Here is a 57,671-nt window from a genome sequence, read left to right as displayed (position 1 = left end):
AACTGCCGCGCCAGATCTGGATCGCCATGCCGCGCGGCAGCCACGTGCCCCGGATCGACTATCCGCCAGTCAAGATGGTTCAGATGACCGGTGACGTCTACACGGCGGGCGTCGAGGAGCACCTGCGCGACGGGGTGAAGCTGCGGGTGTACGGCGCGGCCAAGACGGTCGTGGACTGCTTCAAGCACCGCAACAAAATCGGCCTGGACGTGGCGCTGGAGGCGCTGAAGGACGTTCGCGCCAAGCGCAAGGCAACGGCGGACGACCTGTGGCGCTACGCGAAGGTCTGCCGCGTGGCCAACGTGATGCGCCCCTACCTGGAGGCCGTCGAATGAGCAACGTCGCGGCTTCCGTGCGCGCCCGCCTGCTCAACGTTGCCAAGGCGCAGGGCGTGGACTTCAATCAGGTGCTGGTGCGTTTCGCGCTGGAGCGCATCCTCTATCGCCTCTGCCAATCCGAACACGCGGATCGTTTCCTGCTCAAGGGCGCGCTGTTGTTCACGCTCTGGTACGACATGCCGCACCGGGCCACGCGCGATGCCGACCTGCTGGGCTTCGGCGCGAGCGATCTGGAATCCGTGGCCCAGACCTTCCGTGACATCGCCAGCGTTGCCGTGGACGACGGCATCGTGTTCGACCCGGCCTCGGTCATCGCCGAAGAAATTCGCAAGGACGCCGGATACGCCGGGGCGCGCATCCTCATCGGTGGCGAGCTGGCCAAGGCGCGATGCAAGACGCAGATCGACGTCGGCTTCGGCGATGCGGTCACACCGGCTCCGGTGGACTCGATCTATCCGGTGTTGCTGGATGACCTGCCTGCGCCTCGCCTGCGCACCTATCCCGTCTACACCGTCATCGCGGAAAAGCTCCACGCCATCGCGCTTCTGGGCATGACCAACAGTCGGATGAAGGATTACCTCGACCTGTCGGTACTGCTGGAGCGCGAATCCCTGGACATCGATCTGCTGGCGCAAGCGGTGAAGGCCACTTTCGAGCGGCGCGGCATGGCCGTACCAGCCGCACTGCCGGTCGGCATGACCGACGAGTTCGCGCACGACACATCACGGCAGGCGCTGTGGCAGGCATTCCTCAAGAAGAACGAACTCGCCCCCGAACCCCTGGCCGCCATCGTGGTTCGACTGCGGGCGGCCTTGGAACCAGCGTTGCACCGGGCTGCCCGATGACGGCTGCCCCATAGGCGCAACGAGTACGCGCCCTTCGTCACGGTCGGTCGCGGCTTCCATGCGGATTTTGCATGGAGACCCCGACGATGACCCAACACTGCGCCTGCTGCGGCAGACCGTTCGAACCCCGCCCGCAAGTTCCCGATCAAGCCTACTGTTCAGCGCCCGACTGCCAGCGTGCCCGCAAGCGCCAGTGGCAACGGGCCAAGCTCCAGTCCGATCCCGACTACCGGATCAACCAGCGCGCCGCCCAGCAGGCGTGGTCACAGCGCAATCAAGACTACTGGCGCAACTACCGCGACGACCGGCCCGAGTACGCGCAGCGCAATCGCGAGCAGCAGCGGCTGCGTGATGCCAATGGGGCAGATGTCGATCTTGCAAAGATGGACGTGTGCGACTTGCCGACCGGCCTGTACCGAATCACGCGGCACCCCGCATTTCCGAGGGAAAGCGGCAATTCCTGGGTCGTCGAGATCGCGCCGGTCTGCGTGTCGTGTCCGTGCAAGATGGACGTGTCAAGAGAGGACTTGATCGACACCCTGGCAATACGCCCGTAACTTCGACCCCAAACAGGCTCTCGAATGTTCTGCATGGCAACAATTCCGACCGTGTGTGCTGCCGCCGTGGCGTGGCGTCGCATTCATTGAAAGGAGTGGCGGACCCGAGAGCACCAATCACAGAGTGACCGGGCCTATGCAAGAAATCGAACCTCCTCCACACCCGCCGGGGTCGGGCCCGGTGTTTCGGGCAGCGCAGTACGTGCGGATGTCAACCGAGCACCAGCAGTATTCGACGGAGAACCAGGGCGACAAGATCCGCGAGTACGCCGCCCGGCGCAACATCGAAATCGTCCGCACCTACGCCGACGAGGGCAAGAGCGGGCTGCGCATCGACGGGCGGCAAGCACTCCAGCAACTGATCGCGGACGTGCAGGCGGGCAAGGCCGATTTCCAGATCATCCTCGTCTACGACGTGAGCCGCTGGGGTCGTTTCCAGGACGCGGACGAAAGCGCCTACTACGAGTACATCTGCCGCCGCGCCGGGATTCAGGTCGCCTACTGCGCCGAGCAGTTCGAGAACGACGGCTCGCCCGTGTCCACCATCGTCAAGGGCGTCAAGCGCGCGATGGCGGGTGAATACAGCCGTGAGCTGTCGGCGAAGGTGTTCGCGGGCCAGTGTCGCTTGATCGAACTCGGCTTCCGTCAGGGCGGGCCTGCGGGCTACGGCCTGCGCCGTGTGCTGATCGACCAGTCCGGTTCGGTGAAGGGGCAGTTGTCTCGCGGCGAGCACAAGAGCCTGCAGACCGACCGCGTGATCTTGCAGCCCGGCCCGGACGCGGAAGTCGCCATCGTCAACCAGATCTACCGCTGGTTCGTCGAGGACGGCCTGTTCGAGTCGGAAATCGCCGACCGGCTCAGCACCAAGGGCATCGTCACCGATCTGGGTCGGGCGTGGACACGGGCCACCGTTCGCGAGGTGCTGTCCAACGAAAAGTACATCGGCAACAACGTCTACAACCGACGCTCCTTCAAGCTCAAGAAAACGCGGGTGGTGAACAACCCGGAGATGTGGATCAAGAAGGAAGGCGCGTTCGAAGGCATCGTGCCGCCGGAACTGTTCTACACCGCGCAGGGCATCCTGCGTGAGCGTGCACACCGCTTCAGCAACGAGGAGCTGATCGAGAAGCTGCGGCGGCTTTTCCAGCAGCATGGCTACCTCTCCGGCCTGATCATCGACGAGGCCGAAGGGATGCCCTCGGCGGCGGCTTACGCGCACCGCTTCGGCAGCCTGATCCGCGCCTACCAAACTGTGGGCTTCACACCGGATCGGGACTACCAGTATCTGGAGGTCAACCAGTTTTTGCGCCGCCTGCACCCGGAGATCGTCGGCCAGACCGAACGCATGATCGCCGAGGTTGGCGGCGCGGTCGTGCGTGATCCGGCGACCGACCTGCTGACGGTCAACCGCGAGTTCACCGTCTCGCTGGTGCTCTCGCGCTGCCAGTTGCTGGATGACGCCCGGCGTCGCTGGAAAGTGCGCTTCGACACCAGCCTGACACCGGACATCACGGTCGCCGTTCGACTCGACGAGACCAACCAGGCCGCGCTGGACTACTACCTGCTTCCTCGGTTGGATTTCGGCAAATCGGGCATCCATCTGGCCGATCACAACGGCCTCGAATTCGAGAGCTACCGCTTCGATAGCCTGGACTACCTCTATGGCATGGCCGAGCGCAGCCGCATCCGGAGGGCCGCATGACCAAGCCACACCACGCCACCGACCTGCAAATGATTCCGGTCGATCAGATCGCCGTGCTCAACCCGCGCGACCGCAATGGCCGTGTGTTCGAGGAGATCGTCGGCAACATCAAGAGCCTCGGCTTGAAGAAACCGGTCACGGTCACGCCACGCGACGATCTGGAGGATGGCAAACGCTACCTGCTGATCTGCGGAGAAGGCAGGCTCAAGGCGTTCAAGTCGCTCGGCGAGAAGGAAATTCCGGCGCTGGTCGTCACGGTCAACGACGAAGACGCCTTCATCATGAGCCTGACCGAGAACATCGCCCGCAGGAAATACAGCGCGCTGGAACTGCTGATGAGCATCCAGCAGTTGAGCCAGCAGGGCTACGACAGGCGCGTCATCGCCCAGAAGACCGGCCTGAGCCTCGACTACATCAAAGGCATCCTGCTCCTGTTCGCGAAAGGCGAGGAACGTCTGCTCGCTGCCGTCGAGTCCGGGAGGGTTCCGCTCAACGTCGCCATCACCATCGCGGGTGCCAGCGACGAAGAATCGGTACAGGCCGCGCTGCAAGAAGCCTACGAAAGCGGTCAACTGCGTGGAGGGCAGCTGATGCAGGCCCGGCGCGTGCTGCAGCGGCGCAGCGCCCTGGGCAAGACGCTGGCCCACCGGCCTGCGCGCAAGGGCGCGTCCGTCACCACCTCCAGCCTCGTGCGCAACTACCAGCACGAGGTCGAGCGGCAGAAGCTGATGGTCAAGAAGGCCGAGTTCGCGCAGCAGCGCCTGTTGTTCGTGATCGAAGCGCTGCGTCAGTTGCTGGCCGACGAGCATTTCTCCAACCTGCTGCGCGCCGAAGGCCTGGACACCTTGCCCAAGCAACTGGCCGAGCGGGTCTGGGCAGGAGGCCACGCGGCATGAGTCGGCCGCCGCTGGGCTTCATTCCCGATCCGCTGACGCTTCCGCTGGATCGCATCCTGCCGTCGCGCAAGACACCGGAGGGTTTGCATACCTCCCGAAAGTTCAAGCAGATCATGGCCTCGATGGAGGCGGTCGGCCTGATCGAGCCCCTGAGCGTGGGCAAGGCCGACAAGGTGACTGGCCAGCATGTCCTGCTCGATGGGCACATGCGGTTGCTGGCGCTGCAACAGCTCGGCTACGCCGACGCACCGTGCCTGGTCGCCACCGACGACGAAAGCTACACCTACAACAACCGCATCAATCGCATCTCGTCCATTCAGGAGCACCACATGCTTCGGCGCGCGGTCGAGCGTGGAGTCACGCCCGATCGGCTGGCCAAGGCGCTGAACGTGGACGTCAGCCATATCCACAAGAAGGTGAATTTGCTCGACGGCATCTGCCCGGAGGCGGTCGAGATGCTGAAGGATCTGCACTTCGCCGCCAATCTGGGTTCGGTGCTGCGCAAGATGAAACCCACGCGGCAGGTCGAGTGCATCGAACTGATGCTCACTGCCAACAACATGACGGTCGCCTACGCCGAGGCCTTGCTCGCTGCCACGCCGCCGCCACTGCTGGTCGGCGAAACCAAACCACGGAAGCTGCGCGGCGTCACCGCCGATCAGATGGCGAAAATGGAGCGCGAAATGGGAAACCTGCAAGGGCAACTGAAGCTGGTCGAGAAGTCCTACGGGCAGGACGTGCTGCTGCTCGTATTGGCGCGGGGCTACCTCGCCAAGCTGATCGACAACAAGGCGGTGTTCCGCTTCCTGTCGCAACGCCAGCCCGACGTGTTGGCCGAATTCGAGAACATCGTCCAGACGGTAACTCTGGACGGCAAATGAATGCGCCCGGTCACCGATGCCAGTGTTTCCGCGCCCGCTACGCCACTACCAGGTGATGAACACGACGAGGCGGACGTGGCCGCGCACCGCTGCGCCCCCGAAGCCGATTCGGCCTGCCTCTATGGCCTGATCGGCGACGTCGCCCGCGCGGGCAGCGACGGCACGGAAACCAACGCCTACGCCATCGCCGCCAACTTCTTGACGTATCTGTCATGCGCCATCGGGCGTGGCGTGTATCTGCCCATCGGCAATACCCGGCATCACGCGCGGCTGTTCTGCCTGCACATCGGGCGTTCCGGCCGTGGCCGCAAGGGCGATGCGGTGTCGCTGGTACTGCGGATCGATCAGGCACTGCGAGCGATGGACGAAGCCTTCGCGCCGCAGATTCATCGCGGCGGCTTGTCCACGCGCGAAGGACTGGCTGCGCTGATCCACGACGGCTATCGACAAGGTCGCCAGGATGTGCCCGCCATCGAGGACAAACGGCTGTGGGTGGTCGAATCCGAGTTCGCCAACGTGCTGCACCAAGGGCGGCGCGACGGCAACACGCTGTCGGCCGCACTGCGTGACTGTTGGGATGGCGTCGACCTCAAACCCGCCACCAAGTCGAACCGGCTTTACGCCAGCGATCCGCACGTGTGCCTGAGCGGCGCGATCTCACCGGGAGAACTGACGGGCCTGATGAGCGCGCGCGAACTCACCAACGGTTTCGCCAATCGCTTCCTGATGATTTGGGCAGAACGCACGCGGATGCTGCCGTTCCCAAAGGAAACGCCACAGGCGACGGTCGAGAAGTTGGCTGCGCGAACACAAGAGGTACTGGCCTTCGCTGGTGCCGACCTGCACGACGAGCGCGAACACCTGCGGATCGAACTGTCGCCGCAGGCCCAGTGGCGATACGCCCAACTCTACCGGGTGGATCTGAACGACGATCTTGGCGACAGTGTTGTCGGGGCGCTTCTGGAACGCCGGGCCCCGATGCTGCTGCGTCTGGCAATGCTGATGGCTCTGACAGATCTACAAACCCGCATCGACGCCCAGCACATCGACGCGGCGATGGCGTGGATTCGCCACGCCACGGCGTCCGTGCGATTCGTGTTCGTCAGCGCCGCCGAGGAGGCAAAGCTGGCGCAGGTGCTGGAACTCTCGAACCGCGTACTGGCCTTTCTGCACGAACGCGGTCAGGCCACGCGCAGCCAGATCAGCGCCGAATGTTTCAAGGGTAAGGTGCCGAAGGCGCGGCTCGACGCCAGCCTAGAGCACCTGCTGGCGGCCACTCCACCCAGGATCAGCGTGCAGTTGGTCGAGCGGCCTGCCGACACGCCGGGTACGCCATCGCGGGTGTACCGACTCGCGTAGTGGCGCAGAAGCTCATTTCGCTCGTTTCGCCGCATCAAAACGCCCGCAAGCCCTTGTCGGGACTCTCATTTCTCTGATTTCGCTCATTTCCAAAAGAGATTGCGCACAGCCAGGCTAACGGCTTTGGCTCATTAGCGTGATCTCGCGAGGCAGATCAGTTATTTTGAAGAATCGAGCGCTTCAAAGTGCTCCATGCAGCATCCCAATTGATCCGCTCCTGTTCCAAGCGAACGTTTTGGCCCCAGCGTTGCTGCTTGAGATCCCGATAGAGTTGCTGCTCTTGTTCTGTCAGGAGCGTCAGTTCCGTTGCTGGATGCTGCGCCGACTCATCCACCCACAGTGGCTTGTGTCGAAGCAAGGTGTCTTCGTCCATGAGCACGGATTGCAACTCTGGAATGTATGAACGGGCTCGATGCAGGATGGCAAATCCATGGGTGTCCAAATCACCCCAGTAGATGCACTTCGCGCGGGCAAGCCAAGGGAAACGAGCCAACACGTCGACGTTATAGCCAAGGCGCATGAACACGACAGCGCCCGGCATGTCGGACATTGCCAGTCCCGTTTGAAGGTTCTCGACAATAAACACATGTGAGACGGGCAAATTGAGTCCCGCCAGGTCTTCCACTGGTGCAGTGATGTCACCCACGCCACCGACCCTCGCTCGCAATGCCTGATCCAGCACCCGCATTCGCACAAGGAGTGGAGGTGCTTTCAGTCCGCAGCGCTGGTAGAAATCCAGGTCGCTGGAAGAGTCCTCTTGTATTGCGGCCACCAGATCCGTCAGCAGTCCTTTGCGTCCATCGAGCCATTTGCTGTCCAGCCCGGACACCGGCAGCTGGCGGGGATAGAGGTCGGATTGCGGATGGTTCGCTATCCAATCCAGCATCTCTGCAAGCCGACGAAAATCGGCATCGCCGTAGTCCGCCAGGACATCAAAGTACCTCGGCAACTGCTGCGCCAGTACCGGCCAGCGAGCGGTGAGCGTCTGGTAGCGAGATTGAGCACACTCCCATCGTGCGGACTCACCAATCCACATGGCAACATCCTCTGGGCCGCGCAACGCCAGCTTCTCCGGCAGTCGCTGGACGCCAAGGGCTTTCCACCGGCGCCCACACCAGGACAAGGTGCCCGATGTTTGTACGGTGTTAGCCTGCCACCTTTGCCATGCGCTCACCCAAGCGCGAACGCCGTCGACCTGCCTCAGTGCAGCCTGCTCCGTCGGTATGCCGAGCGGAACCTCCTGCGGCCATTGGCTCTCGCCCGGATCACCAATCAACCACTCGCGGTGCTTGCTTTGAAAGCGACGGGCAAGAAGCTGCCGAACATCTTCAGGAAGCTTCAACGCTAGCCTCCTCTCGAGCGTGCTCTGGCAGCTTCAACCGCTGACGATCACCGTCGTACTCGATCAGCAGGACGCCTGACACGCGCCGATCGCTGATATCCACGAAGCAGGCGCCACCGATGAATGGCTCAAGGGTCATGACGGACTTCAGCGGTGTAGCGACCACCATCTGGAATCCGAAATTGGTAAAGATGTTCATCGCCAAAGCGGTGAACTCGTTATCCGCCTTGTCGAAGGCTTCATCCAGCACGACGGGCGCATACATCGGCACGCCGTGGTCGTTCCCGCCCAGTTGATATCGCAGGGCTGCGGCCAAGCACGTAGTGGCCAGTTTCTGCCGTTGGCCGCCGGACTTGCCTGCTCCGCTGCGGTAGATCTCGACCTCGACGCCGCTTTCATCGATCTCCCGCCCGATGAACTCAACATGCTGTCGAACATCGAGCACAGTCTCGCGCCAGCGCTTTTGCTCGGGGTCCTGACTGGCGAGTCGATCAACAAGTCGTCGCAAGGCTAGAAACCGCGCCTCGGCAAACTCGCGATCCTCCGTCCATGCATGGCTCAGTGCCTGCTGGATCTCCTGCTTGAATTCCTTGACGTCGACAAGCTGCCGGTCACTGGCGTCGATGTGCAGATAGGTGCGTTGATTGGCACTCTGGTTGAAGGGCACCTGACCAAGACTGTCGTTGACCAGATCCATCCGTTCCAGGATCGCCTTACGCGCATCGTTCAGGTAGGTTGAGAGTGCTGCCAGATTTTGGTGGCTTTGGTTCTGCAGCAATTCAAAGAATCGCTGCTCATAGGCGGGTAGCCCATCCGTTTCCAGTCGAACCAGTTTGGCGAAGAAGTCAGGCGCGCTGGCAAGGCTCGTGTCCATGTCGCCCGCGTCCATCGGCCATTGCCGTTTGAAATCAGCAAAGCGTGCTTCTATTTCCTTCTCGCAGGCACCAATCCCACGGTTGACCTCTTCGATCTCCGCATTGAGTGCGCGTTCTACAGAAGTTGTCACCTTGTCGAGGTTGTCGAGCCGGACTGCATCTGACTGCTTGGCGAAGCGCTCGTCGAGACCCGAAACCTGATGGGGCGTCAATGGAACGATAGACGCGTCCTGCAAGAGGGATTCCAGTTTCTGGGTGCTGGTCTTGATCTGGTCAACAATCGAGTCGTGCGCACGCGTTGCCTGGCGAAGATCCTTGTCAGCATCATCGACGAGTTTCTTTTGCTTCTCGATCTGCTCACTGATTTGCAGCAGGGTGGTGTTCCCCTCGCGCGCTTCGCGGATCTGCCGTTCAATGGTGGAGATGCGATCCAGCAATGGGAGCACATCTATTTCCTGCCACTGGAGATTCACCAGGGTTTGGCACTGCATCGCTCGGGTCGCACGATTCTTGTCTTGGTCGGAGAGTTTTTCGATCTCCCCGCCGAGGCGCGAAATGGTGTCAGCCAGCTCCTGTGCCTGAGCTTGAAAGAGCCCGAGCTTCTCCCGGTTATCGAATCCGAGCACCCAGTTTCGTCGGTCGCCGACACTTCTACGGTCGTCTTTCTCGTGCCGGGTTTTGCTGTGCTTGACCTGACCCTCACGGGTAATGGCGCGATCAGCACTCCTGAACGACTGAATAGAGTCGACGCACGCGTAATCGAAGCGTTGTCGCAGCTCGGCCTGGAGCCAATCGGCATACGTCCCCTCCTTGACGTTCAGCTTGAGGACGAGCGAATTTGCCCCGATGGGCTTGGCTTGCCAGGTCTCTGGACGGCCAGTCCGGTAATACACCAGGCGCTGTCCAAGATGGGTGCTGTTGATGTGATTCGCCAGCGCCGAATACTGGCGTTCGTCAACCAGGAGTGAGAGTGCAAACCCGTGCAGTACGCGCTCAATAGCCCCCTGCCATTCGGCCTCGTCAGGCTTTACCTCGACGAGTTCACCAACAAAGGGAAGTGCCGACTCCGAGATCCCGATGGCGGCAGCGATGTCTCGACGCATTTCCAGCATGTCCGCCGGAATGTTCGATGGCTGGCGCTGGAGTGCCTGCACCTCTTTCACTGCTTGCGAAAATGCTGCCTCAGCGTCCCTTTTTTCACCTGCCAGGCGGAACTGCTCGGCGCGGCTATCGTTGCTGCGCTGCTCCCAGTTTTCAACCTCCTGCCGTGCGTTGCCCAACAGCTCAGCGAAGGCTTGAGGCAAATCAGGAAGGCTCCAGCCCAGCTTCTTGCACGCATCTTCGGCCTGACCGCGTTTGCGCAGGCGATCCGTGCGCTGGCTCTCCAGCCCCGATTTCTCGGCTTCCCATTGCTCGATCTGATCACCGCCTGCTTCACGGTGCTGTCGCTCCAGATCGCGCAAGATTGCGGCGTGGTTATCCAGCGTGCTTTGACGTCGCCCCACTTCACCTTCTGAACCGTTGGCTTGCACCTCCAGGGATGCCACGTGCTCTTTGAGGAGCTCAATACGGCGAGTCTCACGGTAGCCATCAACCCCCAGCCGAAGCTCATCCAGTCCATTGCGCTGCAGCATCAATGAGTCCCTGCGCTGATGCTGCTCCCGCGCTGGCACGAGCGTTTGAACCTGCTCGCGAGCCGTGACGACCGCCTGATGGGCCGCATTGAGCTCTCCAAACTCGCTGACCAAGCGATCCGCCACCTCGAAGGTCTCGGGCTTGTCGAGCATGAAGTCGCGCAGGAAGGTATTTAGGTCGCCGAGGTTCTTGGCCGACTGGGTTTTGTGCAGCAAACGCAGCGCCATTTCGCTCTCGATGCCGAGCAGACGACAGAACCGTTCGCAATAGGGACGAAATTCGTCGCGGGCAAACGCCTCGGGGAAAGACTGTTTGAGCTTTCGTATGTCGAAGTTGGATTGGCCGAAGTCCTCCAGTTCGCGCAGGTCAAAGGCCCGCTCCATGACAAGGTAGTGGCGTTTGACGTCGGCGCTGCCGTTCGCATTGCCCCGCAGCCAGAACACCTGAACCAGCACCACAGACTGACCCAACGCATTTTGGTAGGTCAGCGCCAAGGCAGACCAGGTCGTCCCCGCGCGCAGGTAGCGTGTCGCGATCTCTCCCGACTCCCCATCCTTCTGTTCAGCCCACGCGCCACGTATGTAGGTGACGAGGTTGCGGTCACGGCCACTGCGGTCCGCCTCGCGCGCAGCCGCGTTGAAATCGATCCATCGAGGTGGTGTCAGCAACGCCGAAAATGCATCGAGCAGCGTCGACTTCCCTGCGCCGGATCGACCAACAAACAGAAAACCTCGCTCGCTGATCGGCACGTCGTGCAGGCCGGAGAAAGTGCCCCAGTTGTAAACCTGCAGGCGGGTCATCCTAAACTGCTCGCGGGCGAACAAGGAGGCGGTTTGGGGTTCCGGGATCATTGGTCGGCATCCTCATCAGCTTCAGTCTGAACCAGTTGCGCTGGTGTCTCTCCGGCCGCCATGCGCTGATACAGGTGCGTCAGCGCTTGTATTTCCTCTGCCGAGAAGAGGAGCTTCAGCGTCGGCGAAATCTCGAAGCGATCCTCGCTCGAGCGAATTTTCTGCAGGATGCTGTGCTTCTTGATCTTCTCGATGGAGGCGTGGACCCGTTTCACGAACCCCGCACGGTCGGTGTTGGCGGCGCGCTCATACAGGGAGAGGAACTCCGTGATCTCGTCTGTCGACACCACTGCACGGTCGCCTTGCGAGTCCGCCTGGGTCAATCGCTGGCGAAGGTGGAGCAACAGAATGGAGTCAATGAACGTCAGCTGGGCGCGACGCAGCAGGAGGGGCACTTCGAGGTCGCCGGTATCTGCCTGGCGCGTGAAGGCGACCTGTACATCTCGGTCGATAACCAGTTCGAGAAACAGCTCGGCAAGGCGCCGACGTATCACCGCTTCGTCTCGTACCAAGATCGGCCAGAGTTTTGGATGCCGACGTCCATCGAGCGACGGCCCTGCCAGCAGTTGCACCAAGGCGCGCCGGGTATCCAATGCCAACTCGCCGCTGTCGCCCAGGAACAGGGTGTTGGCAGGCGGCTGAACAGCATCGGGTGCTTGTGCTTCGGCTGGCATTGCCGATTCGTCGTTCTCAGACCAGTTCATTGGCCCGCTCCCTCAAAAAGAAGATCTTTGGAATTCGGGCGCTACGACGCTCGTCGTCGCCTCCAACCCACCCTACGGTTTCACTGTGGTCGGCTTTGAACCCATGCCGACTGCCCAACGCAAGCAGGCCGACGACGCTGCCCAGCCCCTGTGCAGCGGGGAACTGCTCCAGCACGTCGGAAATCGATGCCTGGGAGCGTTGCTCCAAAACTGCCAGCACGTTGGCCTTCAGTGTTCGGAAGTCGATCTCGGACTGTGCGACCAATTCGCTCACAGACTCCAGGTCGATGGGCGGCGCATCCCCTTCAGCCATCTGCCCAGGCAATGCTTGCAGGGATGGGTCGTGCAGAACCCATTGAGACAAGGAGCGCAACCGACTGCTCGTGAGCTCAAGCGTGTACTGGAGGGTTTCAGTGGCCCTGACTTCATCCTTCAGGGACAGTGCTGCGCGCTGGGCGTCTTTCAGCAGGTGATTGAGTCGGCGTTGCTCGAGGTACTCACGACTCTGGACGAAGTGCTTCAGGCTGCGCGCGAAGGTCTGGAGCACCTCGTGAACCATGCCACCCTGCTCGAGAAGAGTTCGCGTCAGCCGCAGAAGGAATCGTCGCTCCTTGGCTTCGAGCTGCCCCACGAACTCCCGCGACATCACGCTATCCAGCGCTTGATCAAGCGTTGCGGCCTGTTCTGGGTCCGTAAGCAATCGCCAGAAAGCGGAGAAAGTCCTTCCGGCGTCACTCTCTGAAATCAGGTCGATTCCGGCGAACAGCGAATCCAGCACATCTCCACGATTGCCATCGTTGTCCATGATGCGTTCACGCAGATCGCGATTGAGCTGGTCGAACTGATCGCGGACACGGCGGAAATCACCTGCCAGATCATCGGCCAGCGTGATGATCTCCCGCGTGCGCTCGAGCGCCGTTGTATGGGGCAGCACGCGCATCTGCCCCTTCTGGATGGCGTCAATCTCCTTGTCGATGCGCGCTTGCTCGGCCATGAGCCGGTCGATGCGGCGGAATTTGTCAGTGTCGGTGTCCTCGGCAAGTCGGGCCAAAGCCTCGATGACGAGCGTCAGGCGGCTTTCGGTCGCGGCGGAGTGCGGCTGTGCCAGGCCAGAGACAAACCGAATGGCTTCGACGGCCGCCGTGGAGAGTTCATATTCCTCTTCTGAAGCCCCAGCCGGGAAGCGTCGCTCCAAGAACCCATCGGCGAGCCAGCTGGCGACATACGCCTGTGCCGTTTGGGGAAAGTCTTCGCCTTGGGCGCGCAGCTCTTCCAGATCCCTTGCGATGCGTTCGTGAAAAATGGAGGCAGGGAGGCTTCGCTCGCTCTCATACAGATGAGATTGAAGCAAGCCAATGACGGTAGGCCCGGTAGTCGAGGCAAGCAGACGCCACAGCGGCTGCGCCCGCATGCGCCGGTAGGTCGCGATGGCTTTGTCTGCTTTCACTCCCGTGCTCCAAAGTGCGGGCATTGCCCGTCATGTGGTAATCACAATGCAACGCATACAAGAATCATAAACATTACATTGCCACATTCTAGAGCAGCTTATATACTTCCCGCAACAACCCGCACAAGCATTCGTTAACCCGATAGAGCACTCAGGAATGCCCAAAGACCAACTTGCAGAACTGACCCAGCCTCAGCGCGACCGGCTCGCGTTCATTGAGCTGCGTGTGCGCTTCGTGGGGGAGATTCGTCGGCAGGACCTGGTTGCGCGGTTTGGCATCCAGTCCGCAGCGGCAACTCGGGATTTGGCGCTCTATAAGGAGTTGTCTCCAGGCAACATCGACTATGACCCCAAAGGCAAGGCCTACGTCCTGGGACCGGACTTCCGCCCCATCTTCGACTTTCCTCCGGAGCGGGTGCTGTCTTGGTTGACGCAGGGCTTTGGTGACGGCGAGCCGATGCGGCTCAAGGCGTGGGTGGCCAGCGAAAGCCCCTCACGGCTTACGCACCCGGATCTGGATGTGCTGGCAAGCGTGACCCGGGCGATCCATCTGGGGTGTCCGCTTGGCGTTGAGTACTACTCCATATCTAGTGGCTGTACTGAGCGGGAAGTCGTCCCCTTTGCGCTGATCGACAACGGCCTGCGCTGGCATGTCCGCGCCTTCGACCGGAAGTCCCAGGAGTTCCGGGATTTCGTCATCACCCGAATCAAGAACCCTGTCGTGCTCAAAGGGCAGCCGGTCGCAGCCCATGAGATGAGCGATCAAGACATTCAGTGGACCCGGATTGTCGAGTTAGAGCTGATTCCACATCCAGATCAGCCCCGTCCAGAGATCACTCAAATGGATTACGCGATGACGGGCGGATCAATACGGATGCGTGTTCGCGCCGCTGTAGCTGGCTACATGCTGCTGCGCTGGAGCGTGGACTGCTCACCCGACCACCGTCTCAAGGAAGAACAGTACCGTCTATGGCTCAGCGATCCGCTGGCGCTGTACGGCGTTGAAAACGCCAAGCTGGCTCCGGGCTACCAAGCCCCGAGCAGCCCAAAGAAACGATAGGGATGAACAAACGCAATGGCCAAGACACTTGAAGCCCACGACAAACTGATCCGGGAGATCTTCGAAGGCAGCTACCAGTTCGAGATTCCAGACTACCAGCGCCCCTACGCCTGGACAACCGAGCAGGCCACAGAGCTGTTCGATGATCTGTACTCGGCGATGCAGGACGCGCGTGTCTCGGGGGGCAGCAGCCAATACTTCCTGGGCAGCATCGTTCTAATCAAGAACGACCGGGACCCGAAGTCATCGGTGGTCGACGGCCAGCAACGCCTGTCTACGCTCACGATGCTGTTCGCCGTGTTGCGCACCGTGATGCCGGATGCAGCAGATGACATCACCGACTTCCTCTACAAAAGGGGCAAGGTCAGTCTTGGCGAGAAAAACGAGTACCGCCTAACCGCCCGCGAGGAAGATGCCGACTTCTTCCGCACCAATATCCAGGAGCCGGGTGGCATCGCACAGTTGGTCGCCAGTACGGACAAGCTGAAAGACAGCCGTTTGCGTTACCGTGAAAACGCCACGCTGCTGCACGAAAAGGCCAAGGCGCTTCCGTCTGCCGACCTCATTGCGCTATGGCAGTTCCTCGCCAATGACTGCTCGCTGGTTGTCATCTCCACGCCCGACCTCGAAGCCGCGTACCGCATCTTCTCCGTACTCAACAACCGGGGGCTCGATCTTGCACCTATCGACATCATCAAGGCGCAGGTGCTGGGTCTGATCCGCACCACGGCAGGTGACGTCAAAAGCCGCGCCTACGCAAAAGAGTGGAGCCGGATCGAAAGCTCGCTGGGCCGCGACGCCTTCGGTGACCTGTTTGGCCACATCCGCAGCATCTACGCCAAGAAGAAGCAGAAGTACATCCTGGTCAAGGAGTTTCAGGAACACGTCACCGAGTACAAGACCCCCATCGACCTCGTCGACAAGGTCATCAAACCCTATGCCGAGGTGTGGGACTTCGTGCGCGATGCCGACTTCGAGGCCACCGAGCACGCCGAGACCATCAACGAACACCTGTCTTGGCTCAACCGGGTGGACTTCAAGGACTGGGTGCCCCCGGCACTTGTTTATTTCAAGCGCTTCCGGCAGCAGCCAAAACTGCTTGCCGAATTTTTCCAATCACTAGAACGCCTGACCTATTTCCTGTTGGTCACCAAGGTGGGCATCAACGAGCGCATCGAAACCTACGCTGCGCTCACCAAGGAAATTGAACCGGAGACCTTCAAGGGGGATCTGGCTGCGCTCACCACGCTGACACTGACAGACGCGCAAAAGCGCAAGTTCGTCGCGGCACTCGATGGAGACGTGTACGACGATCTGCCCAAGGCACGGATGGCGCTGGTCTTGCGCCTTGAGTCCTTGGTGCGCGCCCCCGGCGTGCAGCTTCAAGATGCCGTGTCTCTGGAGCACGTTCTGCCGCAAACCCCGCCCGACGGTTCGGACTGGATCAAGTGGTTCCCGGATGAAGACGAGCGCGACGGCTGGACGCACCGTCTGGCCAATCTGGTTCCGCTGGATAGGAACAAGAACTCGTCTGCCAGCAACTACGACTTTGCCAAGAAGAAAGACGCCTACTTCAGAGGCAAGGGCACCGCATCACCATTCGTGCTGACGCAGGAAGTTAGATCGGAAAGCGAGTGGACGCCCACGCTGCTGACTGCACGGCAAAAGCGCCTTGTAAACGTATTGAGCACGCATTGGAATCTTGAGATTGCAGCTGACAACAGCCTTCCTGCTGCTGCGGTAGCGGCGGGAGGTTTGACATCGTGAGCAACAACAAAGAACTCGAACGCGCCGAGCTGCACAAAACCATCTGGCGCATCGCCAATGACCTGCGCGGCAGCGTCGATGGATGGGACTTCAAGACCTACGTTCTCGGGATGCTGTTCTACCGCTTCATCTCCGAGAACCTGACCAGCTACCTCAATGAGCAGGAGCGCCGCGCGGGCACCCCGGACTTCGACTACGCAAAACTCTCAGATAACGATGCCGAATTCGGTCGCGCCGAGACGGTGAAGGAAAAAGGCTTTTACATCCTTCCGTCCGAACTGTTTGCCAACGTGCGCGCCCGCGCCCGGCATGACGCCAACCTCAACGAAACACTCTCCCGCATCTTTGCCGACATCGAGGGCTCGGCTACGGGCAGCGATTCCGAGGACGACATCAAGGGCCTGTTCGATGACCTCGATGTCAACAGCAGCAAGCTCGGCCCCACCGTGGCCAAGCGCAACGAAAAACTGGTCAAGTTGCTCGACGCCATCGGCGACCTGCCGTTGGCCAGCAACGATGGCGGGTTTACGGAAAACACCATCGACCTGTTCGGCGACGCCTACGAATATCTGATGCAGATGTACGCCTCCACCGCTGGCAAGTCGGGCGGTGAGTTCTACACGCCGCAGGAGGTCTCCGAACTGCTGGCCCGCATCACCGTGGTCGGCAAAAGCGAGGTCAACAAGGTCTACGACCCCGCCTGCGGCTCCGGCTCGTTGCTGCTCAATTTCGTCAAGGTCTTGGGTCATGACGCGGTGCGCCAGGGCTTCTACGGGCAGGAGATCAACCTGACCACCTACAACCTGTGCCGGATCAACATGTTCCTGCACGATGTGAACTACGAAAAGTTCCACATCGCCCATGGCGACACGCTTACCGATCCAGCGCACTGGGATGACGAGCCGTTTGAAGCCATCGTCTCCAATCCGCCGTACTCGATCAAATGGGATGGCGATGCCAACCCGCTTCTCATCAACGATCCGCGCTTTGCCCCTGCGGGTGTGCTCGCCCCCAAGAGCAAGGCCGACCTCGCCTTTACCCTGCACATCCTGAGTTGGCTGGCGGTCAACGGCACGGCGGCGATTGTCGAGTTTCCCGGCGTGCTCTATCGCGGTGGTGCGGAGCAAAAAATCCGCCAGTACCTCATCGACAACAACTATGTCGATGCCGTGATCCAGCTGCCGCCCGACCTGTTCTTCGGCACTACGATTGCCACCTGCATCATCGTCCTGAAGAAATCCAAGCACGATAACGCTACGCTGTTCATCGATGCCAGTGCCGAGTTCGTACGCAGCGGCAACAAGAACAAGCTACTGCCCGAACACCAGCAAAAAATCCTCGATGCCTTCATCGGCCGCCAGAGCATTGAGCACTTCGCACGGCTGGTCGAGAACGGCGATATTGCTGCCAACGGCTACAACATCGCCGTGTCCAGTTACGTTGAGCAGAAAGACGAGCGCGAGGCAGTGGATATTCGGGTACTCAACGCCAAAATCAGCCGTATCGTGGCACGGCAAGCGGAGTTAAGGGAGCAGATCGATGCCATTGTGGCCGATCTGGAAGGAGAATAAGTATGAGCCAGATCGACGACCTGATTGCAAAGCTATGCCCAAACGGCGTTGACTTCAGGGCTATTGGTGACTTCGGCAAACTGGTGCGCGGCAACGGAATGCCGAAGGCCGATTTTGTGGAGTCTGGGGTTGGGTGCATCCATTACGGACAGATTTACACCTATTACGGCATCTGGACAGCGGAGACAAAGTCCTTTGTCCCGGCAGAAAAAGCCGAAAAACTCGCCAAGGTCGATCCTGGCGATCTGGTGATTACCAATACCAGCGAGAACATCGAGGATGTTTGCAAGGCGGTTGCGTGGATCGGAGAAACGCAGATCGTCACGGGCGGGCATGCCACGGTCCTGAAGCACGACCAAGATCCGAAATACCTCTCTTACTACCTGCAAACACCACACTTTTTCGCAGAGAAGAAAAAGCACGCGACAGGCACGAAGGTCATCGACGTTTCGGCAAAGAGTCTTGCAAAAATCAGAATTCCAGTTCCGCCGCTTGAAGTGCAGCGCGAGATTGTGAAAGTGCTTGATACCTTCACCCAGCTGGAGGCGGAGCTGGAGGCGGAGCTGGAGGCGCGTCGGCGGCAGTACAAGCACTACCGCGACGCGCTCTTGACATTCGGCGAATGCACGGACGCTGACGCAAGCAAGCAAGCAAGCAAGCAAGCAAGCAAGCAAGCAAGTATACGGTGGATGACGATGAATGACATCTGCCTAAACGTATCGTCCGGTGGAACCCCACTATCGACTCGCGCCGAATATTACGGTGGTGATATTCCGTGGCTGCGCACACAGGAAGTCGATTACGCAGATATTTGTTCGACGAGCGCCTCCATCACCGAAGAAGGCTTGAGAAATTCGTCTGCAAAATGGGTTCCAGAGAACAGCGTGATTGTTGCTATCTCGGGCGCTGGTGTCACGCGTGGACGCGCCGCTGTCAACAAGATCCCACTGACAACGAACCAACACTGCTGCAATTTGGAAATTGACCCAGAGCAGGCGTATTTCCGCTACGTGTATCACTGGCTAGTGAATCAATACGAAGACTTGCGATCTCGCGGCCAAGGAAATCGTTCTGACTTGAATATCGGGATTATCAAGTCATATCCAATCCCTGTTCCTCCGCGCGACGAACAAATTCGCATTGCAAATATTCTCGATAAATTCGATGCGCTGGTAAACGAGATTTCAGGCGGTTTGCCAGCCGAGATTTCTGCCCGTCGCCAGCAGTACGCGCATTACCGCGACCGGCTGCTCACATTCAAGGAAGCCACATGAGCGAAGACCTCATGCCCTTTCGCTACGCGCCGATTGCGCTGTCTAACGAGAGCACGGTTGTCGCCGAATTTCAGCCCGATGCCCTGGGAGTGCGCGAGGCGGCATACCAGTCCGAAGCTGAGCTGGAAAAGGAATTCATCAAGCAGCTTCAGGTGCAGGCCTATGAGTACCTGCCCATCACATCGGAGGCTGAGCTGGTGGCCAATCTTCGCCGCCAGTTAGAAAAGCTCAACAAGGTCACCCTGTCGGATGCAGAGTGGGAGCGATTCTTCAGCACCTGCATTGCAGGCGCGAATGACGGCATCCTGGAAAAGACCGCGCGCATTCAGGAAGACCATGTGCAGGTCTTGAAGCGCGACGACGGTAGCACCAAGAACATCTACCTGATCGACAAGGCCAACATCCACAACAACGCCTTGCAGGTCATTAACCAGTACGAAGTCGCAGGCGCTCGTGCCAACCGTTATGACGTGACGGTGCTGGTCAATGGCCTGCCGATGGTGCATATCGAATTGAAGCGTCGGGGCGTGGACATCCGCGAGGCCTTCAACCAGATCAACCGCTACCAGCGCGACAGTTTCTGGGCGGGCTCGGGCTTGTTCGAGTACGTGCAGCTTTTCGTCATCAGCAACGGTACGCTGACCAAGTATTACAGCAACACCGTGCGTGACGGGCATTTGAAGGAGCAGTCCGCCAAGCGCAGCAAAAGCAAGACCTCCAACAGCTTCTCCTTCACCAGTTGGTGGGCCGACGCGAAAAACCAGCCCATCACTGAGCTGACAGGTTTCACGAAAACCTTTTTCGCCAAGCACTCGCTACTCAACGTCCTCACCAAATACTGCGTGTTCGATGTGGATCGCAAGTTGCTGGTTATGCGGCCCTATCAGATCGTGGCGGCCGAGCGCATTTTGCAGCGCATCGCCACAGCCACCAATCACAAGCAGCTCGGCACCGTCGCGGCGGGCGGCTACATCTGGCACACCACCGGCAGCGGCAAGACGCTGACCAGCTTCAAGGCGGCTCAACTTGCCCGGGGCTTGCCAGATATCGACAAGGTGCTCTTCGTGGTGGACCGCAAGGATCTGGACTACCAGACCATGCGTGAATACGAGCGCTTCGAGAAGGGCGCAGCCAACTCGAATACATCCACGGCTGTGCTGCAAAAGCAGCTGGAAGACCCGAACGCCCGCATCATCATCACCACCATCCAGAAGCTTTCCCGCTTCGTCGTCAAGAACAAGAAACACCCGGTGTATGACGCGCACGTGGTGGTGATCTTCGACGAGTGCCACCGCAGCCAGTTCGGCGACATGCACGCCGAAATTACGCGGGTGTTCCAGCGGTACCACCTGTTCGGCTTCACCGGTACGCCGATCTTTGCCGAGAACTCCGGCACCACAGGTAACCCGCTACGACGCACCACGCAGCAGGCCTTTGGCGACAAGCTGCACACCTACACGATTGTCGATGCCATCAACGACAAGAACGTGCTGCCGTTTCGCATCGACTACATCAACACTGTCAAATTGCCTGCGGGCATCAAAGACAAGAAGGTGTCGGCCATCGATACCGAACGGGCGCTGCTAGCGCCAGAGCGCATCACGCAGATCGTGGGCTACATCCGCGAGCACTTCGACCAGAAAACCAAGCGTGCCAGCACGTACCGCCACGATGGCAAACGGCTGGCTGGTTTCAATTCGCTGTTCGCTTGTGCGTCCATTGATGCCGCCAAGCGTTACTACGCGGAATTCGTTGCACAGCAAAAGGAGTTGCCCGAGGCCCAGCGGCTCAAGGTGGGCTTGATCTACAGCTTTGCCGCGAATGAAGAGGAAAGTGATGGCCTGCTTGGCGAAGAAGACTTCGAAACCGAGGGGCTGGATCAAGGCTCGCGGGATTTTCTGGATGCCGCGATCCAGGACTACAACGCACTGTTCAGCACCAGCTTCGACACCTCGGCAGACAAGTTCCAGAACTACTACAAGGACTTGTCGCAGCGCCTGAAAAAACGTGAGCTGGACCTCGTCATCGTGGTCAACATGTTCCTGACCGGCTTTGATGCCACCACGCTCAACACACTGTGGGCGGACAAGAACCTGAAGGCTCACGGCTTGATCCAGGCCTATTCGCGTACCAACCGCATTCTCAATTCTGTCAAGACCTACGGCAACATTGTTTCCTTCCGGAATTTGGAGCAGGAAACCAACGACGCGCTCGCCCTGTTTGGCAACAAGGATGCCAAGGGCATCGTTCTGTTGAAACCTTACGCCGAGTATTACAAGGATTACGAAAAGCGCGTCGGAGAACTCACGGCTGGATTCCCTCTCGGGAAAGCCATTGTTGGCGAGGCAGCACAAAAGGCATTCATCAAGCTGTTCGGCTCGATTTTGCGGCTGAAGAACATCCTCACGGCCTTCGACGATTTCGCGGGCCACGAAATCCTCTCCGAGCGCGAATTTCAGGACTACCAGAGTCTGTATTTGAACCTGTACGCGGAATTCCGGGCGACGTCGGCTGCCGAGAAGGAGTCGATCAACGATGATGTGGTGTTCGAGATCGAGCTCATCAAGCAGGTTGAAATCAATGTCGACTACATCCTGCTCTTGGTCGAGCAGTACCTGAAGAAAAAGGGCTCGGGCGACGATAAGGAAATCCGCGCCACCATCGAGCGCGCCATTAATTCCAGTCCTGGCCTGCGCAACAAGAAAGACCTCATCGAACAGTTTGTCGATTCGGTGAACACCAAGGCCAAGGTGGACGCGCAGTGGCAGGCCTTCGTTGCGGCGAAAAAGACCGAGGAGCTGGAACGCATCATTGCGGAGGAAAACCTCAATGCCGAGGCGGCACGTGAATTCATTAGCAATGCCTTCCGCGACGGCAGCATCTCGGCAACCGGAACTGCCATCACCAAGATCCTGCCGCCGGTATCGCGGTTTTCCAAGAACAATGGCCACGCAGCCAAGAAGCAGACGGTGCTGGACAAACTTGCTGCTTTCTTCGAACGGTATTTCGGGTTGGCGTGATGAAGGGAATTCCGATGAACCCGATCCATACAACCGATCAAGCCAAGATTTCTGCGCTTTGCAGAGAGGCCGAGCGACTGGAAGAAGACGCCCTGTATTCAAGCAAGGGACATTTCAATGCCGAAGACACATGGGTTCGGCGCAACTACTGGCTGGGTGTGCCAGCAACCGCTCTTGGTGCGATTGCTGGTGCCGCTCTGGTCAAAAGCCAGCCTGAGTGGGCCAGTGCCTTCACCTTGCTGGCATCGCTGCTGACAGGTTTGATGACCTTTCTCAAGCCGAACGAGCGCGCTGCAATGCACCGGGCAGCTGCCGGACAGTTCTTGGCTCTTCGAAATGAAGCCCGCTTTTTTCGCGAGATCGAATTGCTTGAGACTGATCGGCTGGGAGAGCTTCCTGAGAGATTGAAGGCCCTTTCCTCTGCACGCAATGAACTGAACCAGAAGAGCCCGAGCATTCCAAGGCGCGCATTTGTCGCAGCTCGGAAAGGCATCGAAGAAGGCGAAGCCACCCACAAAGTGGATAAGGAGAAATGACAGGATGTCGGTTTTGAGCTTTCTGACGGATACGGCCAGCAGTGCTGTGCTCTCCACAACCGAGCAGTCGTCAATCACGACCTCGATTTCTACGCTGCAAACCCGGATTGGTCAGCATTTCGCTAGCGGTGTAATCAAGCAGCACTTCCGCTTCGGGTCGTCGACGCGGGGCACAATTCTGCCGCGCTCTATGGACGAGCGTTCTGATATTGACTACATGATCGTGTTCAGCGAGAACAACGCCACGTCACAGACCTATCTGAACCGGCTGAAGGCATTCGTCGAGAAGTATTACAGCTCTTCGGACATCCGCCAGTCCAGTCCGACCATCGTCCTCGAGCTGAACCACATCAAATTCGACCTCGTGCCCGCAACAACCACGTGGCTCGGCGAGTTGCAGATTCCGGATGGCTCTGGCAGCTGGATGACGACCAACCCAAATGATTTCAACGCAACTCTTGAGGCGAAGAACAAAGAGAACAAGTCGCTGATCAAGCCGTCCATTCGGTTGTTCAAGTACTGGAATGCGACCGCAGGGTTTCCGTTTCGATCTTCCTTCGAGATGGAGAAATGGGTCTGCGGCCTGAGCTTCTGGTTTCAGGCAAACCAGAAGGACTATTTCTTCGCGGTTATCGATAATCTGAATACGAGTTCCTCATACGCTCAATGGGTGAACGACGAGATCACCCGCGCAAAAACCATCGTGGCGAATGTTCGTCAGTATGAGAAGGATGAGATGCCGGTAACGGCAGAGAACGAAATCAAGAAACTGTTCCGGCTCTGAGGAGGAAGACATGGCGCTCAATCTTGCAAAGGCCGTCATTGGCTACCTGAAGGATCGGCCCGAGCAGAAGTTCACTGCACGGCAGATCGCCGAGTGGGTGTTCGCTTCCTACCCGGATGAGTGTCAGGAAAAGCGGGCCAACAGCCGTGGCGACTACATCAAGTCCGATGCGGATCTGGTGCAGCAGCTCGTTGCAGAAATCAGCTCGCAGCGCCCGCGTATGCAAACGAAGCATCCAGAACTCAAAACGACCGAGGGACGACCACGCAGGTATTACTACTCGGAGCGGTCAGACAGCGCCGAGGTGGCGGCAGTCGAAAGCGAAGGGACTGCGTCAGCGTCAGCTGTAGATGCGAGCGCATCGAAGATCGACGAGCACGCCTTGTACCCGCTACTCTCGCAGTACCTGTGGGAAGAGTTCGGCGTTTTTTCCAAACGCATAGATGAGAAGCGTTCGTCCAACAAGCGCGGGCCCAACGGCAATCGCTGGCTGTACCCGGACGTGGTCGGTATGGAGGACTTGGGCGCTGACTGGCATCAGGAGGTGCGCGACTGCGTCAACCAGTATTCCGACAAGCGCACCAAGCTGTGGTCATTCGAGGCCAAGCTGCTGATCAACCGTTCGAACGTGCGCGAGTGCTTTTTTCAGGCGGTGTCGAATTCGTCGTGGGCCAACTTCGGCTATCTGGTCGCAGCGGAAATCGGCGGCACCGATACGCTGAAGGAACTGCGGATGCTGTTCGCCGCCCACGGCATCGGCTTCATCAAACTGGACGTAGACAACCCTGCCGACAGTCAGGTGCTGATTCCGGCCCGTGAGCGTGACGAAATCGATTGGGACATGGCCAATCGTCTGGCCACGGAGAATCGGGATTTTCTGGAATACGTGAAGCTGGTGAAGCAGTTCTACCAGACCGGCGAGGCGCGCTCGACGGACTGGGACGTTCCAGAACTGGACGATTGACTACCTATTCCAGGTGACCCATGACGTCGAGGCGTTCGTCGCCACGCTGAAACGCACCGAACCAGCCGTCGCGCGAGTCGGCGCGGGTGCGGCTCACCAGCAGCGTGAAGCCCTCGCAGCCTCGTGCATTGGCGGTGGCGAAGTCGGTGGTGTCGAACTTGGCCTCGCGCACTAACGTCGTGGCCACCGATTTCATGGCCGATTCGAACAGGTCGAGCAGGTTGTTCTGTAGGCGTGTATCGATGTTGCGGGCGGTAACATCGTCAATGACAGCATTCTTGAATCTGTTGCTCATGGGTAATGCTCCGTATTGGTGTAGGTGACATGAACGCGCTGTTCTGCGGTGAAGCCAAGCTCTTCCGTGCGGTTCGAAATCAGGCGTTGCGAAGCAGCCAAGTAGCCTCTGCCTCCCGCCGCGCGACGAGTCCTGGTAGCACTTTCCCGCCGCCGTAGACCCATTGGCGCAGCTCAGTCGCGGCTGCTGCCCAGTCCCGCTGATTGACGCGCCGACGCAACGTCGACGTCTGCAAGCGCCCCGCGCCGAGGTTGAAGGTGAAGTCCACGATGGCCGCCAGCCGCCCTTCGGGTTCGGAGGCAAGCACAGGGCAGTGGCGTAGCGTGGCGACCAGTGCTGTGTTCAGGTCGCGAGCCAGATAGGCCTCGGCTTCCGCGTCAGTGATCGGTGGGTGCTGGGCGTCGCATAGGTGGCCGTAGCCAATCGTCCAGAAGCCTGCTGGGCAGATGTAGGGGATGGCCGTGATGTCCGTGCCACGCTTTACCTTGCGCTCGAACCCCTCGAAGCGCTTGGCCAGCTCGATGGCCGTTTTCGGCACCTCAATCACGGCCGCACCCGGTCGAACACGCGCCCAAGGAACCAGAAGTTCAACACCCCGGCCCACAGCGCCTGATCGGCCTCCGTCCAGGCGTGCAGGACAGCGGCCCCCCAGCCAGCGCCAGCGGTCACGGCGGCCGCGAACGCCGCCGTCTTAGCCGCGCAGTAGAGCGCCATGAACCAGTAGGTGATCACCGGTCGCACGCTGACCGACAACGCATCGGCCCAGCGCACACCGGAGCGCTGCCCCTGGGAGGCGACTGCCTCGCGCAGCGTCTCGACGGCCCCGACGTTCCACGCTGCGTCCGCACTCGCGCCGATCTCTGCCATCCGCTGTGCGCCACGCAACTTCTCGAACTCCAGCGCCTTGTCCTGCATCGCCAACTCGTGACCACGCTCGCCCTTGCGGTCGAGCCACTTGAGGATTTCGGGCGCGAGACGGAAGGCCCCACCAAGGAGGCCACCAAGCAGTGTCTCGATCATTGGCCACCTCCGATCAGCCTGAGCTTGATGGCGGCACCGACCAGCAGTGCAGCCAGGAGACCAGTGGTCACAACCTTGATGGTGGTCTGCCACGCCGTGTGGCGGGCGTCGCGCCACGCCTCCAGCAGATCGCGCAGTTCGCGGATGTCGCGCGCCGCGTGGCCGTTTTCCAGGCCGAGATGGGCGAGGCAACGCTCGGCCCCACGTTCGGCGGCGCGGTCGAGCAGGTCGTCGAAGTCCTCTTTGCGCAGCAGGAGCATGTTCTCGACGAGCGCAGGCGGTTGTTGTTCGGGTTCGGTCATTGGCTTTCTCCAGAAATGCGAAACCCGCCTGATGCGTGGGCATCGAGGCGGGTCTCAGGGTTGAATTGGTGAATGGGCGGCGCTTCAGATTTCGATGATCTCCAGCGTCAGACTCGGCGCGATGCCCTCAATGGCGTCGTCGCGCACGAACACCTTCTGGCCAACGGCTGCGTTGCCACGCGCCCGGATCAGGCCACCACCGGGCAATGCGACCGTGACCACGCCGGAGCCGACGCCGATCACGGTGCCCGCCTGCAGCGGTGGATCGGGGATCAGTTGGAGAAACTGTTCGTAGAGGTTATGCATGGCTCTGCACTCCCAAGGTCTGCCAGACCTCCGGCATCCCGGCCTCGACTTGTGTCGAGCGCACGAGGCCGAGCCGCGTGACGCTGCCGTCCTGGTACTCGACGAACGCGCCCGGCTGGATGATTCCGGTCTCCGCGAGCACCGGCAGGCGCAGGCTGACCTCGATCTGCTGCCCGGTATCGGCCAGTACAGCGAGGCCACGCTGGCGTGCAGCGGCGGCCTCGGTGATGAGCGCATCGACCACCATCGGGGCCAGCACATCTCCGGCAGTCCCGGCTCGGGACACCTGCCCGAGCACACCGAAGTCCTGGCCGGAGACGAACACGCGGTTGTAGGCGGGCTTCTCGACCCAGCGCAGCGACTCGCGGGCAACCGCATCGACCGGCAGCACGAAGTCCGGCGAGACTGCGCTCCACTCCCACGGCGCGACCGGATAGCGATGGCGCACGCGGATGCTCTGGTCGGACGGGTGCGGAATCAGATAGCCGCCGACCGCACTGGCTATTGAACTCAGCGCCTCGATCCACGTCCCCTGCCGGGCGAACACGCCAGCCGGGACGTTCCAGTCCGTAAGGCCCCAATCGACCGTCCAGCCCAGCGAGATGCCGTTAAGAGTGAGCACGTCTTCCATCAGCTGCCGCGCGGTGCGCGTCTCGGCGTTGCTGAAGGTCATCACCGGCGCATAGGGCGCGGCCAGCACGGCGTTGCGTCCTCGTCCGGAGATGCGGATGCTGGCGTCACCGAAGATGCGCTCGCGGCTGATGTTCTCGGCCATTACGCGGAATGCCGTGCCGTTGACGCTGGCAACCAGCTCGACCGGGCCCGACGCGTTGCCGGGGGCGACCAGAGCCTCGGCCTTGGCAGGCAGTTGCGCATCGAAGCCCCACGTCCAGGATGCGGAGTCGAGCGAGAGCGAAAGGCTGAACACCGGCACCGGCAGGCCATCAGGCAATCGGTGCAGGGTCACGTTGTTGATCACGAAATACACCCTTCGGACAGGAACGACCACCGGTTCCCCATCGGGAGGCGGCGGGTCGATGTGGTTTTCACAGACGAACAGCAAGTGGCAGTCGACCGGAGCCAAAGCGGCGAACAGCAGGCGCGTGCTCGGCGTGTAGCAAGGTGTCGGCGCGGGCGGTTGTGGAACCACCCAGACGCTGATCCCCGGCGGTGGGGGCACGGCTTCCTGATACCGGCCACGCCACCCTTTCCGCGCAGCACTGGCGCTCTGGTAATCAGACCCTTGACCCTGGGTAAGCAGCCGCGCGACTTGCCAGAAGCTCACCCGCCCAGCGCGCTTGGTGCGGTCGCCATCCTGATGCCGGAAGCGCGTGGCGTCCCGAAGGCGAACGGCGTTCTGGAACAGACCCAGCCGGGCCAGTTCGAGGTACGTGCCATCCTGATGCGCGAACCACGTCAGGTCGTGGAAGCGCTTGGCCTGCTGCTGGCCCGTGCGGTTCTGCACAGGCAATGAGTCCAAGACCGGGGGCAATCGATGCGCGATGCCATGTGGCAAAGCGAGCGTGCGCCGCCAGAACGTCTCCCAGCCAGTAGGCGTCGAGGCCGCGTCCTGCTGGCCCTGATCCGCGCCGTCCTCCGTCTGCTGCGCCATCTGCCAGTGGTGCGAGGTCTGGCCGACCGTGGGCCGCTGCGTGTGTGACGCGTACCTGACCTCTCCGGTAAACACCACGCCGGGCAGGCTCGCGCCCGCACCAGCGCCCACGTTCAAGGGCACGCTTGGGCGCAAGACCAGGGACTGCACCGTCAGACCCGGCAGTTCGGCCAACAACTCGGCCCGCGCCGGAGGGATGAATTTGATCGCGACGACCGGCAATGGCAGCGTGGCCCGTACCGTCACATCGTCGCGCGGGGCGATGTAGTTGGCCTCGAATACCAAATTGGCGTCGGTGGCAGCCGGTTGGTCGAACAGCAGATCGATCAGCGGCGGCCCGATCACCACGGTCGCGGCAGGCATGGGCAACGCGGCGACCAGGGTCACCTCGTTGGCAACGGCAGGCACGTCCTACCCCAGGATGGCCGACACCATCCGGGCGTCACCGCCCAGATAGAGATTGGTGCTGGCCAGCTTCACATCGCCGCTGCCATCGGTGCCGCTGCAGTCCAGATCGAGGGCGTTCACCTCGTTGCCGTTGACCAGACGGGCCCAGGTGGCGATGCCGGTCGCCGTGATCAGCCCGTCCTCCTGCTGCGCCAGCGTGAGCAACCCGCCCGCAATCGTGCCCGCAGGCTTGGTCAGCCTGATCTCGACCAGCATCGCGCTGCTCGGGGTCGCGGCCGGGGTGGCGGGTCGCGTGCCGCCGTAGATGCGCAGGCGTGCCTGGTTCGTGCCTGCGTCGAGGAAGGCCAAGGTTCCCGCCAGCCGCGCCTCGTTGTGTTCGACAGTGATGGCGACGGTCACGGCATCATCTCCGGGCGTAGGTTGTCCGCGATCACGGCGCGGTACATCTGCTTGTGGTCGTAGCTGACCACGGTGTAGCGCTGAGACGGATCGATCAGTTCGAACCGGTACGCGCCTGTGGAGTCGCTCCAGGTCTCGGCGACCAGGACGCGGGTGCTCTCGCTGATGAGCTGCACCCGCCGCACCAGCGGTTGGTCGGGCTGTCCCTTCTCCTTGACCGTCCCGGCGATGAAGCCGTGGCCGCTGAAGTGGATGTCCTTGCGACCATTCGGAATCGGGCGAAAGTGCCAGTCGTAGCCGCCACCTCGGCTCCACAACTCAGAGTTGGGGCTGTTCAAGCGCATCAGGTCGCAGTCGGCGTTGACGCCGATGTTGGCAGCGGGATCGGGCAACACCGAGGTCGATCCACCGGCCAGCGGCAACAGGTCATCAGCAGCATTTACGCCCACGGTCGCGGGAAACGCGGGCAGACCGGACGGTGTGTCACCGGTGATGGCGTGGACGCGGGCCGTGGCCCCGTACAGGAACACACCGGGAATCAGCTTGCCCCGGTACGCTGCGTCCCCGACCTGGAACATCAGCACGCCACCGGCCTTGAACTGGATCAGGCGCGCCCAAGGCACGCCATTGGCATCGAAGGCTCCGACGATGACCTCGCAGAGCAAGATCATTCGCTGACCGACGCTGAAAGTCGGAGCCACGTCGGCCAGCCCCGCGATGGGCTTCGCGCCATCGTTGACACCTCCCGTCACGCCCGCGCCGTCGCCGAAGCCGCTGTTCCAGCGGGATACGCTCCACCCGCCGTCGAGATGAGCGAATCGATAGCCTTCGGCACCGTTGCCCGTGCTCATCCACAGGCCGAGGTGCTTGCGGGCGCTCGGGTCGGTCAGGAACTCGACATCGGCCTCGAACCAGAAATCGCCGTGGGCGGTTTCATTGAAGCGCAGGATGGACTGGCTGTTGGGAGCCGAGATGTCGATGGATTGCTGCGTGCTGTTGTGGCTGGCGGACATGCTGCCAAGCATCGTGGTGTAGCCGCTTGCCGGAGCCGTGGCGAAGGTGTCGCTCAGCGGATAGGTCATCGATCACCTCCAAGGCCCGGTGATGTCGAACGCAATCTGCGCGCCCTCCGTTTCCGAGCTGTACTGCGTCCTGACCAGCAGGAACTTCTTGCCCGCCTGACCGACGACGTTGTCGACGATGGTCTGGTCGCTGTACGGGCGGTCTTGAGGCATCCACAGCATCCCGGGCATCAGGCCACGCATATGGCCATCCTCCTGCCGCACGTAGGTCGGCAACAGCCACAGGCTGTAGTCAGCCCCGTTGGGGAACGGCGTCGGACCACGCCCGCAGATCTGCTGGCCGTTATTGGTGTTCAGCGATGTCAGCCCAAAGCGAACCGGGTTGCCAAGCTGGGTGTGGTTGCGCAGCAGCACCTTGCCGGTGAAGTCGAGCGAAGAGACCAGGCCATAGCCGCTGAACTGACCGGGATAGCTCCAGTAGTTGCTCATGCCCGAGTAGTTGTCGTCGGCTGCCAGCACGGTGGCGTAGTTGTCGCCCGGCTTGAAGCTGATGAGGTCACCGAAGCAGTAGCAGTTGCGGCCATACCAGCCGTAGCCCGCTGCATTGGTGACAAAAAGGAAGAACAGCCGGTCATCGCCGATGAGCACCCAGTTGCGGTTACCGCCGCCGCTGTCGCCGTTGCTTTCGTACTGGGTGCTTCGGGCGTGGAACCACTTGTACCAACCCCACTGGCTGGCCGTGACCTGCTTCCAGTTCTGCGTCGGGTTGTTCGGGTCGTAAGGGGCCTGCGCGCCGACGATGGTGTCGATGTCCGACAGGTCTTCGACGATGCCGACGTTGGCCCACTTTGCCCAACCCGTCGTGTAGTTCGGCGTCTTGAGGCCGTTGTCGATCAGCAGCAGGTTCTGCGGCGAGGCCGGGTTCTTGCTGCGGTACGCCGCCCTGTTGGTGCTGGCGAAAGGCTTCTCCCAGCCCAGTGGCGCGACCTTGGCCGAGAGGCTCGTCGCAGTGGTGGCAGGCGTCACGGGTGTGCCGGTCACCGCGTAGGTGAAGGTGGTCGTGGTGGTCGAGATCACCCGGAACAGCCCGTTGTATTCAGGCTGGTCGGCTCCGGCGATCAGCACCACCTGATCGCGCAGGTAGGCGTGCCCGGCGGTGATGTTGGCCGTGACCACACCATTGGCGAAGGTCAGCGAGTCGATGGCTTTGAGGGCGAAGCCGTTGACGAGGCAGGCGTCGAGCATCGTCACCAGATCGCCCCAGTTGTTGGCGATCTGAGGCGCGCCGACCATGCCGCTGCTGAAGTATTTGACGGTCAAGTCAGTCATGGGGATTCCTGCGAGAAGGTTGCGGAAGTCAAGGGGTATCCACGTCGCCGCGAATCAGCAACGTGAAGTTGTCGTCGGGCACGGACTCCGGCCCCTGCTGGACGGTGCGCACCACCCAAACCGGGAACTGCGCGCCGATGGTGTTGAAGCGCAGCACGTTGCCGGTCGCCCAGCCATTGCCCCACCCGAGTGCGGGCAGAAAGAAGTACGGGACGCCGGTCGCTGGGTTGTTGGGGGCGCAATCGGTGCTGGTGTTGCCCGTGGCGATCACGCCGACGTTCTCGCCGATGACATCGAAGGAGGTGCTGTTGGTGAAGCGCACGATCCAGCGTTCGGTCAGCGCGCCCCGATTCGTGACCCGGATCGGGTACTGCGTGTTGTTGAAGGTCGCGGTCGCCGAACTGCCCGACAAGGCATCCGACCACGCGCCGCTCCAGGTCACCTGATCGAAAACGAGGCTGACGCGGGCGAACAGGTCACCGGCCACCAGCGCGCTGGACACGAAACTGCCCGATGCGGGATCGCCGGGACTGGCCAGCGGGTATTCGTGCGTCAGCGCGCGCGTGAAGCTGATCTCGCCGCTGATCTGGACGTCGCGCACCACGGCCATGTCCTCGATGCGATGCTCGATGGTCACGGGCTGGCTGTAGCCACTCACGTTCGTGAAGGTGACGGTGCCCGCCTCCAGATCGGTGCTGTAGCCCGTGTGGATCACCGAGCCGTCGTGGCCGACCACGCGCACGCGCGACAGACGCACCCGGGCGCAGTCGATGGTCTGGCCGTTGCTGACCGAGGTGGTGATCTTGCCGGTGTGCCCGACGACGGCGAAACCGCCGGGACGGAAGATCGGCACGCGCCCGTCGCTGGGCAGGCGCACCGGATCGATGCCGAGCAGATCGGCATCCAGCGGCAGATAGCTGTAGGCCACCGCGCTGTAGCGCACGCTGGATGCCGCCACCGGCTCGGGCCGGAAGATCTTGCCGTCCGTACCCACGCGGTCGGCGGCGTACCAGGGCTGGCTTTCGTTACCGGCAGCCGTCACCATCGTGCCGAAGCGCACACGCACCAGACCGGTCTCGTAGTCGACGCTGCCGCTGATGCCGGTCGCCTCGATCTTGCCGTCGATCCTGGCCGTCACGTTCTGCGTGCCGCCGACCGCGCGGGCGTACTGGATCGAGAGCGACCCTGGCCGCAGCGGTGCCGCGCCGGTGCGGAACACGAACTCGCTGGAGATGTTCTCGCCGACCGTGGTCACGCAACTGGCGCGCGTGATGGCATTGGTCACGCCCGCCGTCCAGGACGTGAGGGTGACGTCGCCCGAGAGGTAGTTGATCGCGCCGCGCGTGACCCAACCGCTGGGCGTGAACTCGCGCAGGGTGCCCTGGCCGTTGTCGCCCCAGGGCTGCGCGCCCGAGATCGTGAGCAGTACCGTGCCCGTCACCACCTGCGCATTCACGCCGGGTACCAGTTTGAAGCTGGGCGCGAACTGAAACGTCTCCGAGTGGTTGCTGACGGAGCCCGGGCTGTTGTAGCGCAGCTTCACGTAGCCCGACTCGTCGTTCGGGTACAGCGACGGCGCGGCGACATAGGATATGCCCCCGTAGTTCAGTCGCCAGCGTCCGATGCCCGCGATGGCGACAGCGGTGTAGTTCGGGCGCGGAATCAGAATGCTGACGTCCGGGTTGAACACCACCGCGCCGGTCGCGTAGTTGACGGTGCCGATGCTCACGCCGTTGAGGACGACGTTGCCGCTGCCATCGTCGCGGGCAATCTGGGTCGGGTCGCGCCACGCGAAAGGCACACCCATCTCCATCAACTGCTGGAAGGTGTACGCGCCCAGCACCGACGTGTCGGTCAGGAGATGTCGACGTACTGGGCCGTCTTTAGGTCGGAGCTGGCGCGCACGACGGCTACGCGCTGCTGACCGGTGTTGGTGCTGCTGCGGGCGAGTGCCGTCCAGCAGTAGTTCGCATCCGGCATCGCCACGGCGAAATGCACGCGGTACCGGCCCGCCGCCGTGCGCACGACGCTGGCCACATTGCGCGCGCTGGCGATCACGACCTGACCGCCCACGTAGCCGAAGCTGACCCACACCCGGGCGAGTCCTGGATGCGTGGCGTCGATCTTGTTCTTGACCTCGAAGCCAATGCGCGCCGCCAGTGCGCCAATGCTGGACGCGAGGCTCATCAGGCCAGCGCCCCGTCAAAGATCACGACGAAGTCGGTATCGGTGTTCCCGACATCGCTGGCCGCCACCGCACCGATGTTGGTACGGGCCTGCAGTTGCTCGGCCACCGTCAAAGTCTGCGCCGCGTCGAAACGCACGCGCAGATTGACTGCGGCCAGAAGCGCATCCAGTCCCGTGGTGCCGTTCTGCAGCAACTGCTGGATTTCCACCAGGGTGTCGTAGGCGGCGTCCGCGCCACCCAAAATGTCGGCCTTGAGCGCGTCGAGCAGCGACACGATCTTGTTCGACGAGTAGGTGCTGGAGGTGGCGATCTGGTTGTCGTCGATGGCAGTGGCGGACAGCACCGCCGCCTTCAGCTCGTTGATCGCCGCGACCAGACTCGACTTGTCGGTGGTGGACAGGCCAGCGAGATTGCCCGCCGTCGCCCGGACGTCGTTGAACTCCTGGGCGACCCGGATGACCAGGCTCTCGATACGGGTGGCAAGACTCATGAAAACTCCTCTGAAAATCAGGACAACCAGCGGCTTTTGATGACGCGCCGCCGTGATGGGGTTGCAGAAACAGAAAGGCCACCTCGTTGGGTGGCCTCGTCTGGGTCGAATGCTTGAATCGGGGGCGGCTCATCCGGTGGCCGTTCCATCCCGAGTTGCCGCTCCAGTTCACGCCAGTGGCGTTCCTCGAAGCGATCCAGGCCCGCCGCCGATGCGGCCGCACGGGCGTACACGTAGCAGTCGAGCGCTTCATTGCGCTCGCGCATCTTTTGCCACTCGCGCACAGGGAAGCCGTTGCGGTCGCGGCGGGTAATTAACTGTTCGGCACAGAGCTGCTGGATGAACTCCGCGTCGATCTTGGGCAGGTGGACGAACCCGGCTGGGAAGACCGTGGTCACGCCGTCCTCACTGACATCCGCGCCCTTGCGCAGGTTGTTGTAGAACTCCAGCTTGGCGATGCCGACCGCCACCGTGAACACCTTGATGCCCCGGCGCAGCTTCTTGCCGCCCTGCGAAACATCGATGGCCGTTGGCGTGCCGATCAGTGCAGCCCCGCGCGGAACGCCCTTGACAGCCATCACGCGCGGGTCGCGGCAGGCCCGCACAAAGGCGTAGGCCTCCTGCGTCGCAAAGCCGGTGTCCAGGGCGAAACGGGCCAGCGGCATCGCTGCACCCGAGGCGTGCGTCCAGTTTTCAGCAAGCAACTCTGCGAGTCGCTTCCACACCGCGTCGCGGGCGGTGTCGCCCATCAGCACGCGGTGTTCGACCAGCCAGGACTCTTTGCCGCGCCCGAACGCCCAGATGGATGCCTCGATGCGATCCTTCTGCACGTCGGCAGCGCCCACCAGGAGCAGTCCACCGGGCGGCACCGTGCCGACCCGGTAGTCCTCGCGGCGCTCGACCAGACGTTGCCAGTCGGGCGCTTCGCCTTCCTCGACCCAGGTCTCACCCAGCTCGGTGTTCTTGAAGGTCTTGATGGCGGCCGCCGACCCCGACTCCTTGTTGACGGAGCTTTCCCACGCGGCGGCGATGTCGCGCCACGGCACGAAGTAGCGACGCTGGTCACTGGCTTCGTACTCGCGCTCGATGGCGCTCGCCCCCGAGATCGTCGGCGTCGACACGATGAAGATCTTGCGCCGGGCGAAGGTGCGCGTGCGCGCCTCGGCCAGCGAGATCGCATCGCCTTCACCCTCGACGTCCAGCGGATAACCGTCGACCTCGTCGAGGAACAGATACCGCACCGGCATCGAGCGCAGTCCGACCGCGCTGTTGGCCCCGGTCATCACCAGCACACTGCCCCGGAACTCCTTGGCCAGGATGGTGTTGCCCGAGTCGCGTGACCGTGCCGGGGAGATCAGTTCGCTCAGCGCCGCCGACTCCTCGATCAACGGATCGATCCGCTGCTTGGAATTGCGCTTGGCCATATCCACCGTCGGCCATACCGCCATCATCGGCCCCGGCGCGTGGTGGATCACGTACCGGATCGCCTGATCAGAAAGATCGAGAAAGAGGCCAAGCAGCGCTTGGCTTCTCAATCGAACAGCGCGTTACTACGGGTGTCGCAAGGATCAACACCAAGGAGCCGGAAATGAACACCAACCAACAGATCCCCGCCACCCAGAACGAAGCCTGGGGCTTCTGGGGCACGATGAACGAACACGCCAGCACCGCGTGGCCCCTGGCGATGACCGCCATCTCGGACGCCACCAGCCAACCCCTCGAATCAGTCCGGGTCTTCCTCGACAGCCGCCACGGACGCCACTTTGCCGACGATGTGCAAAACGGGCTGTACCGGGGCCAGACCCTGGCGGACGCGGTCACCAGTGACGCTGCGCGCCCTCGGGCCATCCGTACAGGATTGGCTCGTACTGGCGCTGGTAGTCGGCCCGGCCCAGCGTGAAGGTGTTCTTGGCCCAGATGATGAACGTCGACCACTTTCCACCGGCGGCACGGAACGCGGCCTGCAGCACATCCAGTTCGCTGGACGACATCGCCACGTAGATGCCGCCCCGGCAGTTCCCGATGGTCGGCGTCAGCGCCGCCAGCAGGAAGTCGTAGAAGCCGTCGCCGAGGTTGTCGTTCAGGATCGCGCGATCAGCGCCTCGACCTTGCGGTACTCGACGTTGAGCGTGTTCAGAATCTGTTCCTCGAAAACAAGCGCAGCGCCGATTCGGCGCAGCCAAAAGGAAAACCCGCCGACGGAAAACCGTGGGCGGGCTCGTGATGGGTGCGGACTGGTGCGGGTGCAAACTGCAAACCCTGCAAACCTCGGTTTGCAGTCGGACGCTAGACGAATGCCGCGCTCGCGCCCCCCGCATTGGATTTTGGCGAGGAAGGACCCCTTTTGCCTGGGTGCTGGCTGGGTCGTCCCTCTCGGTCACACACCTCGTGCGACCATAGCCGTCACTGTATGCCCAAACGACCGGATTTGTTGCAAGGGCAAAAGTCGCTCTGCTCCGCTGATCGACGCTGATGGCCGACCACGCGCGCCAAATCACGCCAAAACCCTACGCCATGACCACGCCGTTGAGCTGGTCAGCGACCATCTGCAAGGCGCGCTGCCAACGCCGCCATGCCGTCGTGCGGTCACAGGCGAAGCGGATGGTGATGTCGCGCCAGCCGTAGCGCTTGGCCCGCATCCACACGAGGTGGCGCTGCTCGACCTCCAGCCACTGCACCCAGCGCATCGTCTCCAGCATCCGGTCGATGGCTTCTGGGCTAGGAGGGAAAGGGCGAAAGTCCTTCTCGTCCGCAGCGAATGACTCCCACTCCTTGCGCACGATCACGGGCCACGTGTTGAAGTAACCCTGCACCCGGACGGGCGGCAGGCGGCGTCCAGCCTTGCCCGCCAGCGGCGACCAGTCGGTTTTCTCGACTGGCGCGTTCGCGCCGTGCATCGCCGTGGTGGCGACGATGCACGCGCCAATCAGTGCCTGCGCGCACTTTTCGCCCTCGACCAAGACCACTTGCGCGGCTCCGGTCATGCCTGGCTGGTTGTAGAGCGGGCGCGGATCGGGCGGAGCCATCTTGCGACGGCGCGCGTCCCACGGACGGAATTCCTTCTTGCGACCGGGCGGGTCGTAGCGGTAGACGACGGCGATCAGCCTGCTGGAGGCGTCGAGGTAATCCCACTTCGCGGTGGCCGGGCCGAGATCGTCGACGGGGAGCACCGATTTCGATTTGCGTGCCGGTGCCGCCGGAGCGCGGCCGACCAGTTCGGTCGCGGCGTCGAGCACACGCGGAAAGTCGGCGTGCGCATCAAGGCTCAGATGCGCGGCGATCAGCGCGAAGATGTCACCGCCATCGCCAGTGGCGCGATCCGTCCACAAGCCCGCCTTGTCGCCGTCGAGCACGATCTCCAGGCTGTCCCCCGGACTGCCGAGCACGTCGCCGACGAGAAACTTGCCGCCGCGCTTCTTGCCTGCCGGGAACAGCGTGGCCAGCACCGACTCCAACCGAGCGAGCAATTCGGTGCGGATCGCTTCGCGTTCGGCGTCGAGGTCGCGAGGAATGGGTGTTGGCGTGTCGTTGAAATCAAGCATCCACAGCCCCCTCGCTGGACGTCTGCTGCGCGACGATCCACGCCTCCAGTTCGTTGGGTTTGAAGCGCACGAGCTTGCCGACGCGGTAGTGCGGAATACGGCGCTGCTGACGCTCCTTGGCCTGCGAGAGCCAGTACGACGGCAGGTTGAACATCAGCGCGGCTTGGCGCGCGTCGATCAATTGCTCGCCGAGCACCTGATTCAAGGGTGTGCGGTTCATGTCGTTGTCCTCCAGCAGCGGTCTTGCCACGCGCACATCCGGCATTCGAAGTGGGTCGGGTCATTGAAGGCGCGCGGCAGGAGTTCGCCTGCTTCGGTCGCCTTGATGACCTTCACCGCCCGATCCGACAACTTCTTCGCCTCACGTAAGCGTCGCAGTGGGCGGTGACGGCGGCGCAGGTCAATCTCTACTACCCGCCCGAGCCGGGCCGGACACGCCCCAAGGTGGTCACCATCGAAGTGACCAGCAAGGGGCGGCTGAACCTGCACAAGTTCGACGCCAAGATGCAGGCGCAACTGGAGGGCTATCTGGTCGCAGTGGGCATCTTGCAGAAGGGCCAGACCCTGAGCGCGCAGGAACTTCCGCCTGAAGCAGATGCGGTCAGTTCGTCATCGGCATTCGAGGACTGATCGATGGCGACGCACGATGCTTGGGCCCTGGTCTGCCGCCTGTTCGCGGGCGGCACGCCCGTGCTGCGCACCATGCTGTCGTCGAACGAAATCGCCTCACTCTCCGTGCTCGGCAAGGCAGTCAAGCCAACGACGGTGGATCAGTCGTTCGTGCTCTGCCCCCATTGCCAGCAACATCGGGCGCAGGTGTGGGGTGATGGTCGCGGCGGTCGGATGTGCCGCTGCCCGGACTGTGGGCCCGTGGCCGTCGAAGTAAACGACGGCGCGGCGTTGGCCTTGGACGAGGATTGGCTGCGACAGAAGATGCGCCTCGCGCTCGGCATCGAGAGCCGCGACGGCATCGATGATTTGGGTGACGGCGTGTGGCGGCTGGGAGATGCACGGCGGTCGCCCGTCCTGTTGGCCCGCAACCTGGCTCGGGTGCTGCACGAACCTGCGCTGCTGGATCGGGTGCGCGTGGCGAGCGGCGACATCCGGGTGATCACGCCAAAGCCGAGCATCACACGCGGCTCTCCCTTCGGCGCGGACGTCGAGTGGTTGGTGCTGGAGGAACGCTTCACGTTCTACGGCGGCGGGATCACGCTCCTCAGCACGCCGTCGCCATCCGTGACACCCGTGGCCGCCGATCCAGCCACGCCGGTGAACGGGCCGTTCTCGGTGGACTTCAAGTGGGCGACGCTGGCGGATGTCCAGGCGACGCCGATCCAGTTCACCGATGGGCAGTCGAAGGTGTTCGGCGCGCTGTGGTCGTTCAAGGGCGAAGCCACGACGGCGGATCGGATCATGCAGCGCGCGGGCTTGGACAGCTCCAAGCCAAGCGACCTGTTCAAGATCAAGGCGAAGGACAAGGGCAAGCCAGGGCCTGCTGCACAGCACGCGGCCTACGGCGCGCTCGTGGTCACGCAGCAACGCGCGGGGTTGTACGCAATGCCGTGTGCGGCAGCCGGAAAGGAGGTTGCCATGACGTGATCTCCCCACCCGATGCGCCCAGGCTCGCGCCGACCTCAAGAGCCTGACCTTTGCAATTTTTGGAGTGCATGAAATGAGCGGAAAGAACCAATGGGTCGTACCCATCAACGGCGGTGATCAGTGGGGTGTGCGGGGAGAAGGCAACGACCGCCTCACCTCCATCCATGACACGCAGCAACAGGCGATTGACCGTGCGCGGGACATCGCCATCAACCAGCAGAGCGAGATGCTCATCCAAGGGCGGAACGGCCAGATCCGTGAGCGCAACAGCTACGGTGACGACCCGTTCCCGCCCAAGGGCTGACGTGGAGGCTGGCCTCGCGGGTTTGCCGTTGTGCTTTGCTCGTGCAAACCCGCGAGCCAACCATTCCCATCGGCACACGCACAAGTGGTTGACGGACAAGGCCGTCTGCGTGTGCCACGGCGAAGAAGTTGGCGCAGGTTTCGAGAGAAGATAGGGCGGAACAGGGGCGAACCGAGCGCTGTGTCGCCCTTGGCCAGACGACTGGCGGCACACGCAGAACGGCCCGGAAGCCCGCGTGGTGTGCGGAATCCGCAAATGAAAACGCCCAACCGAGAACGGTTGGGCGCTGAATAGTGGTGGCCTGGGACGGAATCGAACCGCCGACACAAGGATTTTCAATCCTCTGCTCTACCGACTGAGCTACCGGGCCAGAGCCTCAAATTATATGCTGAAAAACAGTCCATCCGAAACCAGGACGAAAATTTTCGTGGAATCACCCGACTTATCCGCCGCGCTTGCCGCGGCCCAGGTCCACACCTAGCTGGCGCAGCTTGCGGTAGAGGTGCGTGCGCTCCAGGCCGGTCTTTTCGGCGACGCGGGTCATGGAGCCACCTTCACGGGCCAGGTGGAATTCGAAATAGGCCTTCTCGAATCCGTCGCGCGCCTCGCGCAGAGGGCGGTCGAGGTTGAAGCCCTGGTGCGACAGCGGTCCCGGCTCGCTCATGGCCACTACGGGCTGCACCACGGGCTCGGTGCCGACGGGGGCGGGACCCGAAGGCGACGCAGCCACAGGCGCTGGCGCCGCCTGCTGGGGGCTGGGCATGCTGCGCGCCAAGCCCTGCTCCACGGCCTTGAGGAGCTTTTGCAGGGTGATGGGCTTCTCGAGGAACGAGAACGCGCCGATGCGGGTGGCTTCGACGGCGGTGTCGATGGTGGCGTGGCCGCTCATCATGATGACGGGCATGGTGAGCGCGCCCGCGGTGGCCCACTCCTTGAGGAGGGACACGCCGTCGGTGTCGGGCATCCAGATGTCGAGCAGCACCAGGTCATACGTGCCGGCAAGGCGGGCGCTGCGTGCCTGCGTGGCATTCTCGGCGAGGTCTACGCTGTGTCCCTCGTCGTTCAGGATTTCCGACAACAGATCCCGGATACCCAGTTCGTCGTCCACCACCAGAATGTTTGCCATGTGTTCAGTGCGCTCTTACTGCCTATGCGGCGGTGTTGTCAATGCGCAACCGCCAGCCCAGGGGCGAATGATAGCGACACTTGGGCGCCCATCACCACGCCGTTTTCAATGCGATTGGCCAGGTCGATACGGGCGCCATGCTCGTCGGCGATTTTCTTGACGACCGCCAAGCCCAGGCCTGTTCCGCGGGGCTTGGTGGTCACGTAGGGCTCGAAGGCGCGTTGCAGGATGTGTGCCGGGAATCCCTGCCCGCAATCCGAGACGGTAAGACGCACGCGCTGCGACGATCCGCTCCAGCGCGTGGCGATGCGCACGGGCCGCAACGGCTTGCCGCCCTGTTCCGCTGCCTGCTGCGTGGCATCCTGCGCGTTCTGCAGAAGGTTGTGCACCACCTGGCGCAGTTGCTGTGCGTCACCAGCGATGGACGGGCACTGGGGGTCGAGTTCCGCCTCGACCGGCACCGTGGCATTTTCTGCGCCATAAAGCTGCAGCACGTCGGTCACCAGGGCGTTGAGATCCAGCGGGTGCAACTCCGCCGCCGGCAGGCGCGCGTAATCGCGGAATTCGTTGACTAGGCGCTTCATGGCATCCACCTGGTCCACGATGGTCTTGACGGATTTGGTGAGCACGGCCTGCTCGGCCTCGGGCAGCTTGCCGTCGAGCTTGAGTGCAAGGCGCTCGGCCGAGAGCTGGATGGGGGTGAGCGGGTTCTTGATTTCGTGCGCCAGGCGGCGCGCCACCTCGCCCCAAGCCTGGGCGCGCTGGGCAGAGACGATTTCGGAGATGTCGTCGAACACCAGCAGCCGTGCGTCGTCGGGCAGCTCGGCGCCACGGGCCACGAGGCTGGTGCCCTGCGCCGCGACGCCGCCACCCGCGCCGTGCAGCTCGAACGGGTGTTGCCAGTGGTCGAGGCTGTGCTGGTCACGGTCGAGCTGGAAGGTGTCGAACTGCCGCTGCACCGCTGCGGCGAAGTCCGCCAGGCCGGGCACGTCCGCCAGTGCGCGGCCTTCGTAGGCGGCCAGCGGTGCGCGCAGGATGCGCGTGGCGCCTGGGTTGGAGGAGCGGATGACGCCCTGCGCGTCGAGCACGATGACGCCGGCCGTCAGGTTGTCCAGGATAGTCTGCAGGCGGCCGCGCGCGTCGTCGAGGGCGCCCATGCTTTGCAGCGCGGCAGCCCGTGCATCCGCCAGCTGCTGGGTCATGAGCGCGAACGAGCGCGTGAGGCCTCCCAGCTCGTCGCGGCTTTGCAGCGCGGCCTTCGGCGCCAGGTTGCCCGCGGCGACCTCGCGCACGCCATCGGCCAGCACCAGCAGCGGCCGCGCGATCTGGTGGCCCAGCAGCACGGCAAGCAGCACGGCGCCGAACACGGCCAGGAACAGCGCCAGGGTCAGCGTGCCGATGTACATGCGCCGCAGGCCGCCGCGCGCCAGCGCACGCTCCTGGTATTCGCGGTTGGCCTCCTGCACGGCGATGGCATTGGCGACCAGCGCCTGCGGCAGGGGCAGCGTGGCCTGCAGGAAGCGCGGCTCGGCCAACAGGCCCACGCCCGGACTTTGCACCACGACCAGGGCGCGCACCCGCGCGTTGTCCACGGCCTGCGGGTCGGTGATGTCGTCCAGCCCCTCGATCTGGAACGTGGCGCGCTGCTGGCGCGCGTTGCGGAACTGCTGGATACCAGGACGTTCGGGGTTCAAGCTGAAGCGGGATTGGCCCGCGCTGGCCAGGGGCTGCCCCGACGCGCTCCAGAGCACGAGGTCGGTGGCGCCGAGCTGGTCGCGCATGCGCTCGAGCACCAGCCCCGCGGCCGCGTCCGGCACCTGGGCGAGCTGGCTGCTGGCGGTGCGTGTCTTGGAGGCGAGGTCGCCGGCGATGGTGTCCAGCGTGACGCGCGCCAGGCTCACGCCCGCCGAGAGCGCGCCCTCCACCCGCACGTCGAACCAGCTTTCGATGGAGCGCGACACGAACTGGTAGGAAACCACATAGATCAGCAGCCCCGGCACTACGCCCACCAGGCCGAAGATGCCCGCCAGCTTGACGAGCAGACGACTGCCGAAGCGCCCGCGCTTGAGGCGCACGCCCAAACGCACTGCGCCCCAGACCAGCACCGTGAACAGCACCAGCGCCACCAGCACGTTCACGCCCAGCAGCCAGGTGAAGTTGCGCTCGTACAGGGCCCGGTTGTTGGTGGCCTGGGTGAGCAGGAACAGCAGCACCAGGCCGATGGCGCACATCAACCCCACGCCCATGCCCAGCGCCCAGCGCACGGCACGGGTGCGGCTGGCGGCCCTGCGCGCGGAGCCGGCGGGTCGATGTTCGTCTGCGTTCATTGCGCGCCTTCCGCCGTGCGTTCCAGCGCAGGCGCGCGCATGCTGCGCGCCAGTTGCAGCGTCCAGCCGGACCGGCCTACGGCGCCGATCTGCATGGGGCGCGGCAGCTGCGACATGTCCAGCCGGAACTGGAAGTTCACCAGGTAGGACGCATCGTCGTCGAGCACGCCCTCGTCGGCGATCTTCCAGCGTGCGATGCGCTGCATGGCCGAGAGCGCCTCGGACAGCTCCTCGAAGTTCTGCCCGAGCGACACGCCAAGGCCGCTGGCGGAAAACGGCGTGGACGATTGCGCCAGCCGCCAGCGGCGCGTGAGCGGCTGGTAGCTCAGGCGCAGGTAGCGGGCCGCACGCGCTACGACTTTGTCGGACCAGTACCAGCGTTGGCGCAGCACCTCGGCCTCGGTCACGAAATACATGGAGATGCCCTTGTAGAGCGCGTCCTCCACCAGGCTGGGCAGCTCCAGGGGCAGCGCGGCCGTGAGGAACAGGCCCTCGGCCGTGTGCTCGAGCTGCATTTCAGCAATGTCCCCGTGGCCTTGCGCCCGCACGGGCGGCGCCAGGAGGACCAGCAGGGCCGCCAGGCAGAGCAGCAAGGCCGGCACCCATCGGCGCCGGCGGGCGCCCCCCTCAGGCGGCCTTGTGCAGCAGTGCGTAGAAGAAACCGTCGTGCTCACCCGCAGCATTGTCCCCAAGCGCACCTGCCTTGTCCGGATTGGCGGGCAATAAATGGCCCGGAGAAGGTGCCAGGCGCGCATCGGTGTTGTGCGCAAGAAACGCCTGAACCTGCTCCTGCCCCTCGGCGCGGAACACGGAACAGGTGCAATAGAGCAGCCGCCCGCCGGGCTTGAGCAGGGGCCAGAGCGCGCCCAGCAGCCGCGCCTGCAGCACGGCGAGCTGGGCGATATCGCTCTCGCGCCGCAGCCAGCGCACGTCCGGATGGCGGCGCACGATGCCCGATGCGGTGCAGGGCGCATCGAGCAGGATGGCGTCGAACAGCTGGCCGTCCCACCAGTCTGCGGGCACGCCCGCGTCGGCCACGCGTACGTCGGCCTGCAGCCGCAGGCGGCGCAGGGTGTCGTGGATGCGGGCGGCACGGGAGGCGTCCATTTCGAGCGCCGTGACCTGCCAGGGCGCACCCAGGGCCTGCGCCCACTCCAGCAGATGGGCCGTCTTGCCGCCGGGCGCGGCGCAGGCGTCGAGCAGGCGCAGGGGCTGGCGCGCATCCAGCCCTTGGAGCAGCAAGGGCGCGGCCATCTGCGCGGCGGCGTCTTGCACGGAGACCACGCCGTCGGCAAAGCCCGGCAGTTGCGCCACGGGCAGGGGCCGGCGCAGCACCACGCCGCTGTCGCCGTCCGGATAAGCTTCCATATTGATAGCTGCCAGCGCTTGACAGTATTGCGCTGGAGTGCTTTTTGACTTGGAAACACGCAGCGCCATGGGTGCCTGCGCGTTGTTGGCCTGCAGAATCTGCTGCCACTGCCAGGGGTGGTCGCGGCGCAGGCGGGCGATCCACCAGGCCGGGTGGTTCCATAGGGCCACTTCGTCTCGGTCGGTGGCAGCCACCAGTGCGTCGCGCTCGCGCAGGAAGCGCCGCAGGCAGGCGTTGACGAAGCCGGCCTGCGCGCGGGTGGCGGGGCTACGCTTGGCGGCCTCGACGGCCTGGCTGACCAGCGTGAACGGTGCATAGGGCGCCTGCTCCGGGTTCCAGGCCAGGGCCAGCGCAGTGCACAGCAGCGCGTCCACGCGGGCCGGGGGCTGGCGCGGCGCCAGCGCTCTGCGCAGGGCCTGTGCGCGGCCCAGGTGGCGCAGCGCCTGGAACAGCAGGGCCCGCACGCCGGGGCGCAGAGAGGCATCCACGGTGTCCAGTGCCGCCGTCCCGGACTGGCCGGCTCGCACGGCCTGCAGGGCCGCGGCCGTGGCGTCGAGCAGCACCCACAGCGCTGGCGCTGGCGTTGGAGAGGGAGAAGCGGTCACAGCGGTTGCGCCTTCTTGAAGCCGAACAGCCACGCCAGCAGGCTGGCCGGGAACTGCACGATGCCCTGGTTGTACTGCGCCACGGCCGTGTTGAACTGCTCCAGCGCCGTAGCGCTCTGCAGGGCCAGTTGTTCGCGCTGGCGGATCCAGGGCGCGAGGGCGTCGGGCACATCGGGAGCGGCGGCTTCGCGCACCACGGCCTGCCAGGCGGCCTCCAGTACGTGGACGCCCGCAGACAGGGCGGCGGCGGCTTCGGCATCCAGCGGCCGGGCTCGCGCCACGGCCAGCGAGGCGCCGAACTGCGTGGTGGCCGCGCCCAGGGCCGCATGCGTGTCGGCCCCCGGCGCACGCGGCCCCTCCACGGCGCCGCGCGCAGCCTGGTATTCGCCCATCAGCGCGATCAGCCGCACCATGTAGGTGTCCAGGCCGCCGAAAGCCTGCAGCGCAGCCGAACGCAGGCGGATGAGCCGGTTGTAGGCGCCCACCGCCCAGAACAGCAGCAGTGCCAGCAGGAGCCAGGTGGTCACCATTTCACGAGTCCAAAATAAAGAAGCTCCCGCTTCGCCGGGAGGGCGCAACGGGAGCGTTCAGGCGCCCGTACTGGCAAGCAGCACGGGCGGCATGGCAGGCTTAGTCGGCGGCCGCGTCGGCACCGCTGCCGTCGATCTCGGCCGTGGCATCGTCCGCGCCCACACCCGCCAGTTCGGCGGCTTCGGCATCGGCGATGGCGCGGCGCTCGGCCTCGTCCATGGCGTCCTTGGCCTTGCGCGCCTGGTGGTAGGCCAGGCCCGTGCCGGCAGGGATCAGGCGGCCGACGATGACGTTCTCCTTCAGGCCGCGCAGCTCGTCGCGCTTGCCCATGATGGCAGCCTCGGTGAGCACGCGAGTCGTTTCCTGGAACGACGCGGCGGAGATGAACGAATCGGTGGACAGCGACGCCTTGGTGATGCCCAGCAGCACGTTGGAGTACGTGGCCGGGATCTTGCCCTCGGACTGCAGCGCCTCGTTGGTGTTGAGGATCTCCGAGCGCTCGACCTGCTCCCCGGCGATATAGGTGGACTCGCCCGGGTTCTCGACCACGACGCGGCGCAGCATCTGGCGAACGATCACCTCGATATGCTTGTCGTTGATCTTCACACCCTGCAGGCGGTACACGTCCTGCACCTCGTCGACGATGTAGCGCGAGAGCTCCTCGATGCCCAGCAGGCGCAGGATGTCCTGCGGGTCGGCTGGGCCATCGACAATCAGCTCGCCCTTGTTGACGACCTGGCCTTCGTGCACCAGCACGTTCTTTTCCTTGGGCACGAGTTCGTCCCACACCTTGCCGTCCGGGTCGGTGATCTGCAGGCGCACCTTGCCCTTGGTCTCCTTGCCGAACGACACGGTGCCGGTGATCTCGGCCAGCATGCCCTTGTCCTTGGGGCTGCGGGCTTCGAACAGCTCGGCCACGCGCGGCAGACCGCCGGTGATGTCGCGGGTCTTCTGGCCTTCGACAGGGATGCGGGCCAGCACTTCGCCAGGGCCCACTTCCTGGCCGTCGCGCACCTGGATCAGCGCGCCCACCTGGAAACCGATGGTCACCGAGTGGTCGGTGCCGGGGATCTTCACTTCCTGGCCCTGTGCGTCGATCAGCTTGACCTGCGGGCGCACCACCTTGGCGGAGCCGCGGCGCTTGGGGTCGATCACAACCAGCGTGGACAGGCCCGTGACCTCGTCCACCTGCTTGGCGACCGTGAGGCCTTCCTCGACGTTCTCGAATTTCACCTGGCCAGCGAATTCCGTGATGATCGGGCGCGTCAGCGGATCCCAGTTGGCGAGGATGGTGCCGGCCTTGATCTGCTGATCGGCCTTCACCGTCAGCGTCGCGCCGTAGGGCACCTTGTGGCGCTCGCGCTCGCGGCCGTGCTCGTCGTGGATGACGATCTCGCCGGAACGCGCGATCACCACCAGCTCGCCCTTGGTGTTGGTCACGTAGCGCATCGTGGCATTGAAGCCGATGATGCCGTTGGACTTGGCTTCCACGCTCGATGCCACGGCCGCACGCGATGCCGCGCCGCCGATGTGGAACGTGCGCATGGTCAGCTGCGTGCCGGGCTCGCCGATGGACTGCGCGGCGATCACACCCACGGCTTCGCCGAGGTTGATCAGGCCGCCGCGGCCCAGGTCGCGGCCGTAGCACTTGGCGCACAGGCCGAAGCGGGTCTCGCAGGTCAGCGCGGTGCGCACCTTGACCTCGTCCACGCCGACGGCTTCCATGCCCTCGATCGTGTCCTCGTCCAGCAGCGTGCCGGCGGCCACGACCACCGAGCGGTTCTCGGGGTGCAGCACGTCCTCGGCTGCCACGCGGCCCAGGATACGGTCGCGCAGCGACTCGATCACCTCGCCGCCCTCGACGATGGCGCGCATCAGCGAGCCGTTGGAGGTGCCGCAGTCTTCCTCGGTCACCACCAGGTCCTGCGTCACGTCCACCAGGCGGCGCGTGAGGTAGCCGGAGTTCGCGGTCTTCAGCGCCGTGTCGGCCAAGCCCTTGCGGGCGCCGTGGGTGGAGATGAAGTACTGCAGCACGTTCAGCCCCTCGCGGAAGTTCGCGGTGATGGGCGTCTCGATGATGGAGCCGTCGGGCTTGGCCATCAGGCCGCGCATGCCGGCGAGCTGGCGGATCTGCGCCGCGCTACCGCGCGCGCCGGAGTCGGCCATCATGTAGATGGAGTTGAACGACTCCTGGTCCACCTGCTTGCCATGGCGGTCCTCGGTCTTCTGGACCTTGAGCTGGTCCATCATCACCTTGGACACGTCGTCGCCCGCCTTGCCCCAGATATCCACCACCTTGTTGTAGCGCTCGCCCGACGTGACCAGGCCGGAGACGTACTGCTGCTCGATCTCCTTCACCTCGGCCTCGGCGCGGGCCAGGATCTCGGCCTTCTGCGGCGGCACCAGCATGTCGTCGATCGCCACGGAGAAGCCCGCGTGCGTTGCCAGCCGGAAGCCGTTTTGCAGCAGCTTGTCGGCGAACACCACGGTTTCCTTCAGCCCGCAGCGGCGGAAGCTGGCATTGATGAGCTTGGAGATTTCCTTCTTCTTGAGCGCCTTGTTCAGGTTCGAGAAGGCCAGCCCCTTGGGCAGGATCTCGGACAGCAGCGCGCGGCCCACGGTGGTTTCGACGAGCGCGGTCTCGGGCGCGAACTCGCCCGTGTCCTTGTCCCTGTTCCACTCGGTCAGGCGCACGTTGATCTTGGCGTGCAGCTCCACCTGGCCCGCGTCGAGCGCGCGCTGGACTTCACCGATGTCGGCGAACACCATGCCCTCGCCCTTGCCGTTGATCTTGTCGCGGGTGGCGTGGTACAGGCCCAGCACCACGTCCTGCGAAGGCACGATGGAGGGTTCGCCCGAAGCGGGGAACAGCACGTTGTTCGAGGCCAGCATCAGCGTGCGCGCTTCGAGCTGCGCTTCCACCGACAGCGGCACGTGCACGGCCATCTGGTCGCCGTCGAAGTCGGCGTTGAACGCCGCGCAGACCAGCGGGTGCAGCTGGATGGCCTTGCCTTCGATCAGGATCGGCTCGAAGGCCTGGATGCCCAGGCGGTGCAGCGTGGGAGCGCGGTTCAGCATGACCGGATGCTCCTTGATGACCTCTTCGAGGATGTCCCACACCACGGGCGTGCCGGCTTCCACTTCCTTCTTGGCGGCTTTGATGGTCGTGGCGATGCCCATCTGCTCCAGGCGGGAGAAGATGAACGGTTTGAACAGCTCCAGCGCCATCAGCTTGGGCAGGCCGCACTGGTGCAGCTTGAGCGTCGGGCCCACGGTGATGACCGAACGGCCCGAGTAGTCCACGCGCTTGCCCAGCAGGTTCTGGCGGAAGCGGCCCGACTTGCCCTTGATCATGTCGGCCAGGGACTTCAGGGCGCGCTTGTTGGCGCCCGTCATGGCCTTGCCGCGGCGGCCGTTGTCCAGCAGGCTGTCCACGGCTTCCTGCAGCATGCGCTTTTCGTTGCGCGCGATGATCTCGGGCGCCTTCAGCTCCAGCAGACGGCGCAGGCGGCTGTTGCGGTTGATGACGCGGCGGTACAGGTCGTTGAGGTCCGACGTGGCGAAGCGGCCGCCATCGAGCGGCACCAGCGGGCGCAGGTCCGGCGGCAGCACGGGCAGCACGTCCAGGATCATCCACTCGGGCTTGATGCCCGACTTCTTGAACGCCTCCAGCACCTTCAGGCGCTTGGCGTTCTTCTTGACCTTGACCTCGGAGCCGGTCAGGTCGCCGCGCAGCTTCTCGATCTCCAGCTCGATGTCGATGGACTCCAGCAGGTCCTTGATGCCCTCGGCGCCCATCTTGGCGACGAACTCATCGCCGTACTCCTTGCGCTTGGCGTCGTAGTCGTCCTCGCTCATGATGCCGAACTTCTTCAGCGGCGTCATGCCGGGATCGGTGACCACGTAGGCCTCGAAATACAGCACGCGCTCGATGTCGCGCAGCGTCATGTCGAGCACCAGGCCCAAGCGAGAGGGCAGCGACTTCAGGAACCAGATGTGCGCGCAGGGCGCGGCCAGGTCGATGTGGCCCATGCGCTCGCGGCGCACCTTGGTCTGCGTGACTTCCACGCCGCACTTCTCGCAGATCACGCCGCGGTGCTTCAGGCGCTTGTACTTGCCGCACAGGCACTCGTAGTCCTTGATGGGGCCAAAGATCTTGGCGCAGAACAGGCCGTCGCGTTCGGGCTTGAACGTGCGGTAGTTGATCGTCTCGGGCTTCTTCACCTCGCCGAAGGACCACGAGCGGATCTTCTCGGGCGAGGCCATGCCGATCTTGATGGCATCGAAGTGCTCGTCGGGCGTGAATTGCTTGAACAGGTCGAGTAGCGATTTCATGTGACTCTTTCCTTTTCGTCAAATTTCATAGCTGGTTGCGCTTGCCTGCATTGGATTTGAGAGTGAAAACACCCTCAAATCCTTGTCAACCAAGCGCAAGCAGCTCATTTTTTTAAGAACGCTCCAGTTCGATGTCCAGGCCCAGGGAACGGATTTCCTTGACCAGCACATTGAACGATTCCGGCATGCCGGCTTCGATGGCGTGTTCGCCCTTGACGATGTTCTCGTACACCTTGGTACGGCCCTGCACGTCGTCGGACTTCACGGTCAGCATTTCCTGCAGCACGTAAGCGGCGCCGTAGGCCTCCAGCGCCCACACTTCCATCTCGCCGAAACGCTGGCCGCCGAACTGGGCCTTGCCGCCCAGCGGCTGCTGCGTGACGAGCGAGTACGGGCCCGTGGAGCGGGCGTGCATCTTGTCGTCCACCAGGTGGTGCAACTTCAGGTAGTGCATGTAGCCGATGGTCGTCGGGCGCTCGAACTGCTCGCCCGTGCGGCCGTCGTACAGGTAGGCCTGCGTGCGCGTGGGCGTCAGGCCCTTGCGCTCGGCGATGTCGTCCGGATAGGCCAGCTTGAGCATGTCCTTGATCTCGGCCTCGGAGGCGCCGTCGAACACGGGCGACGCGAAGGGCACGCCCGTGGTCAGCTCGCGCGCCATGGCAACCACTTCCTCGTCGCTCAGCAGCGACAGGTCTTCCTTGCGGCCGCGGGAGTTGTAGACCTCTTCGAGGAACTTGCGCATCTCGGCCGCCTTGGCCTCGCGCTGCAGCATGTCGCCGATGCGCTGGCCCAGGCCCTTGCCGGCCCAGCCCAGGTGGACTTCAAGCACCTGGCCGATATTCATGCGCGAGGGCACGCCCAGCGGGTTGAGCACGATGTCGGCGGGCGTGCCGTCGGCCATGTAGGGCATGTCTTCCACGGGCACGATCTTCGAGACCACGCCCTTGTTGCCGTGGCGGCCGGCCATCTTGTCGCCGGGCTGCAGGCGGCGCTTGACGGCCAGGTACACCTTGACCATCTTGAGCACGCCCGCGGGCAGCTCGTCGCCCTGCGTGAGCTTCTTGCGCTTTTCTTCAAAAGCCAGGTCGAACTCGTGGCGCGTCTGCTCCATCGCATTCTTCATGGATTCGAGCTGCGTCGCCACCTCTTCCTCGGCGGGGCGGATGTCGAACCAGTGGAACTTCTCCACGCTGGAGAGGTAGGCCTTGTCGATCTTCGTGCCCTTGGCGAGCTTCTGAGGACCGCCGTTGGCCGCGCGGCCGGTGAGCAGCTTCTCGATACGGTCGAAGGCGTCGGCCTCCACGATACGCAGCTGGTCGTTCAGGTCCAGGCGGAAGCGCTTGAGTTCATCGTCGATGATCTGCTGGGCGCGCTTGTCGCGCTGGATGCCTTCGCGGGTGAACACCTGCACATCGATGACAGTGCCGGACGAGCCTTGATCGACACGCAGAGACGTGTCCTTCACGTCCGATGCCTTCTCGCCGAAGATGGCGCGCAGCAGCTTCTCTTCAGGCGTCAGGGTTGTTTCACCCTTGGGCGTGACCTTGCCGACCAGCGTGTCGCCGGGCTGCACTTCGGCGCCCACGTAGATGATGCCGGACTCGTCCAGGCGGTTCAGTTGCTGTTCCGACAGGTTCGGAATGTCGCGCGTGATTTCCTCGGCGCCCAGCTTGGTGTCGCGCGCCATCACCACCAGTTCCTCGATGTGGATCGAGGTATAGCGGTCTTCGGCCACCACGCGCTCGCTGATCAGGATCGAGTCTTCGAAGTTGTAGCCGTTCCAGGGCATGAAGGCGATCAGCATGTTCTGGCCGATGGCGATCTCGCCCAGATCGGTCGATGCGCCGTCGGCGATCACGTCGCCCTTGGCCAGCACGTCGCCCTTCTTGACGATGGGGCGCTGGTGGATGTTGGTGTTCTGGTTGGAGCGCTGGTACTTGATGAGGTTGTAGATGTCCACACCCACCTCGCCGGCCACGGCTTCCTTGTCGTGCACGCGCACCACGATGCGGGTCGCGTCCACGTAGTCCACCACGCCGCCGCGCTTGGCCGTCACCACGGTGCCGGAGTCCACGGCCGCCACGCGCTCGATGCCCGTGCCCACCATGGGCTTCTCGGGGCGCAGCACGGGCACGGCCTGGCGCGACATGTTGGCGCCCATCAACGCGCGGTTCGCGTCGTCGTGCTCCAGGAAGGGCACGAGCGATGCGGCCACCGACACGATCTGCGCGGGCGACACGTCCATGTACTGCACGCGGTCGGCGGAGACGAGCGTGGAGTCGCCCTTCTCGCGTGCCGACACCAGGTCGCCCGTGAGGCGGCCCTCGGCATCCAGCGTGGCGTTGGCCTGGGCGATGATGTACTTGCCTTCCTCGATGGCCGACAGGTATTCGATCTCCATCGTCACCTTGCCGTCCACCACGCGGCGGTACGGCGTCTCGATGAAGCCGTATTCGTTCAGGCGCGCGTACAGGGCCAGCGAGTTGATCAGGCCGATGTTCGGGCCTTCGGGCGTTTCGATCGGGCAGACGCGGCCGTAGTGGGTCACGTGCACGTCGCGCACCTCGAAGCCGGCGCGCTCGCGCGTCAGGCCGCCCGGACCCAGGGCCGAGACGCGGCGCTTGTGCGTGATCTCGGCCAGCGGGTTGGTCTGGTCCATGAACTGCGAGAGCTGGGACGCGCCGAAGAACTCCTTCAGGGCCGCGGAAATCGGCTTGGAGTTGATCAGGTCGTGCGGCATCAGCGGCTCTTGCTCGGCCTGGCCCAGGCGCTCCTTCACGGCCTTCTCGATACGTGCGAGACCGGTGCGGTACTGGTTCTCGGCCAGCTCGCCCACGCAGCGCACGCGGCGGTTGCCCAGGTGGTCAATGTCGTCCACTTCGCCGTTGCCGTTGCGCAGGTCCACCAGGATCTTGACCACGGCCAGGATGTCCTCGTTGGACAGCACCATGGGGCCGGTGGATTCGTCGCGGCCGATCTTGGCGTTGAACTTCATGCGGCCGACGCGCGACAGGTCGTAGGTGTCGGGGTTGTAGAACAGGCGCTGGAACAGGGCCTGCACCGCATCTTCGGTCGGCGGCTCGCCGGGGCGCATCATGCGGTAGATGGCCACGCGGGCGGCGAACTCGTCCACCGTTTCGTCGATGCGCAGGGTCTGCGACATGTAGGCGCCCTGGTCGAGTTCGTTGGTGTAGATGACCTGCAGGTCCTGCACGCCGGCGGCGCGCAGCTTCTTGAGCAGTGCCTCGGTCAGCTCGTCGTTGGCCTTGGTCAGGATTTCGCCCGTGTCGGAATCGACGATGTTGCGGGCCACCACGCGGCCGATGAGAAAGTCCTCGGGCACGCTGATGTGCGTGGTGCCGGACTGTTCCAGTTCGCGCGTGTGGCGGGCCGTGACGCGCTTGTCCTTGGCCACGATGACCTTGCCCGACTTGTCGGTGATGTCGAAGCGGGCCACCTCACCGCGCAGGCGCTCGGGCACGAACTCCAGCTGCGCGCCGCTGTCCATCAGGCGGAAGTTGTCGTTGACGAAGAAGTTCGCCAGGATCGACTCGGGGTTCAGGCCGATGGCCTTGAGCAAAATCGTCACCGGCATCTTGCGGCGGCGGTCGACGCGGAAGTACAGGATGTCCTTCGGGTCGAATTCGAAATCGAGCCACGAGCCGCGGTAGGGAATGATGCGGGCGCTGAACAGCAGTTTGCCCGAGCTGTGCGTCTTGCCCTTGTCGTGCTCGAAGAACACGCCGGGCGAACGGTGCAGCTGCGAGACGATCACGCGCTCGGTGCCGTTGATGATGAACGAGCCCTTGTCGGTCATCAGGGGCACCTCGCCCATGTAGACCTCCTGCTCCTTCACTTCCTTGACCACCTTGGACTGCGAGGTCGAGGACTCACGGTCGTAGATGATGAGCTGCACCTTGGCGCGCACGGCCGAGGCGAAGGTCAAGCCGCGCGTCTGGCACTCACGCACGTCGAACGCGGGCCTGGCCAGGTTGTACTCGACGAACTTCATCTCCACGAAGCCGTTGTGCGAGACGATGGGAAACGCGGAGTTGAAGGCGGCCTGCAGTCCCTCGATGGAACGCTTCTGGGGCGGTGTTTCAGCCTGCAGGAAGGCGGTGTAGGCATCCTTCTGCATTTGCAGCAGATAGGGAACCGTGAGCACGCTGTCGCGGCTGCCGAAACTCTTGCGGATCCGCTTGCGTTCGGTGTAGCTGTACGTGGATGTTTGGGCCATGAGATCTCCGGGCAAAGACATGACAATGGGGTCTTCGACGATTGCCCCACAAGGAAGCCACCTTGCGGGCTTGGCGGTTGGCCACTACCAACCATGGCGGACGGCGATGCGTTGCACATCGCCCGGACCAAGGCGTCTTCCGCGGTCGGAATGGGTCAGAAGACACTAGAAAACAGCCCCAAGGCCGCTTTCTGGTGCGCTCTGGAATATGGATTCCATAAGCACCAAAGGCTGGAGGCCTTTCGCAAGACCTCCAGCCCGGCAGGACCAGCCTGATTACTTGAGCTCGGCCTTGGCGCCTGCGTCCACCAGCTTCTTGACAGCGGCTTCGGCGTCGGCCTTGGGCAGGGCTTCCTTGACGTTCTTGGGAGCGCCGTCCACCAGGTCCTTGGCTTCCTTGAGGCCCAGGCCGGTGATTTCGCGCACTGCCTTGATGACGGCAACCTTGTTGGCGCCGGCTTCGGTCAGCACCACGTTGAATTCGGTCTTTTCTTCGGCAGCAGCGGCGCCACCGCCGGCAGCGCCGCCAGCAGCGGGAGCGGCCATGGCGGCAGCGCTCACACCGAACTTCTCTTCAATGGCCTTCACCAGGTCATTGAGTTCCAGGACCGTCATGCTGTCCAGTGCGGTCAAGAATGCGTCTTTATCGAATGCCATTTTGATTTCCTAACAATTGGTTTTAAGAGGGGACGTCTGCGTGCGCTATTTAAGCGGCAGCAGGTTCGCCTTCGCCTTTCTTGGTCGCCAGGGCACCCAGCACCACGGCGGTGCGGGAGATCGGCGACATCAGCAAGCCACACAGCTGAGCCAGCAGCACTTCCTTGGAAGGGATGTTGGCCAGTTGCTTCACGCCGTTCACGTCCAGGGCCTTGCCGCCGAAAGCGCCGCCGCGAATCACCAGCTTGTCGTTGGTCTTCGCGAAATCGGCCACCACCTTGGCGGCGGCCACAGCGTCTTCGGAGAAGCCGTAGATCAGAGGACCGGTCATCTGGTCGGCCACCACGTCGAACTGGCTGCCTGCCACAGCACGGCGCGCCAGGGTGTTCTTCAGAACACTCAGGCTCACACCCTTGCTGCGTGCATCCACGCGCAGTTTGGTCATGTCGGCCACCGTGATGCCACGGTATTCCGCGATCACGAGCGTTTGAGCTTTAGCGGCGAGGCTGGTCACTTCATTGATGACCGCTTCTTTCTCACTGCGATTAAGACTCAAGGTCTACTCCTTCATATGCGCTACTCTAGGACAAGTCCTTTCGTGCGCGCTCTTGGTTTGCAGCGACCAACTGTTTCGGAACTTCCATTCCATCAGCAGCGGGATCGCCATCTGCGTTGGCTCCAGCGGATTTAAGGACATTCCTCCTGCCCGCCAACGGTCTTGGATGGCCCGGCGCATCGCTGCGCCGGCCCACCACCGAAGCACCCTTATGGATGCTTCAAGATCTCATGCCATCACGCCGAGATGGATTGGGTGTCCACGCGCACGCCCAGGCCCATGGTCGACGACACCGCCACCTTGCGCAGGTACACACCCTTGCTGGTCGCGGGCTTTGCCTTGTTCAGCGCTTCGATCAGTGCCGCCAGGTTGCCCTGCAGCTTGTCGTTGTCGAACGAGCGGCGGCCGATCGTGCTGTGGATGATGCCGGCCTTGTCCACGCGGAACTGCACCTGACCTGCCTTGGCGTTCTTCACGGCCGTCGCCACGTCGGGCGTCACGGTGCCAACCTTGGGGTTGGGCATCAGGCCGCGCGGGCCCAGGATCTGGCCCAGCGTGCCCACCACGCGCATGGCATCCGGCGCGGCGATAACCACATCGAAAGGCATGTCGCCTGCCTTCACCTGGGCAGCCAGGTCATCCATGCCCACCACGTCTGCACCAGCAGCCTTGGCTTCTTCGGCCTTGGCACCTTGAGCGAACACAGCGACGCGGGTGGTCTTGCCAGTGCCATTGGGTAGCACCACAGCGCCACGCACCACCTGGTCGGACTTCTTGGCGTCCACGCCGAGCTGCACCGCCACGTCGATGGACTCGTCGAACTTGGCCGTCGCGGCTTCCTTCACCAGGGCCAGTGCCTCGGGGAAGGGATACAGCTTGGTGCTGTCGACCTTGCCCTGCAGGGCCTTTTGCTTCTTGGTCAGCTTAGCCATTTACAGACCCTCCACCGTCACGCCCATGGAACGGGCGGAGCCGGCCAGCGTGCGCACTGCGGCGTCCACGCTGGCAGCGTTCATGTCCTTCATCTTGGTCTTGGCGATTTCCTCCAGCTGGGCACGGGAGATCTTGCCGACCTTGGTGCTCATCGCATTGGACGAGCCCTTCTCCAGCTTGATGGCCTTCTTGATCAGCGTCGTCGCAGGCGGCGTCTTGATGATGAAGGTGAAGCTCTTGTCCGCGAAAGCCGTGATGACCACGGGCAGCGGCAGGCCAGGTTCCACACCCTGGGTCTGGGCGTTGAAAGCCTTGCAGAACTCCATGATGTTGAGGCCACGCTGGCCCAATGCCGGACCGATCGGGGGGGACGGATTGGCCTTACCAGCTGGCACTTGCAGCTTGATGAAGCCGACGATTTTCTTCGCCATGGTTGCTCCTTACGGGTACAGCGCCCAGCCTTGCAGCCAAGCTCCCCGGGGTTTATCGACTCTTGACAATCCAGCGCCGCACCGAGCCGGACAAGTGCGGACGCAAATTCTGCTGTAGAGGCTCAGGTCTTCTCGACCTGGCTGAATTCAAGCTCCACCGGGGTGGAACGGCCAAAGATCATGACCGACACACGCAGGCGGCTCTTCTCGTAGTTGACTTCTTCCACGGAGCCATTGAAATCCGTGAATGGGCCTTCCTTGACACGCACGAGCTCGCCTACCATGAACTCCACCTTGTGGCGCGGCTTGTCGGTGCCCTGCTCCATCTGGCTCACGATCTTCTGGACTTCCTCTTCGGAAATCGGAGCCGGACGGTTCTTGGCACCGCCCACGAAGCCGGTCACCTTGCTGGTGTGCTTGACCAAGTGCCATGTGTCGTCGTCCATCACCATTTCGACGAACACATAGCCCGGGAAAAGTCTGCGCTCCGTGGTCTTGCGCTGGTCATTCTTCATCTCTACGACCTCTTCGGTCGGTACGAGAATGCGCCCAAACTTCGCCTGCATGCCCGCGCGAGCGATCCGCTCCTGGATGTTGCGCTCCACCGCCTTTTCCATGCCGGAGTAGGCGTGGACGATGTACCAGCGCATATCGGATGCACCCGCCACATCGGCCGGGGGCAGTGCGCTATTCATTTCTACTCCGTCCACCATTACTTCCTCCAGCCCAGAATGAGGTCATACAACACCCATTCCAGCGTTTTGTCCGTCAGCCAGAGAAAGAGCGCCATCACCACCACGAACGCAAACACATACCCCGTCATCTGCAGGGTTTCCTTGCGCGTAGGCCAGACGACCTTCTTCACTTCACGCCATGCATCACGGGCAAAGCCGATGAACTGGCGCCCCTGCTCCGACACCAGGAACACGGCTGCAGCAGCCACCAAGCCGACGATCAACGCCGACCATTGCACCAGCACCCCCTGCTTGCTCAGCAGGTAGAAGCCGGCGACGGATGCAAGAACGAGCGCCACGGCAGCAAACAGCTTTGCCTTGTCCGCGCCGGTGGAAACCGTTTCAACCTGAGAAGTGGCCATATGACGAGAAATCCTGACTTCGATCAGCGCCGCACAAGACGCCGAAGCCCGCCAGAGGCTGGCGGGCTTGCTGTACCACGCTATGTGGCAGGGGCAGTAGGAATCGAACCTACAACCTTCGGTTTTGGAGACCGACGCTCTGCCAATTGAGCTATACCCCTAGATCCCTTGATTACGCAATGATCTTTGCCACGACGCCGGCGCCGACGGTACGGCCGCCTTCACGGATGGCGAAGCGCAGGCC

48 protein-coding genes, 2 tRNA genes and 6 pseudogenes (1 of these 56 running past the window's edge) are annotated in these 57,671 nt (G+C 63.0%); 19 read left to right on the top strand and 37 right to left on the bottom strand.

Annotated elements, in window-relative coordinates:
* The 7 genes from AVS7_RS11635 to AVS7_RS11605 all read left to right on the top strand — a co-directional run.
* Positions 1-335, top strand: partial view of a type IV toxin-antitoxin system AbiEi family antitoxin domain-containing protein gene (locus tag AVS7_RS11635; RefSeq protein ID WP_020228568.1) — the 3' portion only. It extends 271 nt beyond the left edge of the window; the window shows 335 of its 606 coding nt (coding positions 272-606); its start codon lies off the left edge, out of view; its stop codon occupies positions 333-335.
* Positions 332-1,183: a nucleotidyl transferase AbiEii/AbiGii toxin family protein gene (locus AVS7_RS11630; RefSeq protein ID WP_020228567.1), complete on the top strand. Its 852-nt coding sequence runs from the start codon at positions 332-334 to the stop codon at positions 1,181-1,183. The genes AVS7_RS11635 and AVS7_RS11630 overlap by 4 nt, the downstream gene beginning before the upstream one ends.
* A gap of 86 nt (positions 1,184-1,269) precedes the next feature.
* A complete protein-coding gene (locus AVS7_RS11625) occupies positions 1,270-1,740 on the top strand; it encodes a hypothetical protein (RefSeq protein ID WP_024001422.1) in 471 nt (156 codons plus the stop codon).
* Positions 1,741-1,876: 136 nt separating this feature from the next.
* Positions 1,877-3,442, top strand: coding sequence for a recombinase family protein (locus AVS7_RS11620; RefSeq protein ID WP_049696905.1), 1,566 nt, complete (start codon positions 1,877-1,879; stop codon positions 3,440-3,442).
* Positions 3,439-4,338: a plasmid partitioning protein RepB C-terminal domain-containing protein gene (locus AVS7_RS11615; protein WP_020228564.1), complete on the top strand. Its 900-nt coding sequence runs from the start codon at positions 3,439-3,441 to the stop codon at positions 4,336-4,338. Before AVS7_RS11620 ends, AVS7_RS11615 begins: the two co-directional genes overlap by 4 nt.
* Positions 4,335-5,219, top strand: coding sequence for a plasmid partitioning protein RepB C-terminal domain-containing protein (locus AVS7_RS11610; protein WP_020228563.1), 885 nt, complete (start codon positions 4,335-4,337; stop codon positions 5,217-5,219). The genes AVS7_RS11615 and AVS7_RS11610 overlap by 4 nt, the downstream gene beginning before the upstream one ends.
* Positions 5,220-6,578: a hypothetical protein gene (locus AVS7_RS11605; RefSeq protein WP_024001421.1), complete on the top strand. Its 1,359-nt coding sequence runs from the start codon at positions 5,220-5,222 to the stop codon at positions 6,576-6,578.
* Positions 6,579-6,732: 154 nt separating this feature from the next.
* Here AVS7_RS11605 and AVS7_RS11600 read toward each other — a convergent pair whose 3' ends face one another.
* From AVS7_RS11600 to AVS7_RS11585, 4 genes are read right to left on the bottom strand one after another with little or no spacing between them, the layout of a single operon-like run.
* Complete coding sequence (locus AVS7_RS11600; protein ID WP_024001420.1) at positions 6,733-7,920, bottom strand: Wadjet anti-phage system protein JetD domain-containing protein; 1,188 nt, start codon at positions 7,918-7,920, stop codon at positions 6,733-6,735.
* Positions 7,907-11,281, bottom strand: a complete 3,375-nt coding sequence (locus tag AVS7_RS11595; protein ID WP_020228560.1) for an ATP-binding protein — start codon at positions 11,279-11,281, stop codon at positions 7,907-7,909. The genes AVS7_RS11600 and AVS7_RS11595 overlap by 14 nt, the downstream gene beginning before the upstream one ends.
* Positions 11,278-11,985 (bottom strand): DUF4194 domain-containing protein, encoded by a 708-nt coding sequence (locus tag AVS7_RS11590; RefSeq protein WP_024001419.1) that lies wholly within the window; start codon positions 11,983-11,985, stop codon positions 11,278-11,280. The genes AVS7_RS11595 and AVS7_RS11590 overlap by 4 nt, the downstream gene beginning before the upstream one ends.
* Positions 11,972-13,456, bottom strand: coding sequence for a DUF3375 domain-containing protein (locus AVS7_RS11585; RefSeq protein WP_200405922.1), 1,485 nt, complete (start codon positions 13,454-13,456; stop codon positions 11,972-11,974). The genes AVS7_RS11590 and AVS7_RS11585 overlap by 14 nt, the downstream gene beginning before the upstream one ends.
* Positions 13,457-13,589: 133 nt before the next feature.
* Here AVS7_RS11585 and AVS7_RS11580 point away from each other — a divergent pair, with 133 nt between their 5' ends.
* From AVS7_RS11580 to AVS7_RS11550, 8 genes are read left to right on the top strand one after another with little or no spacing between them, the layout of a single operon-like run.
* The gene (locus tag AVS7_RS11580) at positions 13,590-14,492 is read left to right on the top strand and encodes a WYL domain-containing protein (RefSeq protein ID WP_020228557.1); all 903 of its coding nucleotides are present in this window, start codon (positions 13,590-13,592) and stop codon (positions 14,490-14,492) included.
* A gap of 15 nt (positions 14,493-14,507) precedes the next feature.
* Positions 14,508-16,259 (top strand): DUF262 domain-containing protein, encoded by a 1,752-nt coding sequence (locus AVS7_RS11575; protein ID WP_020228556.1) that lies wholly within the window; start codon positions 14,508-14,510, stop codon positions 16,257-16,259.
* Positions 16,256-17,830, top strand: coding sequence for a type I restriction-modification system subunit M (locus AVS7_RS11570; protein WP_020228555.1), 1,575 nt, complete (start codon positions 16,256-16,258; stop codon positions 17,828-17,830). The genes AVS7_RS11575 and AVS7_RS11570 overlap by 4 nt, the downstream gene beginning before the upstream one ends.
* Positions 17,831-17,832: 2 nt before the next feature.
* Complete coding sequence (locus tag AVS7_RS11565) at positions 17,833-19,104, top strand: restriction endonuclease subunit S (protein WP_020228554.1); 1,272 nt, start codon at positions 17,833-17,835, stop codon at positions 19,102-19,104.
* Positions 19,101-22,124: a type I restriction endonuclease subunit R gene (locus tag AVS7_RS11560; RefSeq protein ID WP_020228553.1), complete on the top strand. Its 3,024-nt coding sequence runs from the start codon at positions 19,101-19,103 to the stop codon at positions 22,122-22,124. Before AVS7_RS11565 ends, AVS7_RS11560 begins: the two co-directional genes overlap by 4 nt.
* A 14-nt stretch (positions 22,125-22,138) precedes the next feature.
* On the top strand, positions 22,139-22,660 hold the full coding sequence (locus AVS7_RS23790) for an SLATT domain-containing protein (RefSeq protein ID WP_024001417.1): 522 nt from the start codon (positions 22,139-22,141) through the stop codon (positions 22,658-22,660).
* A gap of 4 nt (positions 22,661-22,664) precedes the next feature.
* The gene (locus AVS7_RS11555) at positions 22,665-23,444 is read left to right on the top strand and encodes a nucleotidyltransferase (RefSeq protein ID WP_020228552.1); all 780 of its coding nucleotides are present in this window, start codon (positions 22,665-22,667) and stop codon (positions 23,442-23,444) included.
* Positions 23,445-23,454: 10 nt separating this feature from the next.
* Positions 23,455-24,408, top strand: a complete 954-nt coding sequence (locus AVS7_RS11550; RefSeq protein WP_020228551.1) for a COG2958 family protein — start codon at positions 23,455-23,457, stop codon at positions 24,406-24,408.
* Positions 24,409-24,412: 4 nt separating this feature from the next.
* On the opposite strand, the gene AVS7_RS11545 is transcribed toward AVS7_RS11550, so the two are convergent.
* From AVS7_RS11545 to AVS7_RS11485, 13 genes and pseudogenes are all read right to left on the bottom strand, one after another.
* Positions 24,413-24,703, bottom strand: a complete 291-nt coding sequence (locus AVS7_RS11545) for a hypothetical protein (RefSeq protein ID WP_020228550.1) — start codon at positions 24,701-24,703, stop codon at positions 24,413-24,415.
* A gap of 79 nt (positions 24,704-24,782) precedes the next feature.
* Positions 24,783-25,250 (bottom strand): lysozyme, encoded by a 468-nt coding sequence (locus AVS7_RS11540; protein ID WP_024001416.1) that lies wholly within the window; start codon positions 25,248-25,250, stop codon positions 24,783-24,785.
* On the bottom strand, positions 25,247-25,723 hold the full coding sequence (locus AVS7_RS11535; RefSeq protein ID WP_020228548.1) for a hypothetical protein: 477 nt from the start codon (positions 25,721-25,723) through the stop codon (positions 25,247-25,249). The genes AVS7_RS11540 and AVS7_RS11535 overlap by 4 nt, the downstream gene beginning before the upstream one ends.
* Complete coding sequence (locus AVS7_RS11530) at positions 25,720-26,025, bottom strand: DUF6127 family protein (RefSeq protein ID WP_020228547.1); 306 nt, start codon at positions 26,023-26,025, stop codon at positions 25,720-25,722. Before AVS7_RS11530 ends, AVS7_RS11535 begins: the two co-directional genes overlap by 4 nt.
* A gap of 84 nt (positions 26,026-26,109) precedes the next feature.
* Positions 26,110-26,331, bottom strand: a complete 222-nt coding sequence (locus AVS7_RS11525; RefSeq protein ID WP_020228546.1) for a hypothetical protein — start codon at positions 26,329-26,331, stop codon at positions 26,110-26,112.
* Positions 26,324-28,351, bottom strand: coding sequence for a hypothetical protein (locus AVS7_RS11520; protein WP_020228545.1), 2,028 nt, complete (start codon positions 28,349-28,351; stop codon positions 26,324-26,326). Before AVS7_RS11520 ends, AVS7_RS11525 begins: the two co-directional genes overlap by 8 nt.
* Before the next feature lie 3 nt (positions 28,352-28,354).
* Entirely contained in the window at positions 28,355-28,750 is a 396-nt protein-coding gene (locus AVS7_RS11515) for a hypothetical protein (protein ID WP_020228544.1), read from the bottom strand.
* Positions 28,747-29,832 (bottom strand): hypothetical protein, encoded by a 1,086-nt coding sequence (locus AVS7_RS11510; RefSeq protein ID WP_020228543.1) that lies wholly within the window; start codon positions 29,830-29,832, stop codon positions 28,747-28,749. The genes AVS7_RS11515 and AVS7_RS11510 overlap by 4 nt, the downstream gene beginning before the upstream one ends.
* A 3-nt stretch (positions 29,833-29,835) precedes the next feature.
* Entirely contained in the window at positions 29,836-31,101 is a 1,266-nt protein-coding gene (locus AVS7_RS11505) for a hypothetical protein (protein ID WP_020228542.1), read from the bottom strand.
* 28 nt (positions 31,102-31,129) lie between these two features.
* A complete protein-coding gene (locus AVS7_RS11500) occupies positions 31,130-32,944 on the bottom strand; it encodes a hypothetical protein (RefSeq protein ID WP_020228541.1) in 1,815 nt (604 codons plus the stop codon).
* Positions 32,945-32,955: 11 nt separating this feature from the next.
* Positions 32,956-33,288 (bottom strand): hypothetical protein, encoded by a 333-nt coding sequence (locus AVS7_RS11495; RefSeq protein ID WP_020228540.1) that lies wholly within the window; start codon positions 33,286-33,288, stop codon positions 32,956-32,958.
* Entirely contained in the window at positions 33,288-33,779 is a 492-nt protein-coding gene (locus AVS7_RS11490; protein WP_020228539.1) for a hypothetical protein, read from the bottom strand. Before AVS7_RS11490 ends, AVS7_RS11495 begins: the two co-directional genes overlap by 1 nt.
* A 17-nt stretch (positions 33,780-33,796) precedes the next feature.
* Positions 33,797-35,263: pseudogene (locus tag AVS7_RS11485) on the bottom strand (phage terminase large subunit family protein); the annotation flags it as partial.
* Between the two features lie 104 nt (positions 35,264-35,367).
* On the opposite strand from AVS7_RS11485, the pseudogene AVS7_RS25160 reads away from it, so the two are divergent.
* Positions 35,368-35,616, top strand: a pseudogene (locus AVS7_RS25160) (hypothetical protein); the annotation flags it as partial.
* On the opposite strand, the pseudogene AVS7_RS23780 reads toward AVS7_RS25160, so the two are convergent.
* The 4 genes and pseudogenes from AVS7_RS23780 to AVS7_RS11475 form a co-directional block, all read right to left on the bottom strand.
* Positions 35,600-35,884: pseudogene (locus tag AVS7_RS23780) on the bottom strand (DNA methylase N-4); the annotation flags it as partial. The pseudogenes AVS7_RS25160 and AVS7_RS23780 overlap by 17 nt on opposite strands.
* 402 nt (positions 35,885-36,286) lie before the next feature.
* Complete coding sequence (locus AVS7_RS25155; RefSeq protein WP_234450009.1) at positions 36,287-36,631, bottom strand: DUF6362 family protein; 345 nt, start codon at positions 36,629-36,631, stop codon at positions 36,287-36,289.
* Positions 36,617-37,321: pseudogene (locus AVS7_RS11480) on the bottom strand (hypothetical protein); the annotation flags it as partial. The gene AVS7_RS25155 and the pseudogene AVS7_RS11480, both read right to left, overlap by 15 nt.
* Entirely contained in the window at positions 37,314-37,541 is a 228-nt protein-coding gene (locus AVS7_RS11475) for a helix-turn-helix domain-containing protein (protein ID WP_034690748.1), read from the bottom strand. The pseudogene AVS7_RS11480 and the gene AVS7_RS11475, both read right to left, overlap by 8 nt.
* Positions 37,542-37,696: 155 nt before the next feature.
* On the opposite strand from AVS7_RS11475, the pseudogene AVS7_RS11470 reads away from it, so the two are divergent.
* The 3 genes and pseudogenes from AVS7_RS11470 to AVS7_RS11460 all read left to right on the top strand — a co-directional run.
* Positions 37,697-37,951 (top strand): annotated as a pseudogene (locus tag AVS7_RS11470) (hypothetical protein); the annotation flags it as partial.
* Between the two features lie 3 nt (positions 37,952-37,954).
* Complete coding sequence (locus tag AVS7_RS23770) at positions 37,955-38,920, top strand: hypothetical protein (protein WP_020228534.1); 966 nt, start codon at positions 37,955-37,957, stop codon at positions 38,918-38,920.
* A 73-nt stretch (positions 38,921-38,993) separates the two neighbouring features.
* The gene (locus AVS7_RS11460; RefSeq protein WP_020228533.1) at positions 38,994-39,224 is read left to right on the top strand and encodes a DUF2188 domain-containing protein; all 231 of its coding nucleotides are present in this window, start codon (positions 38,994-38,996) and stop codon (positions 39,222-39,224) included.
* 294 nt (positions 39,225-39,518) lie between these two features.
* Here the strand turns inward: AVS7_RS11460 and AVS7_RS11455 are convergent.
* From AVS7_RS11455 to AVS7_RS23765, 16 genes and pseudogenes are all read right to left on the bottom strand, one after another.
* Positions 39,519-39,594: transfer RNA gene (locus AVS7_RS11455), tRNA-Phe, on the bottom strand.
* A 72-nt stretch (positions 39,595-39,666) separates the two neighbouring features.
* Positions 39,667-40,350, bottom strand: a complete 684-nt coding sequence (locus AVS7_RS11450) for a response regulator (protein ID WP_020228532.1) — start codon at positions 40,348-40,350, stop codon at positions 39,667-39,669.
* Positions 40,351-40,388: 38 nt separating this feature from the next.
* Complete coding sequence (locus AVS7_RS11445) at positions 40,389-42,677, bottom strand: ATP-binding protein (RefSeq protein WP_020228531.1); 2,289 nt, start codon at positions 42,675-42,677, stop codon at positions 40,389-40,391.
* Complete coding sequence (locus AVS7_RS11440; protein ID WP_082176473.1) at positions 42,674-43,360, bottom strand: DUF4390 domain-containing protein; 687 nt, start codon at positions 43,358-43,360, stop codon at positions 42,674-42,676. Before AVS7_RS11440 ends, AVS7_RS11445 begins: the two co-directional genes overlap by 4 nt.
* A complete protein-coding gene (rsmB, locus tag AVS7_RS11435) occupies positions 43,305-44,651 on the bottom strand; it encodes a 16S rRNA (cytosine(967)-C(5))-methyltransferase RsmB (RefSeq protein WP_024001407.1) in 1,347 nt (448 codons plus the stop codon). Before rsmB ends, AVS7_RS11440 begins: the two co-directional genes overlap by 56 nt.
* On the bottom strand, positions 44,648-45,181 hold the full coding sequence (locus AVS7_RS11430) for a hypothetical protein (protein WP_020228528.1): 534 nt from the start codon (positions 45,179-45,181) through the stop codon (positions 44,648-44,650). The genes rsmB and AVS7_RS11430 overlap by 4 nt, the downstream gene beginning before the upstream one ends.
* Positions 45,182-45,281: 100 nt before the next feature.
* The gene (rpoC, locus tag AVS7_RS11425; protein ID WP_020228527.1) at positions 45,282-49,517 is read right to left on the bottom strand and encodes a DNA-directed RNA polymerase subunit beta'; all 4,236 of its coding nucleotides are present in this window, start codon (positions 49,515-49,517) and stop codon (positions 45,282-45,284) included.
* 112 nt (positions 49,518-49,629) lie between these two features.
* Entirely contained in the window at positions 49,630-53,754 is a 4,125-nt protein-coding gene (gene rpoB, locus AVS7_RS11420) for a DNA-directed RNA polymerase subunit beta (protein ID WP_020228526.1), read from the bottom strand.
* A gap of 276 nt (positions 53,755-54,030) precedes the next feature.
* Positions 54,031-54,411 (bottom strand): 50S ribosomal protein L7/L12, encoded by a 381-nt coding sequence (gene rplL, locus AVS7_RS11415; protein ID WP_020228525.1) that lies wholly within the window; start codon positions 54,409-54,411, stop codon positions 54,031-54,033.
* Between the two features lie 49 nt (positions 54,412-54,460).
* Positions 54,461-54,967: a 50S ribosomal protein L10 gene (gene rplJ, locus AVS7_RS11410; protein ID WP_024001406.1), complete on the bottom strand. Its 507-nt coding sequence runs from the start codon at positions 54,965-54,967 to the stop codon at positions 54,461-54,463.
* A gap of 236 nt (positions 54,968-55,203) precedes the next feature.
* Positions 55,204-55,899, bottom strand: a complete 696-nt coding sequence (rplA, locus tag AVS7_RS11405; RefSeq protein WP_020228523.1) for a 50S ribosomal protein L1 — start codon at positions 55,897-55,899, stop codon at positions 55,204-55,206.
* A complete protein-coding gene (rplK, locus tag AVS7_RS11400; RefSeq protein ID WP_020228522.1) occupies positions 55,900-56,331 on the bottom strand; it encodes a 50S ribosomal protein L11 in 432 nt (143 codons plus the stop codon).
* Between the two features lie 122 nt (positions 56,332-56,453).
* On the bottom strand, positions 56,454-57,044 hold the full coding sequence (gene nusG / locus AVS7_RS11395; protein ID WP_024001405.1) for a transcription termination/antitermination protein NusG: 591 nt from the start codon (positions 57,042-57,044) through the stop codon (positions 56,454-56,456).
* A complete protein-coding gene (gene secE / locus AVS7_RS11390) occupies positions 57,044-57,427 on the bottom strand; it encodes a preprotein translocase subunit SecE (RefSeq protein WP_020228520.1) in 384 nt (127 codons plus the stop codon). Before secE ends, nusG begins: the two co-directional genes overlap by 1 nt.
* 85 nt (positions 57,428-57,512) lie before the next feature.
* Positions 57,513-57,588 (bottom strand) — tRNA-Trp (locus AVS7_RS11385).
* Between the two features lie 11 nt (positions 57,589-57,599).
* Positions 57,600-57,671, bottom strand: a pseudogene (locus tag AVS7_RS23765) (elongation factor Tu); the annotation flags it as partial.

The organism is Acidovorax sp. MR-S7, assembly GCF_000400995.2.
Classification (GTDB): Bacteria; Pseudomonadota; Gammaproteobacteria; order Burkholderiales; family Burkholderiaceae_C; genus MR-S7.
The sequence above is the reverse complement of the archived record's forward strand: the minus strand, read 5'-3'. Positions and strand labels throughout refer to the sequence as shown.

Bases quoted from the DNA above. Each gene is read 5' to 3' on its own strand.
- AVS7_RS11610 (WP_020228563.1), top strand. From the start codon at position 4,335: ATGAGTCGGCCGCCGCTGGGCTTCATTCCCGATCCGCTGACGCTTCCG.
- AVS7_RS11475 (WP_034690748.1), bottom strand. From the start codon at position 37,541: ATGAACCGCACACCCTTGAATCAGGTGCTCGGCGAGCAATTGATCGAC.
- AVS7_RS11590 (WP_024001419.1), bottom strand. From the start codon at position 11,985: ATGAACTGGTCTGAGAACGACGAATCGGCAATGCCAGCCGAAGCACAA.
- AVS7_RS11630 (WP_020228567.1), top strand. From the start codon at position 332: ATGAGCAACGTCGCGGCTTCCGTGCGCGCCCGCCTGCTCAACGTTGCC.
- AVS7_RS23770 (WP_020228534.1), top strand. From the start codon at position 37,955: ATGGCGACGCACGATGCTTGGGCCCTGGTCTGCCGCCTGTTCGCGGGC.
- AVS7_RS11560 (WP_020228553.1), top strand. From the start codon at position 19,101: ATGAGCGAAGACCTCATGCCCTTTCGCTACGCGCCGATTGCGCTGTCT.
- nusG (WP_024001405.1), bottom strand. From the start codon at position 57,044: ATGGTGGACGGAGTAGAAATGAATAGCGCACTGCCCCCGGCCGATGTG.
- AVS7_RS11580 (WP_020228557.1), top strand. From the start codon at position 13,590: ATGCCCAAAGACCAACTTGCAGAACTGACCCAGCCTCAGCGCGACCGG.
- AVS7_RS11430 (WP_020228528.1), bottom strand. From the start codon at position 45,181: ATGGTGACCACCTGGCTCCTGCTGGCACTGCTGCTGTTCTGGGCGGTG.
- AVS7_RS11535 (WP_020228548.1), bottom strand. From the start codon at position 25,723: ATGATCGAGACACTGCTTGGTGGCCTCCTTGGTGGGGCCTTCCGTCTC.
- AVS7_RS11625 (WP_024001422.1), top strand. From the start codon at position 1,270: ATGACCCAACACTGCGCCTGCTGCGGCAGACCGTTCGAACCCCGCCCG.
- secE (WP_020228520.1), bottom strand. From the start codon at position 57,427: ATGGCCACTTCTCAGGTTGAAACGGTTTCCACCGGCGCGGACAAGGCA.
- AVS7_RS11525 (WP_020228546.1), bottom strand. From the start codon at position 26,331: ATGCATAACCTCTACGAACAGTTTCTCCAACTGATCCCCGATCCACCG.
- AVS7_RS11440 (WP_082176473.1), bottom strand. From the start codon at position 43,360: ATGCTGCGGGTGAGCACGACGGTTTCTTCTACGCACTGCTGCACAAGG.
- AVS7_RS11565 (WP_020228554.1), top strand. From the start codon at position 17,833: ATGAGCCAGATCGACGACCTGATTGCAAAGCTATGCCCAAACGGCGTT.
- AVS7_RS11505 (WP_020228542.1), bottom strand. From the start codon at position 31,101: ATGACTGACTTGACCGTCAAATACTTCAGCAGCGGCATGGTCGGCGCG.
- AVS7_RS11510 (WP_020228543.1), bottom strand. From the start codon at position 29,832: ATGACCTATCCGCTGAGCGACACCTTCGCCACGGCTCCGGCAAGCGGC.
- AVS7_RS11450 (WP_020228532.1), bottom strand. From the start codon at position 40,350: ATGGCAAACATTCTGGTGGTGGACGACGAACTGGGTATCCGGGATCTG.
- AVS7_RS11605 (WP_024001421.1), top strand. From the start codon at position 5,220: ATGCGCCCGGTCACCGATGCCAGTGTTTCCGCGCCCGCTACGCCACTA.
- rpoC (WP_020228527.1), bottom strand. From the start codon at position 49,517: ATGAAATCGCTACTCGACCTGTTCAAGCAATTCACGCCCGACGAGCAC.
- rpoB (WP_020228526.1), bottom strand. From the start codon at position 53,754: ATGGCCCAAACATCCACGTACAGCTACACCGAACGCAAGCGGATCCGC.
- AVS7_RS11620 (WP_049696905.1), top strand. From the start codon at position 1,877: ATGCAAGAAATCGAACCTCCTCCACACCCGCCGGGGTCGGGCCCGGTG.
- rplK (WP_020228522.1), bottom strand. From the start codon at position 56,331: ATGGCGAAGAAAATCGTCGGCTTCATCAAGCTGCAAGTGCCAGCTGGT.
- AVS7_RS11490 (WP_020228539.1), bottom strand. From the start codon at position 33,779: ATGAGTCTTGCCACCCGTATCGAGAGCCTGGTCATCCGGGTCGCCCAG.
- AVS7_RS11495 (WP_020228540.1), bottom strand. From the start codon at position 33,288: ATGAGCCTCGCGTCCAGCATTGGCGCACTGGCGGCGCGCATTGGCTTC.
- AVS7_RS11550 (WP_020228551.1), top strand. From the start codon at position 23,455: ATGGCGCTCAATCTTGCAAAGGCCGTCATTGGCTACCTGAAGGATCGG.
- rplA (WP_020228523.1), bottom strand. From the start codon at position 55,899: ATGGCTAAGCTGACCAAGAAGCAAAAGGCCCTGCAGGGCAAGGTCGAC.
- AVS7_RS11595 (WP_020228560.1), bottom strand. From the start codon at position 11,281: ATGATCCCGGAACCCCAAACCGCCTCCTTGTTCGCCCGCGAGCAGTTT.
- AVS7_RS11445 (WP_020228531.1), bottom strand. From the start codon at position 42,677: ATGAACGCAGACGAACATCGACCCGCCGGCTCCGCGCGCAGGGCCGCC.
- AVS7_RS11585 (WP_200405922.1), bottom strand. From the start codon at position 13,456: ATGCCCGCACTTTGGAGCACGGGAGTGAAAGCAGACAAAGCCATCGCG.
- AVS7_RS11615 (WP_020228564.1), top strand. From the start codon at position 3,439: ATGACCAAGCCACACCACGCCACCGACCTGCAAATGATTCCGGTCGAT.
- AVS7_RS11460 (WP_020228533.1), top strand. From the start codon at position 38,994: ATGAGCGGAAAGAACCAATGGGTCGTACCCATCAACGGCGGTGATCAG.
- AVS7_RS11555 (WP_020228552.1), top strand. From the start codon at position 22,665: ATGTCGGTTTTGAGCTTTCTGACGGATACGGCCAGCAGTGCTGTGCTC.
- AVS7_RS23790 (WP_024001417.1), top strand. From the start codon at position 22,139: ATGAACCCGATCCATACAACCGATCAAGCCAAGATTTCTGCGCTTTGC.
- AVS7_RS11575 (WP_020228556.1), top strand. From the start codon at position 14,508: ATGGCCAAGACACTTGAAGCCCACGACAAACTGATCCGGGAGATCTTC.
- rplL (WP_020228525.1), bottom strand. From the start codon at position 54,411: ATGGCATTCGATAAAGACGCATTCTTGACCGCACTGGACAGCATGACG.
- AVS7_RS11545 (WP_020228550.1), bottom strand. From the start codon at position 24,703: ATGAGCAACAGATTCAAGAATGCTGTCATTGACGATGTTACCGCCCGC.
- AVS7_RS11530 (WP_020228547.1), bottom strand. From the start codon at position 26,025: ATGACCGAACCCGAACAACAACCGCCTGCGCTCGTCGAGAACATGCTC.